The organism is Alcanivorax jadensis T9, assembly GCF_000756655.1.
GTDB classification, from domain to species: domain Bacteria; phylum Pseudomonadota; class Gammaproteobacteria; order Pseudomonadales; family Alcanivoracaceae; genus Alcanivorax; species Alcanivorax jadensis.
On the sequence record NZ_ARXU01000016.1, the window covers coordinates 1 to 57,032 of the forward strand.

Consider the following 57,032-nt stretch of genomic DNA (forward strand, 5'->3'; position numbering starts at 1 on the left):
CGTAGCTCGTAGCTCGTAGCTCGCCGGCAATTTGGCACAAATTGCCATCACTCAATGGCATAATTCTGCTAGCCTGTCAGGCTTCAGCCATAACCAGCCAGAACAACAATGAGTGAACCTCGGGATACCTCCTCAATCAGTTTTACCGCCCTCTACACCGGCCATGTGTGGACCCGCGACGGCATCTCCGCGCCCTTCTTCCGCACCAAAGGCGGCGCCTTCTTGTATGGCGCCCTGGCTCCCTTTGAATACCTGGGCCGGCACATCGTCGGGGGCAACATCCGCACCTTCCTGCTGCAGCGTCACCACCTGATCGATCACCGGCTGCATCAGCTGATCGACGAGGGCGTTGCCCAGGTGGTAGAAATTGCCTGCGGCCTGTCACCCCGGGGCCACCGTTTCTGCCAGCAGTATCCGCAGCTCACCTACATTGAAACCGACCTGCCGGACATGGCCCGGCGCAAGCAGCAACTGTTGAAAGAGCACGGCGTGCTGAGCGAGCGTCACCGCGTGCAGCCCATCAACATCTTCGCCGAAGACGGGGAACTCAGCCTGGATCATGTGCTGGCCCAGCTGGATCAGAGCAAACCGGTGGTAGTGATTACCGAAGGACTGGTGAATTACTTCCCGCTGGAGGTGATTTCCGACTTCTGGCGCAAACTGGCCAACGCCTTGAGCGCCTTCCCCCAAGGCTCTTACCTGACAGACAACTACCCGCTCTACAAGGGCATGCCCTTCTACCGCACCCTCAAGGTACTGGGCGGCATGCTGGGCACCGTATCCCGCAGCCAGGTCGGTTTTCACTTCCACTCCGACATGGAAGCCGTGGATCATTTCCATAGCCTTGGCTTTCACAGCCTGACCATCCACAACCCGACCGACTACTACGACCAGCTACCGATACCGAAGACGCGGGGCAATCCGATGGTAAGGATCATGGAAGGGACGGTGGAATCTAATTGATAGTTGAGAATGGATAATGGATAACTGCGCGATCAAGCGCAGGAATAACTCGAAAACAAAGAGGCCGCGGCCAAGCCATTGGACGCGGCCTCTTTCGTTCAGGGTAACCACGAGACTGGCTCGCGACGTTATCAATTATCCATTCTCAACTATCAATTGCTTCCCTTTCATCCATAAATCCGATGCACATTCCCTTCACTATCCTGGCGCAGGAAATATTCGCTGTTTTTCAGCAGTTCGGTGAAGCGCTCCGCCGCCTGGATGTTGCCATGCTTGAACAGACAGCGCAGGTAACCGGCATCGTCGTAATCGAATACCAGCAGTTCCAGTTTCAGCTCCGGACTCTCCATATAGAGAGTGCAGTCACGGGCATGGTCGGCGATGGAGAAGCCCGGCTCGCTCAGTTTGATCAGGCAGCCGAAGAAGTTGATGTCCACCACCTGCACCGGCTTGTTGAAACGGAAACGGTCGCCCACCCGGGATTCGCTAGTGACGTGGCCGTGATTGTTGCATGGCACCAGACGCTCGGCACGGCGACGCTCGATACGGTTATACTCGCCCTTGCCGAAACGGCGGATACCCTGCACGGTGTCCAGTGACTCGCCGCGCAGGAAGGTAGAGAACAGATCCAGGGACACTTCCCGCTTTTCCAGCTGCGGCAAATGATCCGCTCCCTTGATCAGGGTGAACTGGGCATTAGGGCATTTTTCGGCGAAAGAGGCGTTTTCCCAAGGCAGGGTAAAACTGTCGAACTCACCAGTGGTAACCAGGGTATCGCACTCTGGATAGCCGAGCAGACCTTCCACGGACAACAGCCGGCGGCCATTGATCTTGTAGCGCTCACGCTCGTTGTCAGATAGCCGCTTCATCTGCCGGTAGAACAGCTTGCGGGCGGTGGGCGTAATGCCGGTTTCCTTCATCTTGTCGTAGTTGACCAGATAGAGCACCACCGCCTGACTGAACTCATCCATGCGCCCCTGTTCCAGTACGCGCACGGATTCTTCCACCAGCATGCGCCAGCTTTTGCGCGGCCGGGTGACAATACCAGCCACGATCAGCTTGTCGGTGGCCTCGGCATACTTGTATGCAAAGGTGCTGGCCACCGCAGAACCCAGCGACAGCCCCATGAGATGTACTTTTTTCAGGGCGGTCTGGCAGGTGAATTCGTAAAGCAGGTCGGCCAGATCCTCCATGCTGAGATCCGGCGCGATCTGGGTGTTATTGCCCAGAGACGGCAGATCCACCAGCACCACAGGGAAATCCTGATAGATTCGCTCGACGCAATATTTGTAGGAGGTAAAATTCTGGAAGGCGCCACCTACCACCAGCAACGGCGGCTTGTGGGCATTGTTCGGATGCGAAAACGCCAGGTAGTCAATGCGCCACGGGCCCACCCAGAGCTGAAGTGGGGCAGCCTTGATGGCGGAACGGGTATATTCCTGATAGCGAATGCCCATAAGTGTCTGGCTCCGTTCAATTTTTTCTTGTTGTATCGGCTTCTCCTACCCGGCAGGATGGAGCAGTCCGTTTTGTGCCACACAAACGGTACATTCGTACCACAAAATCAAGGGTTTAGGCCTTATTGTGTAGCAAAGGTTTTCAATTCTTCACCATTTGTGTGCAAGCGTAAAGAGCCGGTTGTCGTTATAATCCACCTCTTGACCACTTTCAGTTTTGAGAATTATGGATATCCAGCAATACATGCAACGTCTTGGCGAACAGGCCCGTACGGCCTCTCGCGCCATGGCCCGGGCCAGTTCCGGTGACAAGGACAAGGCCCTGGCCGCCATCGCCACCGCCCTGCGCAGCCACCGCAGCGCGGTGCTGCAAGCCAACCAGCAGGATCTGGATAAAGGGCGCGAAAGCGGCCTTGATGCCGCCCTGCTTGATCGCCTGGAACTGACACCGGCTCGTTTTGACGCCATGGTGGAAGGCCTGGAACAGATCATTGGTCTGGCCGATCCAGTGGGTGTGATCACCGACCTGGCCTATCGCCCGTCGGGTATTCAGGTAGGCAAAATGCGTGTGCCGCTGGGTGTCATCGGCATTATTTACGAGTCCCGCCCCAATGTGACCATTGATGCGGCAGCCCTGTGCCTGAAATCCGGTAATGCGGCCATCCTGCGTGGCGGCTCTGAAGCCATCAACGCCAACCAGGCCATTGCCGAGTGCATCCGGGTGGGCCTGCGCGAAGCCGGGCTGCCGGATACCGCGGTACAGGTAGTGGAAACCACCGACCGGGCCGCAGTAGGCGAATTGATCACCCACCCCGAGTATGTGGACGTCATCGTCCCCCGAGGCGGCAAGGGCCTGATCGAGCGCATCAGCAATGAGGCGCGGGTACCGGTGATCAAGCATCTGGATGGCAATTGCCACACCTATATTGATGACCAGGCAGATATTACCAAGGCCATTAACGTGGCCTACAACGCCAAGACCCAGCGCTACGGCACCTGCAATACCACCGAAACGCTGCTGGTGGCCAACGCCATCGCCCAGCAGGTATTGCCCGAACTGGCCGCCAAATACCGTGGCGCCGGTGTGGAGCTACGCGGTTGTGAGCAAGTGCGCAGCATTGTCGAGGGTATCCAGGAAGCCACCGAGGCCGACTGGGGCGAGGAATACCTGGCGCCGATACTGGCGGTGAAACTGGTCAAGGATATGGATGAGGCGATTGACCATATCAACCGTTACAGCTCCGGCCACACCGAAGCCATCGTCACCGAAAACTACACCCGGGCGCGGCAGTTCCTCACCGAGGTGGATTCCAGCTCGGTGATGGTGAACGCCTCCACCCGTTTCGCAGACGGTTTCGAATACGGACTGGGTGCGGAAATCGGTATCTCCACAGACAAGATCCACGCCCGTGGACCGGTGGGACTGGAAGGCCTGACCAGCCAGAAGTGGGTGGTGCTGGGCGACGGCCACATCCGCCAGTAGTGCGCACCACTCACGACACCACACCATTGGTGCTGTTCGGCGGCACCTTCGACCCCGTCCACCGGGCCCACATCAGTGCGGCCCGGTCGGTGTCCCGGGTGCTCGGCGATGCCCCTGTGCATCTTCTCCCCAACGCGGTGCCGCCGCATCGCCCGCAACCCCTGGCCGGTGGCGAACAGCGTCTGGCCATGCTGGAACTGGCCTGCGCGGATCACCCCTGCCTGATTCCGGACGACTGGGAACTGAAACAATCCGGCCCCAGTTACAGCCTGCTGACCCTGCAACACTACCGAGAGCAGATCGGTAATCGCCCGCTGGTGTTCATGATCGGCGCCGACAGCTTTGCCAGCCTGCATCACTGGCACCGCTGGCAGGATTATGCGGACCTGTGCCACCTGGCAGTGGTGCCTCGCCCGGATAGCCCGCTGGCAACAGACAAGGTGCTGGCCACCTTCCCGGAAACGGCACCCGATAGCCTTATGCGCCATGCCAACGGTCTGCGCTTGATGCTGCAGGGGCCGTTTCTGGATGTGTCCGCCACCGCCATTCGTCAGGCGCTGGCAGAAAAAGGCGATTGCCCGGCCCTGGAGCCGGCAGTTGTTGCCCATATTCACCGCCACCATCTGTATAATGTGGCGAAATCACCTTCCCCCGAATCAGACACGAGGCCTCATGAGCGCTGACACCCCGCTACTGCAACTGGTTATTGATGCACTGGAAGAAGTCAAAGCCCAGAACATTACTCAACTGGACGTGCGTGAAATCACCAGTGTGGCCGACAACATGGTCATTGCCAGCGGCACCTCCAATCGCCACGTGAAAGCGCTGGCAGACAATGTATTGGAAACCGCAAAAGAAGCGGGTCACGAGCCTCTGGGCAGTGAAGGCCAGGACACCGGCGAGTGGATTCTGGTGGACCTGGGCGATGTCATCGTGCACCTGATGCTGCCCGCCACCCGCGAGTTCTATGACCTGGAACGCCTGTGGCGCAATCCACAGCATCACCCGGACCGTGAAAGCAAAGAGTAATGCGTCTTTTCCTGCTGGCGGTGGGCACCCGCATGCCCGCCTGGGTCACCGAGGGCTTTGCCGAATACCAGAAACGCATGCCCCCGGACATGCGTCTCGAGCTGGAAGAAATCCCCCTGCCCAAACGGAGCAAGGGTGACACCGCCAGCCAGATTCGCAGCGAGGCCGACGCCATCCGCAAACGCCTGGAAAAGTACCCCGGCGCCAAAATCGTGGCACTGGAAGTGAACGGACGAGCGCTGGACACCCCCGCACTCAGCCGTAAACTGGGCGAACTGAAAGATCTGGGCCAGGATCTGGTCCTTTTGGTAGGGGGCCCGGACGGCCTGTGCCCGCAATTATCCGCCAGCGCCCACGAGCGCTGGAGCCTGTCGACCCTGACCCTGCCCCACCCGCTGGTGCGGGTGCTGCTGGCCGAACAGCTTTACCGGGGCTGGACGCTGCTCACCGGCCACCCCTATCATCGCTGACCTTCGCCCCCTGACACAGACGCCACCATGCGCCGACCGTTAACACTGAAAGATCACCACCACGAACAGCGTATCTTCAGCGTGCGTCTGGTCGTGGCTGTCTTTCTGGTGTTGCTGCTGACCCTGATCCTGGTCAGCCGGATGATCTGGTTGCAGGTGATCCAGCACAGCCGCTATACCACCCTCAGTGACAACAATCGGGTACAGACCCTGGCGGTATCACCACCGCGCGGGCTGATCACCGACCGGGACGGCGTGATTCTGGCCGAGAACCGGCCCGACTTTTCCCTGGAATTGATCATTGAGCAGGCCGGAGAGCTGGACCAGCTTATCGGCGAGCTGGGCAAGTTGATCGAGCTAGACGAGGGCGATTTGGAACGCTTCCAGAAACGCCGCCTGACAGCCCGTCGCCCCTGGGAACCGGTGCCATTGCGCGGTCGTCTCAGCGAAGAGGAAATCGCCCGGCTGGTCGTCAACCAGCATCGCCTGCCCGGCATCCGCATTTCCGCCGATCCGATCCGTCATTATCCCCATGGCATTCTGTTCTCCCACGTATTGGGCTATGTCAACCGGATCAACGCCCAGGACCTGGAGGCCATGACCCTGGACGAACAGCGCGACTACGCCGGCACCCACTTCTATGGCCGCTCTGGTATCGAGCGTTTCTACGAAGACCAGCTCCACGGCCAGGTCGGCTATCGCCAGGTGGAAACCAATGCCCGAGGACGCATTTTGCGGGTCCTCGAAGAACAACCCCCGGTGCCCGGCGAAGACCTGCGCCTGCGCCTGTCCATGCGCGTACAAAAGGCGGCCTACGATGCGCTGGGCGAACGGCGTGGCGCCGTGGTGGCCATCGACCCACGCGATGGCAGCGTACTGGCCTTTGTCAGCCGACCCGGCTTTGACCCCAATCTGTTCGTCACCGGCATTTCCTACAAGGATTACTCCGCCTACCAAAGCGACCCTGACAATCCGCTGTTCAATCGCGCTCTGCAGGGCCGCTACCCACCCGGCTCCACTATCAAGCCGATGCTGGGCATTGCTGGCCTGGATGCCGGCGTCACCAACTGGCAACGCACCATCTCGGACCCCGGCTATTACCAGCTGGAAAACGATCCACACCGCTACCGGGACTGGAAACGCTGGGGCCATGGCCGCGTAGATCTGCACAAAGCGGTGGTTCAATCCTGCGACACTTATTTCTACGATATGGGGTTCAAGCTGGGCATCGCCCGCATGCATGAATATATGAGCCAGTTTTCCCTGGGGGAACCGACCGGCATCGACCTGTATAACGAATCCAGCGGCATCATGCCCTCCAAGCAATGGAAGCGCGCTTACCGCAACCGGCCCTGGTTCCATGGCGACACCATTAACGCCAGTATCGGCCAGGGTTTCGTGCTCACCACACCGTTGCAGCTGGCCACCGCCACCGCCATTACCGCCAGCCATGGCAAAAAGGTGGTGCCGTCCATTGCCGGAGAAAAACAATCGGTGGAACGCACCAGTATCACACTGAATGATGAAAGCAACTGGGAAAAAATGACCGATGCCATGGTCGCCGTAACGGGCCCCAGGGGTACCGCCAGGGTAATGGCCGTGGATGCCCAATATGCCATTGCCGCCAAATCCGGCACCGCCCAGGTATTCTCCGTGGGGCAGGATGAAACCTACAACGAGGACGAACTGGCCGAGCGAATGCTCGACCATGCCCTGATGGTCTCCTTCGGCCCTGCTGAGCAACCTGCCATCGCCGTGGGCGTATTGGTGGAAAACGGCCGCCACGGCGGCTCCACCGCCGGTCCCGTGGCCCGCCAGGTCATGGATGCCTGGCTGCTGAATGAGAACGGAGAACTGGAGGTCCCGCCGGTCTTTGAAGAACACCCCGCGCCTCCCGCAGAGGTCAGCCCATGAGTCAGCGCGAATATCTCCGTCAGATGCCAGGCCAGACCGGCGCCACCCTCTCACCGGGGCTGGCCATGCGCCTGCACCTGGACGCGCCACTGTTGGCTGGCCTGTTCGTGCTGATGCTGGGCGGGCTGGCGGTGCTGTACAGCGCCGGCGGCGAAAGCCTGGAAATGGTCATTCGCCAGTGCGTTCGTTTCAGCGCGGGGCTGACCGCCCTGTTCCTGCTGGCCCAGATTCCGCCGCGCAGTTACCGCTTCTGGGCTCCTTTCCTTTATTGCGGGGGGCTGGGCCTGCTGGTGCTGGTGTTGATTGCCGGCACGGAAGCCAAAGGCGCCCAGCGCTGGCTCAGTATTCCCGGCATTGGCCGCTTCCAGCCAGCAGAAGCCATGAAACTGGCGGTACCGGCGATGGTGGCCTGGTATTTCAGTGAGCGAACCCTGCCCCCAAAACTGCTGGATGTACTGGTTGCCCTGGCACTACTCGGCGTACCGGCTGCCCTGATCGGCATGCAACCGGATCTTGGCACCGCCATTCTGATTGCCGCCAGCGGGCTGGTGGTGCTGTTCATGGCCGGGCTCTCCTGGCGCCTCATTGCCGTGGCAGTGCTTCTGGTGGTGACCGCCGCACCGCTGATGTATTTCTTTGTCATGCACGATTACCAGCGCAACCGGGTCGATACCTTCCTCAACCCGGAGGCGGACCCGCGCGGAACCGGCTGGAACATCATCCAGTCAAAAACCGCCATTGGCTCGGGTGGCGTGGATGGCAAAGGCTGGCTGGACGGTACCCAATCGCGTCTGGACTTCCTGCCGGAATCCTCCACCGACTTTATCCTGGCAGTACTGAGCGAAGAATTCGGACTGGTCGGGGTCAGCTTTCTGCTGATGATCTACCTAGTCATTGTCGGGCGAGGCTTCTTTATCAGTTGGCAGGCACAGGAGACCTTTTCACGCCTGCTTGCCTCCAGCCTGACGATGACATTTTTTATTTATATTTTTGTGAATATCGGCATGGTGTCCGGACTCTTACCCGTGGTGGGGGTACCGTTACCCCTGATCAGCTATGGCGGCACCTCCATCGTTACCCTGCTGGCCAGCTTCGGCATGCTGATGTCGATTCATACCCATCGACGACTGATGAGTTACTAGAAGCGAGTTCCGCGCGGGAAGGAGCGAAGCGCAAAGCCGTCTTTTTAGGGTTTTCGTTCCTCCTAACTCACAACTCACAACTCGCTTATCGCCCTTTGCATGCAGCCGGGCACAAAACCGCGACAACGTGGTCAATGGATATAATGAAAACAGGAGATCACCCTTTGCGTCGTTCCTACCAAGCCATTCTGGCCGCAGCACTGACCTTCACGTCCCTGCCGGCCCTGGCCGAGCATACCTGCCCAGAAAACAATGATTATCTGCAACGGGATCTGGCCAAGGCCATGATCCGCGAACTGGTTGCCGAAGGAGGCGATGAAGCGCGCATCCGCCAGGTGCTGGGCAGCGCCCAGTGCCAGCCCAAGATACTGGAATCCATCGCTCGCCCGGCAGAAAAGACCCATACCTGGGCTACCTACCAGAAAATATTTCTGCAGGAGAGCCGCGTGCAAAAGGCGGTGGAATTTTCCCGTGAGCACGCAGACACCCTGGCCCGGGCAGAACAGACCTACGGTGTCCCACGGGAAATCATCCTCGCTATCATCGGGGTGGAAACCCGCTACGGTCAGCACATGGGTACTTACCGGGTCGTCGACGCCCTGGCCACCCTGGGCTTTGACTATCCGCCCCGGGCCAGCTTCTTCCGCAAGCAGCTGAAAGCCCTGTTCGAGCTAGAACAGAAGGCCCATATCGATGCCGACGCCATTACCGGTTCCTATGCTGGCGCCATGGGTTACGGCCAGTTTATCCCCACCAGCTACCAGGCCTATGCGGTAGATTTCGACAACGACGGGATCACCGATCTGGTTAACAACCCGGTGGATGCCATTGGTTCGGTGGCCAACTATTTCCATGAACATCGCTGGCAGCCGGGTCAGCACGTGGCCGCCCGCGCCCGGGTGGAAGGGAACGGCTATCAGCCACTGGCGAAAAAAGGCTACAAGCCCTCCTTCACTCTGGACCGGGCTGGCCAGGCAGGTGTCACGGCAATCAGCTGTCAGGGTAGCGGCGTGACCAGCGAATACTGTTTTGATCTGCCGGGAGACACTCGCGTCGCCCTGCTGGATCTGGAGGGACTGCAGGGCACCGAGTTCTGGCTGGCCACTGATAATTTCTATGTGATTACCCGCTATAACCACAGTCGCCTGTATGCCATGGCCGTGCTACAACTGTCCCGAGACATCGCGGCAGCCCTGGAGAGCCCACAATGATGCGACTGGCTTGTGCCGTAGCCACCTGCGCCCTGCTCGGCGCCTGCGCCACCAGCCCCGGACCATCCTCGTCCGGGGAGCCGGTTAATAACGGTGCGCCAGGCTCGGACCGTTACAGCATGGCTCAGGACACGCCGCCCGAAGAACGCCGCGACATCTCGCAACTGCCAGAACCGGTACCCAAGAACGAGCCACGCAGCCGTTACGGCAACCCGGACACCTACAGTGTCTGGGGCAAGACCTATCGGGTACTGCCCAGCGCAGAGGGTTACCAGGCTGAAGGCCAGGCCTCCTGGTACGGTCAGAAATTCCATGGCCACCGCACGTCCAGCGGTGAATCCTTCGACATGTACCGGTTCACCGCCGCCCATCGCAGCCTGCCTCTACCCACCTATGCCCGGGTTACCAACCTGGATAACGGCAAAAGCCTGGTGGTACGGGTCAACGATCGGGGCCCCTTCCATGAAGATCGCATCATCGATCTGTCCTGGGCCGCCGCCGTGCGGCTGGGTATAGAAGACGCCGGCACCGGCCGGGTCAGGGTGGAAACCATCAGTGCCACCCCGGCACCCAACACACCGGCCAGCAAGGTGCCCACCGCGGTCCGCGCCGCCGTGGACAGCCCGCCACCGAACGCCGCCAGTAATACCCGGCTGTTTCTGCAAGCGGGAGCCTTTCAGGATAGAGCTGCCGCCGAACGGATGCAGCAGACCCTGCTTGAACAGTTGGGACTGGGCAGTGAAATTCGCTCGACCAACGCGCTACACCGGGTCTGGATCGGCCCCTATGCGGACGACCAGCAGCGCCAGCAGGTCCGCCAGAGCATGGCCGACGCGGGTTTCGAGCGGCCTGTGCCGGTCACGCCCTGAGCGGTTTGCGCAAACTAAGCCGTTCCTCCGGTTAACAGCTCGGTTGCGCTCCTCTAGAATGCAGCCATCCCGTGATGTCAGGGGGACTTTTTGCCCTTATCTCTGTCTAAGACGCTCAGGGCTTCCCCCTCGACTCACAAATCCCTGAATTTTCAGGCCGACAAGGACACAACAGGCAGGAAATCCATGCGCCCCCAGTCGTTTCGCTCCACCTTCTTTATCGTATTTGCCATCATCGGCACTCTGATTTCCGTGCAGGCCCAGGCAAACACCGTGCCTCGCGCCCCGCAGATTGATGCCCGTGGCTATCTGCTGATGGATGCCGCCAGTGGCAACATCATCGTCGAGCACAATGCCGACCAGCGCCTGCCCCCGGCCAGTCTGACCAAGATGATGACCGCCTATATCGCCGAGGCTGAACTGCAGAAAGGCAACATTTCCGAACAGGATATGGCGCCGATCAGCGTGCAGGCCTGGAAAATGGGCGGCTCGCGGATGTTTGTCCGCGAAGGCACCCGGGTGTCCGTGGGAGAACTGCTGCGCGGCATCATTATCCAGTCCGGCAACGATGCCAGCGTGGCCATGGCGGAGTTTATCGCAGGCTCAGAGGATGCCTTCGCCGACCTGATGAACCAGCACGCCCGTCGCCTGGGTATGAATGACAGCCACTTCGTCAATTCCACCGGCTGGCCCGCCGAGAACCATTACACCACCGCCCGCGACATGGCCCTGCTGGCCCGTGCCATTACTCGCGACTTTCCCGAACACTACGACATCTACGCGGAAAAGGAATATACCTACAACGGGATCACCCAGCAGAACCGTAACCTGCTGCTATGGCGTGACCCCAGTGTGGACGGCCTGAAAACCGGCCATACCGAGGAAGCCGGTTATTGCCTGGTGTCTTCCGCCAAGAAAGACGGCATGCGTCTGATTACCGTGGTCATGGGCACCGACTCCGAATCCGCCCGCGCACGGGAATCCCAGAAACTGCTCACCTACGGTTTCCGCTTCTTTGAGACCTACAAGGCCTACAGTGCCGGAGACATCCTCGACACCGTGGATGTCTGGATGGGCGAGAGCAAACAGCTGCGCCTGGGCCTGGCCGAAGACCTGGTTCTGACCATTCCCCGTGACAGCCATGAAAGTCTGAAAGCGGAAATCACCGTGAACCCGCAACTGAAAGCCCCCATCGCGCAAGGTCAGCAATACGGCACCGTGACGGTACGCCAGAACAATGATGTACTGATGGAGAAACCGCTGGTGGCCCTGGAGAACATCGAAGAAGCCGGTATCTTTACCAAGCTCTGGCATCATGTTCTGCTGTTCTTCAAGGGATTGTTTTAAGCACGCCTGACGCTCGACGCCTGACACCCCGCTGGCGGCGTCGGGCGTCAGACTCGTCCAAGGAAACGACATGTCCCAGGTCTATCTCAATGGCGCTTTCATGGCCCTGGAAGAGGCACGGATCTCCCCAATGGATCGGGGGTTTCTGTTTGCGGACGGCATTTACGAAGTGGTCCCGGCCTACAACAGCGTGCTGTTCCGTTTTGACGAACACCTGGAACGCCTGGAACGCTCCTTGCGGGAAGTGGAAATCCGCAATCCCCATGACCGTCAGCAATGGCAGGTTCTGTGCGAGGAACTGATTGAACGCAATGGCGGCGGCAACCTGTCGGTGTATCTACAGATCACTCGGGGCGCCGCGACGAAACGGGATCATGCCTTTCCCGAACCACCGGTTGCCGCCACCGTTTTCATGATGACCAGCCCCATTGCCGTGCCCGCCGCCGACAGCCCGGACACCGCCAGCGGGGGCAAGGCCATCACCCGGGATGACACCCGCTGGGCCCGCTGCGACATCAAATCCATCTCGCTGTTGCCCAACAGCCTGCTGCGGCAACAGGCCGTGTCGGCCGGCGCCATGGAAGCCATACTGCTGCACGACGGTTTCGTCACCGAAGGCTCCGCCAGCAATGTCTTCATCGTGCACGACGGCGTGATCGTCACCCCGCCAAAAAATCATGCCATTCTGGGCGGCATCACCCGCGACCTGATAGTAGAATTATGTGGCCAACATGGCCTGCCATTCGCGGAAAGGGAAATCACCGAGGCAGAACTGCGTCAGGCCGATGAGATCTGGATTACCAGCTCCACCCGGGAAGTGGTCCCGATCACGCAACTGAACGAGGCGGCGGTTGGCGATGGCAAACCTGGCGCCATGTGGAAAACAGTGGCCCGCCACTATGTGGATTTCAAACGCCGCCTGTGCGGCCTGGAGCAGGAGTAACCCATGGCGATTCAGGAACATCTCTGGGAATTTCCCCACGACATGCAGCTCAAGGTCATGGGCCTGGCGGACTCACCGCTGGAAACCGTAGTAATCGAGATTCTCGAGATTCATCTGGAGGATTTCGACGCCGACAAACATCTGGCGAGCAAGCCCAGCAGTAAAGGCAATTTTGTCTCCATCACCGCCCAGGTGACCATGCGCAACCGTGAACAGGTGGAGGCAATCTATAAAGCACTCAATGAGTGCCCCCATGTAAAGATGAGCCTCTGATTCCGGCAAACGTTGCCAAGACCGAAAAGAGCGAGAGCCAGCCATGTGGACCTTATCTGTCACCCGCTGTTCACTTCTCGCTCCTTTTCACCTGTGCCTCGCGATCGTCCTCATTACACAAATTAACCCTCGGTCACAGCCCGACACGCAAGCCTCACCAAGCCACCATTGGTTTGGCACCTGCGTGCCCGTATCGTGATTCTTATAAGAAGAACGTAACGGGATCACAAAAATGAAAATGCTGACCTTGCTGTGCTTGTGCAGTTGCTTGCTTATTTTGGTCGCAGCTGATCTACCGAGCCACACCTCCCAGGTTGTCCATACCTCCACCACGCCTAATTCTGCGGACATTATTCCGGCCATGCCGCGCAGCCCGCATATCCAGCAAAGCGTGCATGGCACCCCCGTTCATTTCGACGCCTTTGAAACCATCAAACTCCGCGAGCAGGACCAGGACGGTATCGAGTTCGGCATCAGCGTTCAGGAACTGAATCTGCATCTGGTAAACCAGAGGACAGGGAATCGCCTGATATAGGCTAGTTATTCTGGTTCGATCGTTGTTACCCCGTAAGGGGTCTGCCTTAAGCCCGGCTTTGCCGGGCTTTTTTTATGTTAGTTGCAAGCGACAAGCTGCAACGCGAAGAAGTTCCTGTGCCTCATATTCCCACAGACCCCGGGCTGCCTGGCTGAGGGCCTATCTGTAGGAGTTCCTCTTGAGGGACGAACCGAGCGTAGCGAGGCGACAAAGACACGGGTTACTACATTCTTTTCTGAAACCCGTAAAGCTCTGAGATTCCTGATCGCTCTACGAGCGATATCCGCGCAAGCGCGGTTCGCGGCTCATACCCGCAGGGCACAGAGAGCTCCGCTCCTACAGTGGCTTCGTAGAAATGACGAAGCACGAGGAACTTTCCGGACCCTCCCAATCCAATGAGCGTAGCTTGTAGCTTGTAGCTTGTAGCTGCCTTTATACTCCTCCCATGAACGACGCCTTGATTCGCTATTTCCCCCGGGTGGATTACACCCCCTGCTGGCAGGCCATGCGCACGCTGACCGATGGCCGTACCGTCGACACTGCTGACGAACTCTGGGTGCTGGAACACCCTCCGGTGTTCACCCTGGGCCAGGCCGGCAAGCCGGAGCATGTGCTCAATGCCGGGGAGATCCCGGTGGTCAACAGCGACCGTGGCGGACAGGTGACCTACCATGGCCCCGGGCAGACGGTGATCTACCTGATGCTGGACATCAAACGCCTGGGGCTCGGTAGTCGCGGGCTGGTCAGCGCCATCGAACAGGGCATCATCGATTTTCTGGACAGCCACGGCATCGACGCCGCGAACCGGGACGATGCACCCGGTGTCTACGTAAACGGTGCCAAGATCGCCTCTCTGGGACTGCGCATCCGTCGGGGAGCCAGCTACCATGGCCTGGCCATCAACCGGGACATGGACCTGTCACCCTGGCAGCGTATCAACCCCTGCGGCCATGTGGGCCAACCCATGACCACCCTCAGCGAGCAAGGCGTGGTGCTGGATCGCCAGACCATGGAGCAGCAACTGGTGACGTTATTAGCCAAACGTCTGGGCCTGATGCCACGGACAGCGCCCGCGCCCGACTGGTACAATGACATCTCCGAATTTCCGCCGGCCCAACACAGCCCGGCACCCTGACAGTAACGGACACCCCATGAGCGAGCAGGCACAGGCCAAGCGCAAGGTTCAGATCGGCGACAAGCTGCGTGGCGCGGACAAGGTACGCACCATTCCCATGGTCAACGAAGAGACCGGCTACCAGCGTAAACCGGACTGGATTCGCGTACGCGTTCCCGCCAACGGCGAAATCCAGCGCATCAAGTCGATGCTGCGCGAGCAGAAGCTGCATACGGTCTGCGAGGAAGCCGCCTGCCCCAATCTGCCAGAGTGTTTCGGTGGCGGCACCGCCACCTTCATGATCATGGGTGACATCTGCACCCGTCGCTGCGCGTTCTGTGATGTGGGCTTCGGCCGCCCCAACACGCTGGACCCGGAAGAGCCGCTGCACCTGGCAGAATCCGTGGACAACCTGGGCCTCAAGTATGTGGTGATCACCTCCGTAGACCGGGATGATCTGGCCGACGGTGGCGCCGAGCACTTTGCCGAATGCATTCGCCAGGTTCGCTCCCGCACCCCGCAGACCAAGATCGAAATCCTCACCCCGGATTTCCGTCCCTGCCTGGATACCGCGGTGGATATTCTGGTGGAAACAGCCCCGGATGTGTTCAACCACAACATCGAGACCGTCCCGGAGCTGTACAAACACATTCGCCCCGGCGCCCGCTATCAACACTCGCTGGACCTGCTGCAACGCTACAAGGCCCGCCGTCCGGACGTGAGCACCAAGAGCGGCATCATGGTGGGCCTGGGCGAGACCTACGAGCAGGTCATCAACACCATCAAGGACCTGCGTGCCCACGATGTGGACATGCTGACCATCGGCCAGTACCTGCAGCCCAGCAAACACCATGCCCCGGTGGACCGTTTTGTCCACCCGGACGAATTCCGCGACTACGCCCGTGTCGCCAACGAGCTGGGTTTTCGCTCCGTGGCATCCGGCCCCATGGTGCGCAGCTCCTACCATGCGGACCTGCAACACAAGGGTATTGATGTCGGCATGCATAAACCCGACTGATCTCTCACCATCATGAGTACGCAACCGGCGATGAAATTTACATTTCATCGCCACTCCCCCCGCTGACCCGGCACCGGCTTTGGTTTAGTCTAGGCCCAGTCGAGTTGTTCTACTTTCTGCCATTCCGTGGCCAGGTCCGCTAATGTCTCACCCAGTTCCCTTCAGGGCGCGCTTTTTCCAGTTATTCCCCGCCCTGTCATGCCTCGTCCTGCTTGGCGCCGTGGCCGCCACACCGGTCCATGCCGGTGCCCCTACGCCCTTGCTGGCACCGGTACTGGAGGCCGCCAGAAACCTGAAACTGGCAGACGAGCATCTGGCAGTCACCGCCATCCCCTTGAACGGCCCCGGGGACGCCCGCTTCCTGAATGCGGATATGCCCTTCAATCCCGGCTCGATCATGAAGGTAGTGACCACCTATGCGGCGCTAGAACTGCTTGGCCCTACCTACCAGTGGCATACCCGCCTGTACACAGATGGCACGATCAGTGACAGCACCTTGCACGGCAACCTCTACTTTGTTGGCAGTGGCGACCCGAAACTGACTGAAGAGCGTCTCTGGCTGCTGATGCGCGAGTTGCGCGCCATGGGCATCGCCCATATCCAGGGTGACCTGGTACTGGATGCCAGCGCCTTCAATCTACCCAACGGCATCCCCGATTTCGATGACGATGGCGACAACCCCAACGCCCCCTTTCTGGTTAAGCCCCATGCCCTGCTCACCAACCTGAACGTATTGCGCATTCGTACTCGCGCTGATGCAAGGGGCATCCATACCTGGACCGAGCCCACCCTCAACGGCGTGGAGATCGATAACCGTATGGTCTTCAAAGACTATGGTCACTGCCCACGACGCTACCAGTTCGACTACGAGCCGACGCTGACCGATAGTGGCCATACCCGCATCACGCTCACTGGCGTCTTGCCCAAGGGCTGCTCCACCAGCAGCTACCTGTCGGTGATGGAGCAGGGTGACTACACCGGCGCCCTGCTCACCGGCCTCTGGCAGCAACTGGGCGGCACCCTCACCGGCCAGATCCGCCAGGGCCTGCGGCCCCGTGATGTCGATACCGAGCTGCTGGCCACCACCTCCTCGCGGGATCTGGTGACGATGGTTCGCGACATCAACAAGTGGAGCAATAACGTGATGGTGCGCCAGTTGTTCCTCAGCCTGGGCGCCAAATACCGTCAACCCGGCGATCGGGACGACCTGGCCGCAGCGGAAAGAACCATCCGGGAATGGCTGGAAACCAAGGGCATACTGAGCCAGGGTATCGTTTTCGAAAACGGTTCCGGGCTGTCCCGGATAGAGCGCATTTCCGCACGACAGATGGCCAGTCTGTTGCAGCAAGCCTGGGAAAGCCGCTTCGCCGCCGAGCTGATTGCGTCCCTGCCGCTGGTGGCCATGGATGGCACCATGCGCCGCCGGCTGGGCAAAGCGGGGATGGCCGGCATGGGCCATATCAAAACCGGATCGCTCAGGGATGTTCGCTCCATTGCCGGCTTCACCCGTGACGAAAACAACACCACCTGGGCGGTGGTGGCCATGGTCAACCACAGCCAGGCCTGGCGCACGGAAACCATCCTCGACTCGGTGATCGAACAGGTGCATCTGGCAGCACGCCCACCCAGTATCGATACGGCCGGACACTGACGCCTGACGCAAATCAGTGTCAAGGCGTCTTTTGCCGTCAAGCTTACTTCCTGCTGTCTTTGCCCTGTGTCGACCCCCTGGCGTCAGGCATTCCTGTCACACCAAGTCTGCTATGCTGCCCGGCAACATCGTATTTGCGAGGCAGCCCATGATTACCCTTCACCACCTGGAAAATTCCCGCTCCCTGCGTATCGTCTGGCTACTCGAAGAACTGGGGCTGGACTACGAGATTCGCCACTACGCCCGCGACAGCAAAACCATGCTGGCTCCGCCGGAACTCAAACAAGTGCACCCACTGGGTAAATCCCCGGTAATCACCGACGGTGACATCACCGTGCCTGAGTCCGGCGCCATCATCGAATATCTGATACAGCGATACGGCAACGACAGCTGGAAAATCAGCGCCGACGACCCACGCTGGGTGCAGGAACGCTACTGGCTACACTACGCAGAAGGCTCGCTGATGCCCCTGCTGGTGATGAAGCTGGTATTCAGCCGGATTCCCAAATCACCCATGCCCTTTATCGCCCGCCCGGTTGCCAAGGGCATCAGCGGCAAGGTCATCGGCACCTTCATCGACCCGCAACTGGAAAACCAGCTTGCCGTTATCGAAGCACACCTGGGCACCCACAGCTGGTTTACCGGTGACACCCCCAGCGCAGCGGATATCATCATGAGCTTCCCACTGCAGGCGGCCTCCGCCCGCGCAGACCTGAGTCAACTACCAGCCATCCAGCGTTTTCTGCAACAGATGGAGGCGCGCCCGGCCTACCAGCGGGCCGTGGAACGGGCGGGCCCGCTGACGCCCATGCGTTAACAGGCACCATGACACCGGAACAACGCATCCTTGCCAGCTGGCATGACAATGCCATGCCCTGGATACGCCTGATACAGGAACAGGGCATTGCCAGCCGCCGCACCAGCGACCCGGCCATTGAACGGGCCATCATCGCCCGGCAGGCAGGCCGGGTTCTGGATGTGGGTTGTGGCGAAGGCTGGCTTTGCCGCCGCCTGGCTGCCCGGGGCATTCACACCACCGGCATCGATGCCATCCCCTCCCTGGTGGACAGCGCCCGCCAGCAGCATCCGGAGGGGGATTACCGCTGCCTGTCATTCAGCGAACTGGACACCGACCTCGCCGAGTCCTTCGATCTGGCCGTCTGCAATTTTTCCCTGTTTGGCGAGCAATCCGTGGAGCAGTTGCTCGCCACCCTGCAGACACGACTGACCCCCAGCGGGATGCTGCTGGTGCAAACCCTGCATCCGTTGATGGCCTGTGACGGGGATTACCGGAGTGGCTGGCGGGAAACCCGCTGGCCGAGTTCCGGGAGCGATTTCGGTGCAGCCCCACCCTGGTATTTTCGTAACCTGGAAAACTGGCTCGCCCTGTTTCAACGTCTGGGCTACCAGGTCAGCCTGGAAGAGCCTCTGGACCCGCAACAAAAGCTGCCGGTATCGGTGATCTTTCACGCTGTCGCCGGCCACCGATAACAGTAAACCAACAACTGATAACAAAGTGTTGCTGGTTGAAACCCGTATCCAGCCCTAGCCTGTTCGCACAACAAAAACAGGGTGGATGAGACATGATTCTTCTTTATTTCCTGATCGTGTTTGTTTTCTTTCTTTCCATCATGCAGTGGGTTTTTCGTCGCATCGACGCCCGCCACAGTCTCTCCACAGTGGCTACTGCGGAAAGCTTCCTGTCTACAGAACAACGCGCAAACACACGATAGAATCATCAAAAACTGTTAAAACGGCGAACCAAACACAAAATATTTATTCTAAGCAGTATCTTTACAGGAGCTGTCAGGGAGTAAACGACATGAAAACCTATCTCGCCGCCGCCGTATTGGGCAGTGCCATCCTCGTTACCGGCTGCCAGAGCCAGCAACCGGAAGAACCCATTAATCCTACTGCCCAGAAAATCACCTACAGCGGCATGCTGCCCTGCGCAGACTGCTCAGGTATCCGCACCACTCTGACGCTGTACCGGGATCAGTACGACAATCCCTCCCGCTTTGAGCTGCGCGAAGAATACCTGAGCGGATCCAAGGTGGAGCTGAGCGCTTCCGAACGAGGCAGCTGGGAGTCCGAAAAGCGTCTGCAAGGCAACATGGAATACGACGTCTACACGATCAATCCTGACGACCCGGATGCCGATCGCCAGTACATCAAGGATGCCGTCAACGCTATTGAGCAACTGGATCAGAGCGGTAATCGCATCGAATCCAACATGAACTATCGCTTGCTGCTCAAGTAAGCCTGTGAGGGCGCTTCGGCGCCCTCTGCATTTCATGATTCTCCCAAAACGGCTACTACAACTCTGCCGCCCCAAAACCTCCCTCTATGCCCTTGCCAGCAGCTAATTACCCTTATCCCCAGTAACGAAAAATCACTATTCCCTGGTACGTCAGGCCATTACCGTGAATAGACTGCAAATAGGAATGACTTGCATTAAGGCGCCTATGAACCTATCATTGCGAACCGAATTCGGGCCTTCGCGCTGAGGGCCACAAGTCTGTGTTTCCCGGTTCCTTTCTCAGTCACCGAGATGCCACAACCGCGTGCCAGACTCTACGCACGCTTTTTGTATTAATGACCGGGCCTTCAATTGATTCGCCCGCAGCAGGAGTGTTTGCATGCCCCCGATTTCCCTGCACCTGCCCGACTGGTTTGTCAGCGGTGGCGCCACCATGTGGGTCCTCGCCTTCATGTCCGTGATTGCCCTGGCCACCCTGATCTCCAAGATCCTGCAGTTCGCCCGCGTTCGCCCGGGCATCGCTCGCCAGGCAGACCGCCTGCTGGACGCCCTGGCCAAGGGTCAGCAGCCCGGCAAACCCGGCAAACTGACCAGCCCCATCGACCAGGTGGTATGGCAATGCTGGCAGAACAGCAAGCTGGAAGAAGCCGCCTGGCAAGAAGAAAGCCTGCGCCTGGCTCGCAGCTCTCTGGACAACCTGCGCGGCGGCCTGCGCATCCTCGAAGTGATCAGCGCCGTAGCGCCCCTGCTCGGCCTGCTGGGTACCGTATTCGGCATGATCGGCGCCTTCCAGGCCCTGGAAACCGCCGGCTCCCAGGTCGACCCCTCCATCCTCTCTGGCGGTATCTGGGAAGCCCTGCTGACCACCGCTGCCGGCCTGACCGTGGCCATTCCCACCCTGGCCGCCTTCCACTGGGCGGATCGCAGTCTGGAGCTGTGCCGGGAAAAGATGCAGGACCGTCTGTCCCGACTGAAAGTCCTGCGCAACAACCACGCGGAATCCGAACCCCTGGAAGAGGACCGCGACCCATCGGTGGCGCATGCATATTGAACCGGAGCGTCACCGCACACCCTTCATAAGCCTGACGCCACTGATTGATGTAGTATTTATTCTGTTGGTGTTCTTTATGCTGGCCACCCGCTTCGGGCAGTTCTACGACCTGCCCGTCAACGTGCAGCCCGCAGACAGCATCAACAAACCCGATGACAAGTGGCTGGTGATCGAAGTGGAAGCCGACGGTGACCTGAACCTGAACGGTGTCAGCTTTACCCCTGATGCGGTAGCCGATCGACTCGACACCCAGAAGAGCAAGGTGTGGGTCACGGTCAGCGCCGATGCCACCCTGCAGCAGGCCCTTGCCGCCGTGGACGCCATCAAGGCCGCCGGCGTCAAGGATGTACAACTGGAGCTGTTGCCGTGATGATCATGGAAACCTCTTCCCGTCGCCCGCCGCTGGAACCGGTGTTACCGCTGATCAATGTGGTGTTTCTGCTGTTGATCTTCTTCATGCTGGCCGGCCAGCTGGCCAAAAGCCCCTCCGTGTCCGTGGATACCCCACTGAGCCAGAGCGCCAATGGCCCCGAAGCCCGTGACAAGCTACTGCTGGTGTTGCAGCAGGATGGTCAGTGGTTTGCCGAGGACAACGATACCGCGCTCACTGAAGCGACACTGCAAGACTATCTGAGCGAACGCCCGGAAGGTGCGGAAGTGCGCCTGTTGGCGGACGCCGGTGTCACCATGACCACCCTGCGCGAGCGTCTGGAAATCCTGCAAGGCCTGGGCGTGGAACAGGTACGCCTGGTGACCCGCAACGACGGGGGTGACCAATGACATCCCGTACCCTGTTTGCCTGGGTCGCCTCTGCCCTGATTCATGCCAGCGTACTGGTCACCGTAGGTGCACTGACCCTGGCCGGCGGACGCCCGAGCAAACCCGGCGTCACCGAAATGGTAGTGAACCTGTCTGCGCCGCCAGCGGAAAAGCCTGCTGCGCCGCCCGCACCGGCGAAACCGGAACCGGCCCCGAAACCCGAGCCGAAACCCAAGCCCAAGGTGAAGCCAAAACCGAAACCGGTGGCGAAACCCAAACCGGAGCCGAAACCGGAACCCGAGCCTGAGCCTGTAGTGGCCAAGAGTGACGTCGTAGAGGAACAGGACACCCAGGAAGACGCCGAGAGTGAGCAGGCCGCTGCCAGCCAGACGCAGCAAGTGGGCGCCAAGGGCATGGCCGGAGACCCGGGCGAAGGGGTGCATCAATCCGGAGACGATGAAAGCGACCTGCTTAAATATAAGGCAAAGGTGCGAAACACCATCGTCTACAACAAGCAGTACCCGCATCGCGCGAGGATGCGACGCCAGCAAGGGACCGTAAATGTCTCATTTTGGGTCAACGCCTCTGGTCGCGCGGAGAACGTGACCTTGGAGGAAAGCTCCGGTAGTCGTATCCTAGACCGTGCCACGAAGGAATTGATCTCACGCCTTCGTTTCGACAAGCCACCCTCGAGTCTTGCCCCTCCAATCCGGTTTACCCTGCCGGTGGACTATAACTTGGGCAGCACTTGATCCTTCTCCTGTCAGACCGTATTTTCAACCCTCGCCCGTAATGGAGCGATAGGTTTAGGTAAAAACGGCTAGAGCGTTGTCGGCTCCGTTTCTGCCAAGGATACCAATATGAGTGCACTAACCCTCGCCCTACTGCTCAGCCTGGCCGCTGGCCTGAGCATGGCCGCCGGCGCCCTTATCGGCGTCAAACAACACATCGCACGGGGCTGGCTGGAGCAGGAAGTCCGCCATACGGTTATCGCCTTCGGCGGCGGCGCCCTGCTGGCTGCGGTAGCGCTGGTGCTGGTGCCGGAAGGCGCCCAGCACCATACCCCCTTGTCCGCCACCCTGCTGTTTGTGGGCGGCGGCATTGCCTTCATGGTGGTGGATCGGGCCCTGGCCGCCCATGGCGGCGCCATGTCCCAGCTGCTGGCCATGCTGCTGGACTTTGTTCCTGAAGCCATCGCCCTGGGGGCAGCACTGGCGGTGGGTGGCGGCCAGGCCTACCTGCTGGCATTCCTGATCGGCATGCAGAACCTGCCAGAAGGCTTTAACGCCTACCGGGAAATCCGCAACAGCAAAGGCAACACCCTGTCCTCCACCAAAATCATCCTGGCGTTCGCCGCCCTGGCCCTGCTCGGCCCGGCCAGCGCCGCCCTCGGCTTTCTGGTACTGGTGAACAATCCCCTGATTCTGGGCGGTATCATGCTGTTTGCCAGCGGCGGCATTCTCTACCTGGTGTTCCAGGACATCGCCCCACAGGTGCCTCTGAAAAAACACTGGGCTCCCGCCCAGGGAGCGGTAGCTGGTTTTGCGTTGGGGTTGGTGGGGCACCTTCTGGTGCATTGAAACGAAGCCCCGTAGGAGCGCCGCTTGAGGCGCGAACCGAGCGACAGCGAGGCAGCAGAAACAAGCCCTATCCGCTATTCGATCAGAAGCCTGTCAGACCCGGATAAACCTGATCGCCCGGCGGGCGATTTCCTTGCTTCGCTAGGTTCGCGCCTCAAGCGGCGCTCCTACGGGGCTTCGTAGAAATGAAAGCGAGTAGCTGCTTGTGTGGCTTTGTAGAGTGAGGAACTCATTCCCCCCAGCGCTTCACCAGCGTCTGTTCTACCCCCAGATGATCCAGTAACCGGGCGACAATGAAGTCCACCAGATCCCCTACCGTCTGCGGCTGGTGATAGAAGCCCGGCGCCGCCGGCATGATGGTGACGCCCAGGCGAGACAGCTTGAGCATGTTTTCCAGATGGAGGGGAGAGAACGGCGCTTCCCGGGGCACCAGAATCAGCTTGCGGCCTTCCTTGATGGCCACGTCCGCCGCCCGTTCGATCAGATTGTCACTGGCGCCACAGGCGATGGAGGACAGGGTGCCGGTGGAGCACGGGCACACCACCATGGCGGCAGGCGCACCACTGCCGGAGGCCACCGGAGAGGTCCACTGCTCCAGCCCACACACTACCAGGGTGCCACGGTCAGTCTGCACCCAGTCACGCAGGGCCTGTTCGGCCTTACCGGTGCCGGCCGGCAGCTTCAGCTCGGTTTCCATGCCGATCACCACCCGCGCCGCCTTGGACAGAATCACGAACACTTCGCAATCCGCTTGCAGCAGGCACTGCAACAGGCGCAATCCATAGGGCGCTCCTGAGGCGCCGGTAAAAGCCAGGGTTATTCGTTTGCTCATACACCCATTCCTACACCACGGGCCATCAACGCCGCGAGAATTGGCATCAGTACCACCAGGTGGAGTTCAGCGACCAACACACCGCGCAGATTGCGTTGCAGCGTGGCATCAATCTCGGGGACATGTCCGGCCTTAACGGTTTTCCGCCAGCCCAACAGGACCTTGGTGGGATACAGACTCAACAGCGCGATCAGAATAAACAGGGTTACCTTGCCATGAAACCAGGGGCTGGAGAGGTAAAAATCCCAGCCTTTTTCCGTCCACCCGGCCCGCGCAATACCACTCACCAGCACAGCCAGCGCCGAGAGACCATAGCCGATATCCAGCCACAGAAGAGTACGAATATTGCGTTCGTTGATGCCGGTTCGCCACAACAGGAGTTCCCCGTATAAAAAACCAAACAGCATCAGAATGCCGAGGTAATGCACCGATGCCCAAAATACGGACCAGAACATGACAACCTCCCGTGTTGATTCACGCCGAACACCAAGCTAACCGTAAAGCCGGCCACCGTTGGAGCTTTGCTTGCAAAGCGAAAGGCCCGGCCCCTGAGAGAATTCGCCTTGCGAGCAAGGCTCCAACGAACCCTCAGGAATAACATGCGGTAAGGGGCTTATGCTTGCAGCGCATCCAGCAATTTCTGATGAATGCCGCCAAAGCCACCGTTACTCATCACCACCACGCTCAGTGGTTTGCCTTTGCGTGCCACCACCCGGGCAATGATGTCGTCAATGTCATTGCTCACCGATGCCGGTACCGGCGATTCGCTAACCACCGGGTCGAGAGACCAGTCCAGCCCCGGCGGCTGATACCAGATTACCTCATCCGCCGCCCCGGTGCTGGCCGCCAGCGCTTCCTTGTGGCTGCCCATGCGCATGGTGTTGGAACGGGGCTCGATCACCGCGAGAATCTTCCCGTCTCCCACCTTGCGGCGCAGGCCATCCAGGGTGGTGGCAATCGCCGTGGGGTGATGGGCAAAGTCGTCGTACACTCGCACACCATCCACTTCCCCACGCAATTCCATACGCCGTTTCACGCCCAGGAATTCGCACAGGGCGGCAGCAGCATCCGCCAGGGTGACTCCCACATGGCGGGCCGCCAGCAATGCAGCCATGCCATTGTTCACACTGTGCTGGCCGGTCTGGTCCCAACGTACCTGGGCCACCGGTTCACCATTTTCCAGAACGGTAAAGACGGACCCGTCCGCGTTATCCAGGCGATAACCCAGGGTCTCGTTTTCGCCGAAGCGTTCAATCTCGCTCCAGCAGCCTTTCTCCAGCGTCTCTTCCAGGGCCGTTTCACCGTGCGGAAGAATCAGCCGCCCGGTGGCGGGCACGGTACGAATCAAGTGATGGAACTGGGTCTGGATAGCGGCCAGGTCGGCAAAGATATCCGCGTGATCGAATTCCAGGTTATTGAGAATGACGGTGCGCGGGCGGTAATGAACAAACTTGCTGCGTTTGTCAAAGAAGGCAGTGTCGTATTCGTCCGCTTCCACCACAAAAAACGGCGTCTCACCGAGGCGTGCAGACACCCCAAAATTGCCGGGCACACCACCAATCAGGTAGCCGGGGTTGAGCCCGGCGTGCTCCAGAATCCACGCCAGCATGGAGCTGGTGGTGGTCTTGCCGTGGGTGCCGGCCACCGCCAGCACCCAACGACCGGGCAAAATCACATCCTCCAGCAGCTGGGCGCCGGAGGTATAGGGCAAGCCCCGATCCAGCACGGCTTCCACGGCTGGATTTCCTCGGCTCAGGGCATTGCCGACCACCACCAGGTCCGGGGCCGGTTCCAGCTGCGCAGGATCATAACCCTGGGTCAGTTCGATGCCCGCCGCTTCCAGCTGGTCGCTCATGGGCGGATAGACGTTTTGGTCACTACCGGTAACACGATGGCCCTGGGCCTTGGCCAGCTGTGCCAATGACCCCATGAAGGTGCCGCAGATGCCGAGGATATGGATATGCATGGGAATAAACCGATGAAAAGAATCCCTGCACCTTAACGGCAAGGGGCCTTCAGGTGAAGGGATCAGTGATCCCCTCCCACCAGAATCCGCACCTGTCGGGAGCGGCGCAGCACCGCCGAGGGGCTCATGCCGAGCATGCTCTTGAATACATGGGTCAGATGAGAGGAGTCGGAAAACCCTGCCGCCAAAGCCGCATCCGTCAGCGTGCTGCCCATGGCCATCATTGATGAGGTGACGAACAGCCGGTGCCAGAGACGATAGCGGCGGATAGGGATACCGGTGGTCTGCTTGAACAGCCGCTGCAAACGATCCCCGGACAGCCCCACCTGTTCTGCCAGCGCCTCATTGGACAGGTTGTCCGCCGGGTCGGCGCGGATCAATTCAACCACCTGGGCAATCCTGGCATCCGGTTCAAAACCGGCCACCGGCTCGTTATCGCCGGGGAAGACCAGCCCCCGCAGTCGGGCATAGGCCTCGGCAGCTTCAGTGGCACCGTCGTGGAGAGTCCGCAACATTGCCAGTTGATCGACTTCCCGGATGGAATCCCGATAAACGCCACATTTCTCTGCGGTCATCGTCGGCGCATGAAACAGCAGGTCCTTGCCCAACGGGTCCAGAAAACAGCAGGCGATACGCTTACCCAGCGACTCCGCCGAGAACAGTGCCCCTGCCGGAATCAGGTAGGAGCGCGCGGATAAGGTCTGCCCCTCTACCGTCAGCGGAATCACATCATCCAGCCCGAACAGCAGCGTATGCGCTCCCTGAGAGTGTGATGACAGGCGTTCAATCCGGCCCAGATAAAGCGTTCGCTGCCGCCACAGATACAGCGTAGACGCAGGCAAACCGGGTTTCGCTGACAAGGTCATTGTTGTTTTTTTCCGAGTCGTCAAGCACGCGACAGAATCGCGAGCGGGATCACAGTTTTTCTGTTTATGACAAAACGAGGCACCAATTCCTACAAGTTACTACCACCCAACCTGCTTATAGTCCAATCGTCGACAAAACACCCAGCCCTGGCGCCGGCTGTCAATGAAGGCCGAGAAAGGCCTACAAATAACAAGACAGGAGAACAACCATGTCGATCCGACTACGCGGGCTGCTGGCAGCCCTGACTCTGCTCGCTACTACCTCCCAGGCCCACGCCTGGTGGCCATTCGGCAAGGACACAAGCTACGCCGACACCCGCTATCCGATCGTGCTGGTCGGCGGCATCATCGCCTTCGATGACATCCTCGGTGTGGACTACTTCTACGGCATAGCCGACAACCTGCGCGACTATGGCGCCCAGGTGTACGAAAGCAACGTCAGCGCCCTGCAAAGCAATGAATACCGCGGCGAGGAGCTGATCGTCCAGATCGAAAACTACCTGGCGGTCACCGGCGCCGACAAAGTGAACCTGATCGCCCACTCCCAGGGCGCCCCTACTTCCCGCTACGTGGCGGCGGTACGGCCGGATCTGGTGGCATCGGTTACCTCCGTGCACGGTGAGAACCGCGGCACCGCCCTGGCCGATGTGGTTCGCGGCCTGACACCGGAAGGCGGTATTGGTGAAGACCTGGCTGACAGCATCGCCGGCGCTTTCGGGGCGCTATGGGAATTTTCCTCCGGCGGGCCCAACCCGGACAACCAGTCCGCCAGTACCGTGCTGGCCGCCTCCACCACCGCAGGCATGGCCGAATTCAACCAGCGTTACCCCCAGGCGCTGCCCACCGATGCCTGTGGCACCAGCGGGCAACATAGCGTCAACGGCGTGCGCTACTGGTCTTGGGGTGGCACCGGTGTCCACACCAACCTGCTCGACCCGTTCGATAGCATTATGGTCACCGTCACCCGGTTTGCCTTCCCCTCAGGTGTCAAACATGACGGCATCCTGCCCCTGTGTGGCATGTACCTGGGCAAACCCATCCGCCACGACTACCGCCACAACCATGCGGATGCCATTCGCCACCTGTTTGGTCTGATGGGCTGGGAAACCGACCCCAAGACGCTCTACCGCAACCACGCCAACCGGCTCAGAAACGCGGGCCTGTAAAACCGACCCGCAGGGCCTGGTGCCCTGCGGGCCAACCGGAACAGGAGAGTCGTTATGAAACACCATCTCACCCTGCTGGCCTCTGTCGGGTTATTGGCCGCTGCAGGTTTCTGGGGGCTGCAACAGATGCCTGCCTCCGCGCATGGGGAAGCCCGCCCGGCGGCTGACACCCCCTCACAAGCTGCCCGCACTGATAGACCCACTACACCCCTGCCTTCACGCCCGGTCACCCTGGCTCTGGCCAACACCTCCCTGGCCGGCACCACAGTGCCTGCCGATCTGGTCATGGACGGCGAGGGGCAACTGGTCGTGAACAGCGGTACCCGGGCCATTCTCGAGTACTTCCTGTCGCTGAGCGGGGAGCTGACGGATGAGCAGATACGCCATCTGATCCGGCAATGGGCTGAAGAGAACGCCAGCCCCCGTGCCGCCAGTGATCTGCTCGCGTTACTGGGTCGCTACAACGATTACCGCCAGCGATTTGCCAGCGGCGACTTTGCCGCCAGCACCGCAAGCGACATCACCGACAAGCTGAACCAGCGCCGACAATTGCGTGAAGAGCTATTCGGCGCCGATGCCGCAGCCCTGTTCGCCGACGAAGATCGCTATGACAATTTCAGCCTGCAGCGACATGCCATCCTCACCGGTGATATGAGCAATGCGGAAAAGGAGCAAGCTATGCAGACTCTGCATGCATCACAGCCGGCCCACTTGGCAGATCAGTACCGGCAACAGCAAGCCCTTCAGCGTCTGCAAGACACAGAGCGATCCATCAAGGAAACAGGGGGAAGCAGCACAGACCGGTTCGCCTACCATCAGCAAACCTTTGGTGATGAGGCCGCGCTGCGCTTACAGTCTCTGGCCAGAGAACGGCAGCAATGGCAACAGCGCTATCAGGATTATGCGACACAGCGGGATCAAATTCTGACATCCGGCCTGGCTGGCAACGACCAGCAGCAACAGCTCGAGCAATTGCGTGCCAGATTGTTCGCTGAAACCGAACAGCGACGGGTCGCAGCCTTGGACCGGCTTGAAGAACCGACCGGCGAATAACCAGGCAGGAGACACGGAAGGTGGCGATGTTGGCAATGTCCAAGGTCACGACAAACAGCCTGACCTCGGTGTGTATTCATGTGATCGAGGCAGGTCAGCGAGTCACCGTCACCACTTCCGGCACCAGCATCACCACCGCCGCATAGCCAGCCACCAGCAGGGTCAGGGCAATACCCAGGCCCAGAAACGGCCCCACATTCATGGCTCGGTGGTAGACAAAACTCTGCGCTGCCAGCTGCCAGCTCACCAGCACCAGATACAGCCCCTCGATCCAGCCCAGGGACTGCTCCGCACCCGCATTGATCGCCAGCAGTGGCAGAGTCACCAGGGTCAGCACCACATCGATGCCCACCAGCGACAGGGCGGTCTGCAGCCAACGGCTCTGCAGCCCCTTGAACCCCAACAGCACAAAGATGCCGACCAGAATCACCGTCATCGAGGTGAGCTGGCTGCTTAGCAGCACCAGTACCGGCAGCGCCGTCTGCAAGCTGCCAACCAGCAGTTGCAGGGCACACCAGCCCAGCAACACCAGCCCCAGCAGGCTGGACGAGTAAGGAGCGTTTTCGGGGCCGGCACGAAATATGGCCAGCCGCCAGAACAAAGTCATCAATGCAGTCATGGATCCTCCGGCGGGCTATTGTTCCAGAGCCGGGGAGAAGTAGCTACTAGCCGCGAGCTATAAGCTACGAGCTGAAACGTGCGCTTGTAGCTAGAAGCTCGAAGCTAGCAGCTGTTTCCTTTCGTCCGACAACACCGGGTGTGTTTCATGGGCGCCTTCGCTAGAATGCACGAAAATTGAATCAAGGGGTCTCTCATGGCGCGTAAAAACGCTTTCTATGCTCAGTCCGGCGGTGTTACCGCTGTCATCAATGCTTCCGCCGCCGGCGTGATCGAAGCCGCCCGCGAAAACAAGGATGTGATCGGCAAGGTCTACGCCGGCCGTAACGGCATCATCGGCGCCCTCACCGAGGAGCTGATCGACACCAGCAAAGAAAGCAAAAGCGCCATCGACGCGCTCAAGCACACCCCCGGCGGCGCCTTCGGCTCCTGCCGCTACAAGCTGAAAGACCTGAAGACCTCCCAGCGCGAGTACGAGCGTCTGATCGAGGTGTTCAAGGCCCACAACATCGGCTACTTCTTCTACAACGGCGGTGGTGACTCCGCCGACACCTGCCTGAAAGTGTCCCAACTCTCAGAGAAGATGGGCTACCCGATCCAGGCCATCCACGTGCCCAAGACCGTGGATAACGACCTGCCCTTCACCGACGTGAGCCCGGGCTTCGGCTCCGTGGCCAAATACACCGCAGTGAGCTGCCGCGAGGCGGCCCTGGACGTGGCCAGCATGTGCGCCACCTCCACCAAGGTGTTCGTCATGGAAGTGATGGGCCGCCACGCCGGCTGGATCGCCGCCGCTGCCGGCCTGGCCAAGGACGACAACGACGACGCCCCGCACCTGATTCTGTTCCCGGAAATTGCCTTCGACAAAGCCGCCTTCATGAAGAAGGTACAGGCCACCGTGGAGAAGGTCGGCTACTGTGTAATCGTGGTGTCCGAAGGCGCCCGCTACGAAGACGGCACCTTCCTGGCTGACGCCGGCAACACCGACGCCTTCGGCCACAAGCAGCTCGGCGGCGTGGCCCCGGTGATTGCGCAGATGGTCAAAGACGAATTCGGCTACAAATACCACTGGGCAGTGAGCGACTACCTGCAACGGGCCGCCCGTCACATTGCCTCCGCCACCGACGTGGAGCAGGCCTACGCCGTGGGCCGCGCTGCCGTGGAATTTGCCGTAGCCGGTAAAAACGCGGTGATGCCCACCATCGAGCGCAAGAAAACCAAGAAATACAGCTGGACCATCGGTGAAGCGCCGCTGAAGAAAGTGGCCAACGTGGAAAAGAAAATGCCGCGCAAATTCATCACCAAGGATGGCTTTGGCATCACCCCCGGCGCCCGCGAGTATCTGGCCCCGCTGATCGGCGGCGAATCCTACCCGCCATACAAGGACGGCCTGCCGCAATTCGCCAAGCTGAAACTGGCCCCGGTAGCCAAGAAGCTGAACGACGCGTTCGAGGTGTAACCCACCCGGATACAAAAACGCCCCGCATCGCGGGGCGTTTTTGTATGTGCTGGTCTATGCTTATAGCGGATACACCGCCTTCCCCGCCCCCCACAAGCATTCTATCTGACGCCCAAACACTGCCACTTCACCGCTGGTGTGAAACGCTTCTTTGCCGATGCTGTCCGCATCCGCCAGCAACCCCTCACACTTCAGTCGCCGCACCACTTCCCGGGCCACCGCCGACTCGGTACTGACAATTTGAACATCCGGTCCCGCCACCCGGGCAATGCGTCCAGCCAGATAGTTGTAATGGGTGCAGCCCAGCACAATGGTATCTGCCCCCTTCTCCAACAGCGGTGCGATATAGCGATGTAGCAGTTCCAGAGTGCTGTCATCATCAAAACGCAACGCCTCAATCTGGCCCACCAGATCCGGACAGGGCTGTACCGCAATACTCACCGTACTGGAAAACCGCGCCGCCAGAGCGCTGAAGGAATGGGTCTGCAAGGTTCTGGGCGTGGCCAGCACGCCCACCACCCCGCTACGCGTCGCCAGCACCGCCGGCTTCACCCCCGGCTCCACGCCGATAATCGGCACCGACCAGGTGCTCCGTAGCTGCGCAATGGCGGAGGTGGTAGCCGTATTACACGCCACCACCACGGCTTTGGCCCCCTGCCCAAGCAGGAAATCCGTCACCGTGTTCATTCGCTCCAGAATAAAGTCATCGGATTTGTCACCATAAGGCGCATGACGGGAATCGGCCACATAGAGGATATCGTCGGCGGGCAGCAGCTCACGGACTTTCGCGGCCACGGAAAGGCCGCCGATGCCGGAGTCGAAGATACCGATGGGATGGGAATGGGGCATGGCAGAATCTGGGGTTCGAGTTTACCTTGGATGGATAGTGTACTCGACCGGGGCGGAAACTGGGAAAGAGTAGGGGTTGCCCTGATGCCAAAGCACAAACAATGATTATTGAGAAGGCGGCACAGATGGCGGATATTGTGCCGTTTACACGGCAAAAGTCACTGCCGTGCACCTGTCACTGTTCTCGGGACCACAGCGGTGGTAGCGTCAAAAAGTAAAAAGGAGAACCCGTGAGCAAAACACTCGACGAGTTGTCAAAACAGGCGTTCGTGTATGAATGTGCCAGCCGCGCCCTAGCAAGGGGCAGCCAAGCCTTCTGTTGCCAGCATGGTGCGGGATACGGAAAAGCTGTGGGACGAGTTACAGGAATGGCAAACCCGACAGGAGTCAGAATGATGAAACGTTTCAGCCTGGGCTTACTGGTACTACTGAGCACCCTCACCGCGCCGCTATGGGCCGCCGACAGTATCAGCATCAACGAGCTCAAACAGGCCATGCAGGCCGACAAGGCTCCCATCATCATTGATGTCCGTGATGAGGACGAATACCTGGCTGGGCATATTCCCGGCGCCATCATGGTGCCGGCCAAACAGATGGACCAGCATTTGGATATGCTCAAGCAATACCGTAAGCAGGAAATCGTGCTGTACTGCGTATCCGGCCGCCGCGCCAGCGCCGCCGCCACCGTGCTGGAGGACGCCGGTTTCAAGAAGGTGCGGCTGCTTGAAGGCAACTACCCCGGCTGGAGCGAGGTCCAATAAGCCTGCCCGAGCCCCCAGGGAGCCCGTCATGGGCTCCCTAACTCCTTGACCATAAAGCCATTATCCTTAGTCCTTAGGCTACGACCTTCCGCCATTAGCCGGAACCGCCCTGCATTGCTATAATCCGCGCCCACCACCAACCCTGTTTGAGAAGGATAGATCATGGATTTTGCTAAGGTTCCCGCCGGGAAAGAGATTCCGGAAGACATCTACGTGGTCATCGAGATCCCGGCCAACGCTGACCCGATCAAGTACGAGATCGACAAGGACAGCAACGCCGTATTCGTCGACCGCTTCATGGCAACCCCCATGTTCTACCCGGCCAACTATGGCTACATCCCCAACACTCTGTCCGAAGACGGCGACCCGCTGGACGTGCTGGTTGTGACCCCTTACCCGGTGGTTCCCGGTTCCGTGATCCGCTGTCGTCCGGTCGGCATCCTGAACATGACCGACGAAGCCGGTAAAGATGCCAAACTGGTGGCGGTACCGCACACCAAGCTGACCAAGATCTACGACAACGTGAAAGACATCAACGATCTGCCTGAACTGCTGCTGGCTCAAATCAAGCACTTCTTCGAGCACTATAAAGAGCTGGAAGCTGGCAAGTGGGTGAAGGTCGATGGCTGGGACGGCGCCGAAGCCGCCAAGGCCGAGATCCTGAAATCCGTGGAAGCCTACGAAAAAGGGTAAGCCTAAAGGGCAGTTGAAAGTTTCAAGTTGAAAGTTGCAACCGCCCTGTCGGTGACTCCATCGGAAAACAAAGAGGCCGCGCCCATGCTCTGGGCGCGGCCTCTTTGTTTTTAGTAACTATTAACGATATCGCGCGTTGTAACTTGAAACTTTCAACTTGCAACTGCTCCTACCTCTGCTCCCGGTAGGCCCGCGGCGTGACCCCACTCCAGCGCTTGAATGCCTTGGAAAAGTTGGCCACATCACTGTACCCCAAGGAATAAGCCACCTCGCTGATGCTGTTATCCGGCTTCGCCAGCAGACGCTGCGCCTGGCGATAACGCTCCTGATCCTGAAGTTGTCGATAGCTAAGCCCGGATTGTTGCAGATGGCGCTTGAGAGTGCGGGGGGAGACTGACAGCTTTTCCGCCATGGCCTCCAGGGACGGCAACGGCGCCGTTCGATCCTGCAAGGCACTGCGGATACGCTCTGCCATGACACCGTCTTCCTCGGTACGCCACTGACGGAACTCCAGCTCACACTGCTCCCTTGCCAACGCCGCCACCTGCGGATCAGCCAAGCGTGGGCGGGCAGCCAGGGCGGCCAGCGGAAAGACCAGGGCATCCTCATCCTGATCGAACAGAACCGGCACCCCCACCTCTTTTTTAAGTATCGACAGATAGGCCGGTGCACTTCCCCGGCGGCGGATCTCCAACCCTTCCGGCGGTGCATCCAGCAACTGTTCGATCATGAACGCCAGCCCCACCAGCATCGCTTCAATAACAAAATCATGGGCCACGCCCAGTGAAGCCGTACTGCGAAGTTGCACATGGGCCAATTCGCCCTGACGACACTGGTCAATCACCAGAAAAGGCGCCCGCAGACCGAGGAAGCGGCAGGCCGCATCCAGGGCATCCTGGGCACTGGCACTGGACAAGGCCAGCAGGCCAACCGGGCCATGCAGAGTGATGCTCATGGCCCGGGCATAGCGGAAGCCCAACCCCTGCTCGCCAACCATGGCCACCCCCCGCTCGGCCACGGTCTGGGCCAGGGACATGGATACCCGCCGGTCCGGGGCCAGTAACTCGTCGCGGCTCACCCCCAGCCCCGCCAGCAAGGACGAGGCATCCAGCCCCATGCCCGCCAGCACGTCATAGAGCAGCACCACGTAAATACCCGGTATCCCGGCACTTCCCCAGGGACGGCCCGAACTCACCATTTGTTGGCCCTCCACGACAAGACCTTGATTGCAAGACTGAGCATAGTAGTTGTCATTGAACGATGTCATCAATGGCATTTGTACCAGGAGACACTGATGAATCTGAAGCTGGTGAAAAAAAAGAAACACCCTTCTGTGCCCATTATCCCGCGTCGCATGGGATTTTCCTTCGACGGCATACAGCATGATGACTACTGGTTCGACAACGACCCGGTGCTGACCCATCTGTTGAATATCCTGTCGCTGACCTTCCCGGATGGCGAGCGTTTCTTTGTGGATTCTGTTCGTGCCCTGCGGGACAAGGTAGAGGACAAGGATCGCCAGAAGGATATTTCCGGCTTCATTGGCCAGGAGGCCATGCACTCCCTGGAGCATCAGGCATTCAACGACCTGATTGCTGACGGCAAGTACGACGACATCGTTGCCCATGCGCTTGCCGTCACCAACAAGCTGCTGGCCGGTGCCCGCAAGTACATGAGCAAACGTCAGCAGCTGGCGGCTACCGCAGGCCTGGAGCACTTTACCGCCATTCTTGCCGACGCCATCCTGCGCCGCCCGGAGTTGCTGCAAAAGATGGACCCGGCAGTCCGTGACCTGTGGGTGTGGCACGCTATCGAGGAAACCGAACACAAGGCCGTAGCCTACGATTTGTACACGGATGTCAGCGGCAACTATCTGGAGCGCCAGCGACTCTTCCTCTCCAGCACCGCCTACCTGATCGGCTTCTCCAGCTACTTCACCTGGCAGATGCTCAAGCGGGACAATGTTCACCGTAAACCACTCACCCTGGCCAAAGGGCTGTGGAAAGGGTTCGGTTACAAAGGTGTGATCAGCAGCATCATCCCAGCCTGGTTCAGCTACCTGAAACCCGGCTTTCACCCCTGGGATGATGACAACAGCGCGCTGATTGAAAAATGGCGGGCAAGCCTGCCTCAGCCCAAGGAAAAGAATGCGGCGTAAAATAATTGATAGTTGATAATGGGTAATTGATAACTGCGCGATCAGGCGCAGTCATAATCAGAAAGCAAAGAGGCCGCGCCCAATGACTTGGGCGCGGCCTCTTTCGTTCAGGATATCCGAGAGACTGGCTCGCGACGTTATCAATTATCCATTATCAATTGCCTTTCTCACCCTTCCTGCAACAGTTTCCGCAGATCCACCAGTGCCGCATTGGCGCGGGACACATAATTGGCCATCACCAGGGAATGGTTAGCCAGCATGCCAAATCCATCGCCGTTAAGAATCAGCGGACTCCACAGGGTTTCCTGGGTCGCTTCCAGCTCGCGTACCATCTGGCGAAAGCTGACAGTGGCGTTCTTTTTCCGTAGCACTTCGGCGAAGTCCACCTCGGCAGCACGCATCAACTGGGTCAACGCCCAGGTTGCGCCCCGTGCTTCATAAAACGCATCGTCGATTTTCAACCAGGGCGTTTTCACAAAGTCTTCTTCATTACCGGGCTTGGCAACGGACTCGGCACTGCCCACATCCATATTCAGCTCACTGCGCCCCACACTCTGGCTCAATTTCAGGCTCAGGGAGCCCAGCCGGCTCTGCACTTCGTTGAGCCAGTAGTTGAGGTTATCCGCTCGGGCATAAAATTTGCCGTCGCCTTCGTTGGCATCGGTAAGGCGATCCAGATAGCTTTGCAGCGCCTTGATACCCCGGCGGTATTCACTTTCCGTGGCGGGCATAGCCCAGCTCTGTGCATCAAAGTTGAATTGGGGCTCGGCAATGGCCAGATCCCGGTCTTCCTGACTCTGGGACTGGGAGCGACTCATATCCCGACGTAGCACCCGGGTAAAATCACGCACCTGCACCAGTACGCCGTACTCCCAGGCGGGCATGTTATCCATCCACAGACGGTGGGGCAGGATATCGTTACTGAGATAGCCTCCCGGCTTGGACAGCAAGGTGTCAGAAACGAAGATAAGTTCACGGGCAATGGTTTCGCCGGCGACCACGTTTTCGCGACTGGGCAATTCACGCAGATCAGGCTCCTGGCTCCAGTACCAGCTCAGCAGAACATCCACCAGCAGTAGCAGCCCCAGCAACCACAGCACCCCTTTCCAAATCCGGTTATGGCGGGGGTCGAGCATGGCGTCACCCATTTTTTCGCTGAATTTTTCGTTACTCATGATCACTCCCAAGATCGACGAACCACCACTATAACCCAGGCATTTCAGTAGCGGCAGGGAGTAACACGATAGCAGCTGCAGGAGAGTCCGCACACCGTTTACGATAAGACAGGCTTCCCCCATAGAGCGACAGGATGCCGGTGACGATAGACAGCCCCAAACCCGCGCCATCCTTATCGGAGTGACCGCGGCTGAAACGTTCCCCATAGCGATGCCCCTGATCCTGGCTCAGACCTTCACCGCTGTCAGAAATCGCTATGCGCACGTGATTGCCCTGTTTCTCGGCGTTCACGCCAACGATACCAGGATCGGCATAGCGACAGGCGTTATCGACCAGATTGCGCAACACCAATCGCAGCGCCTCCTCGGGAATAGCTACCCAGAGGGAAGTATCCAGACACAACTCCAATTGCTGATGGAGACGATCCGCCACCGGCACCAGGGACGCCAGTGTTTCCCTCGCCACTCTCAATACGTCGACACAGCCACCCTTCTCAGGAGGCCCGAGAGCAGGATCCAGACGGGCCAGCACCAAAAGCTGCTCAAGCATGCGCTCAGCCCGCCCCACCGCCTCCTTCAGTGCCTGCAGAGAGGCTTCCCGCTGCTGAGGGTCAGGCAAGGAGATCGCATTCTCCACGTGCAATTGCAATACCATCAGCAGGGTTCGCAATTCGTGGGCCGCGTCCGCAGTAAAACGCTTTTCTCGCTCAATACCGGCTTCCAGGCGCTCTAATAATTGATTGATGGCCTCCTTCACTGGCTCCAACTCTCGCACTTTTTTGCCATCGGACAGCCGGGTCAAGTTATCCGGTGAACGTCTGCTTACTGAACGAGCAAGATCCGATAGAGGCGACAGGCCTACACGTATGGCCAGCCACACCAGCAACATGATGAAAGGCACGCTGATCAGATAAGGCGCCAACAACGAACCTGCCACGTTCCTGACCATTGAGTGACGAGCATAATCACTCTCCGCCAGGATCAGCCAGCGCTCATTGGCCAGAGGCAGCGAATAAGCATGCCAGCCTTTTTTTTCCTGATACAGCGGCTGACTATTCAGCGCGATCAACGGCATCTCGGGAGAGCCCTCGCTGGCGGCGACCAGGTTGCCGTCTTGCCAGAGCTGATAGATGAAATAACGCAGGTAGCGAGACTCCTGATTATCCAAAACCGACAGAGACGCATCTGGCGGATATCCCTCCCGCCAGAAACCCGCCAAGAGATGGGCGCTTTGCACCAGCTCCGCGTCGTACTGCTCATCCAGTTCGTGATAAAGGGTTCGGTAGGCAAATAAAGCCTGTAACAGGCCACCTCCAACGATGACCATCAGCAGGGACAAGATCAAAAAACGGCGAATGGAAAAAGTCATCCCGTCTCACCCGCCAAGCTGTAACCCACCCCCCTGACCGTACGAATCAGACCACTCCCCAGCTTTTTACGTAAATGGTGGATATGTACTTCCAAAGCATTGCTTTCCACATCCTCGTTCCAGCCATACAGCCCCTGCTCAAGCTGGTCACGAGTAAGAACACGACCACGATGGCGCACCAGCTGTAATAGCACACTCATTTCCCGTCGTGACAGGTTTACCGGCTCGCCGCCAAGTGTCACAAGGAACCGCTCGGCATCGATTTCCAGTTCACCGATCTTTAGCGTTTCCGTTCCCGGGGCTTCCCGACGGCGTAGTCGTGCACGAATCCGGGCGATCAGCTCCATAGAGGAAAACGGTTTCACCAGGTAGTCATCTGCCCCGCTATCCAGCCCGCTGATGCGGTCTTCCAGAGCATCTTTGGCACTGATGATAATCACCGGAATCTGTTTATCCTGTTGCCGCAAGGCTTTTAATGCAGCCAGGCCCTCCAGCCCAGGCAGGCCGAGATCTAGCAGCACCAGTGCAAAACCGCCGTCTTCCAGTGCCGGCATCACCAGATCACCCCGATCAATGTGATCCACCGTGTAACCTTCTGCACGGAGTGCACGCTGCAAGCCATCAGCTAACAGGGCGTCGTCCTCAACCAGTAGCAGGCGCATCGTCCCCCCATTGAATCCAGTATTGCGCACCGGCTTCATCAAGCAGGCGCTCGGCATCTTTTCCCTGCAAAATAGCCAGAGTTGAAAGCAGTCCTGCCTGGGTACACTGTTGTCCAAATACGGTGACGGCACGGGGAGCACTGGAGACAGGCCAGCCGCTGCGCGGATCCAGCACATGACTGTAACGAATCCCGTCACGCAGTAAAAAACGGCGACTATCGCCGCTTGTGGCCAGCGCTCCGGTAGTGAATTGCAACCGCCCGGCCAGAGGCCTGGCGGTGCCCTCCATGCCGACCAACCAGGGTTCCTGCGAAGCCCGCCCCACCAGATCGCCGCCAAAGTTCACCAGCAGATCCGCCTCAGAGAGCTGTCCCGCCAGATTGAAAGCGCGATCAACCGCGTACTCCTTACCGATACCACCAAGATCCAGCTCCATCCCTGCCTGCAAACGAATGCTATGAGCCCGCCGATCGACTTTCTGCCAACCCACCAATGGCAGCAAGGTATCGATCTGGGCCTGCTCGGGCAGACAGTCTGAGCCATCAAACTGCCAAGCACGGCGAAGCACCCCCGAGGTAATATCAAAGGCGCCCTCACTGAGTCGCCAACACTGATCGGCAAAATCCAGCAAACGAGCCGTCTCGTCATCCAGGGCCACCCACTGCCCGCTGGCGTTATTGATGGTCGCCATCAAATTGTCATCCCGATAGCGGGAAAACTTGTGCTCGATGCGCCAGACCTCTTCGGCCACACATTGGATCGACCGCCAGGCAAGGCTCTCGCTGACACCTCTAATCAGACATTCGCAGGGGCTGGCCATGGCAGCAAAACGGCCCCGCCAGAGAGGGCCATCCTGTTCCATGATGATATCTCTGCCCTGGCTCATACGGGCTCCATCGCAACGATTACCAATAGAAGGTATACCCGACCTGCGTAATCAGCGCATCCAATTCCGAGGCATCACTGTCACCGCTCTGCTGGAAGCTTTCCACGCGCAAGCTCAGCTGCTGGTTGTTCTTCCACTGCTTGCCAACCTTCACCCCATAGGTGGTATCGGTAAGATTGCCCAAGCGATAATCCGCCGACACTTCGTCGAGAGAGCCCACCTGCGCAGCAGTAACAGATTCCTGGTAGAAATCGGCTTCCCCCTGGTCATACCAGCGCACATGCGGTTGCAGGAACCAGCCATTGTCGAACTGAAAGCGATATTTCACATCCAGAGTATGTGACGTAATGCCCCAATCGTCCGACATGAAACGATAGCCCACCGCCAGCACATCACGATTGAAGTGATAGCGATTCTCCCAATAAAGCGCATTTTTGGTGCGTGAATCCGGCCGCAATTCGAAAATTTGGGCGTCGCCGGCACCAATGTCCATCGCACCAAAACTCTCCGCTTCCAGCGGGTCGCCATTGGCACCAACCACAGTGACGATTTTGTAGGGATCAGTGTGATAACCATCCGAGACCGACACGTTGTAATTTAGCTGCATCAACCAGTTACGGTTGATCACCTGGGTAACACCAAACAGCAAATCATTGATTGAACGGTCTTCCGAACCATCGGTTTTCTGCTGATCACTCTGGAAAGTCAGCCCCACCGGGCTACCCCCTACCGGATCAATGGTGTCCGCCTCATGGGCCAGACCAAAAGTCAGGGTCGTATTTTTGTTGTTCAGGTCCCACAACAGGCCGGCATTAAGGCCCATGGAGGTAAAGTCATACTCGTTTGAAAAGTTCATTCCTGCAGTCCAGCGTAACGTCCGGCTGAACGGACGCGTATACTGCATGTTGGCAGCAACCCGGGTATCTTTGAAAGAGTCATCCAGCGGCACTTCGTTAGTGACCTGGTATTGCTGACCGCCTGACGGGGACGTAAAGGTCTGCGGCTTGTCTGATTTGATTGCCCCGTTATGGGAAGCACCGGTCAACGAATCCAGTGTCAGCTTGAGCTCCAGCTCGCTGTCATCGGAAAACTGTTTCTTGCCGCGCACCACCGGCTCAACCGCCGTGACTCGATCTTTCTCGCTATAATAAAGCACGGCAGAGTCGAACTGCCAGGCATCCGCATCCCCCTGGGCCAGGGCAGGCTGCCCCAGCAAGGCGCAAGTTGCAGCGGCAATTCCGACACCGATTTGTTTTCCATCCAGTTTCTTTTGCATTGTCATTCCCTCAGTTACAGCCGCAGCCACCACCACCAAAACCGCGCCCACCACTGGACGCTTCCTTGCTGAAATAGATGTGATCATCCAAAGCATCATCCAGACCGTCAGCAGCGCCAGGTGTCATCACCGGCTTGGCCATAAGGTCCCTCTGCCAGGGCTGAACGCCGAGATTTTGACAACCGCTCAAGCCAGCCAGTGCAGCCAGCAGTACGGTAAAGGTAAATAGGGTTTTCATTGTTGAGACTCCATCAGACGGACGATTTCCTTCTCGTATTTGTCGCTATGCTTGGCGACAAAACCGATATGCCTGGATAGCTCGCTTCCGTTTGCCGCCAGTAACACTGCGCTCGGCATTCCCTCTAGTTGATATCGGGAAGCCAATTCGCCATGAGGATCAAACACCAACGGAAATAGGGCTGGATAACTGGCCAGGAATCGCTCGGCATCAGCCCTCTCCTGATCTACATTGATACCAATCACCGTAAACCCCTGATCGCCATATTTTTCCTGCATTTGATTGAGCCAGGGAAAGGAACGACGGCAAGGCACACACCAGCTGGCCCAGAAGTCCACGTAAATCACTTTTGCGTCACCGACCTGCTCCGGCGAGAATGGAAGGGGATCGGCATGGGCTAGCCAGGGAATGGCCAGCAGAACAAGCACCCGTAAATAGCGCATGAGGCTCTCCTTATTGTGAGCCCACAGCTTCCACCGGACGCCTTAAAGGAACCTTAAGGCACCGTTAATAAACACCCCTGAAACTAATTCGCCTATTCGGCATCGAAACTGTGCCGGTAATATCTTTGGGGTTTGAGGAGACAGTAATGCAGAACAGCTGGCAGCGACTGGGGCTTTTTCTTTCACTGTTTTGTTTATGGCCTATTGCCATCGCGCAAGACCTGTTTGGCGAGCAGCCTCTTCCTGGCGTCGATGAAGCCATTCAATTGATCACCGATGCAGACTGGGACAACCAGCAACTGCTGCTGGATTTCGAGCTTATGGAGGACGTTTACCTCTATCAGCACCGTTTCGGCTTCAGCCTGCGTGACCAGAACGGCAACGTGCTGGAGGATTTCGCTGACTACGCCCTGCCTCCCGGCAAGGACAAGACCGACGAGATTTTCGGGGATGTGGAGGTGTACTACGACCGGCTTACCCTGAACTTGCCAGTGACCAGCGTACCGCTGGTGGCGACCGAGCTGGAGGTGCGCTACCAGGGCTGCATCGAGGACACCCTGTGCTACCCGCCCACCAGGAAAGTCATCCCGCTGGCCAACCCGTCACCGGCAAAAAAGCCCCCGGCCGCTCAGGCGGCCCGCCCCGCTGATACCACCAGCAGCAATAACGATGACGGCGGCTTCCTCAGCACCCTGCAATCCGACGATGCCAACGCCTTCAACCGCTGGATGAACGACCGCTCCCTGGGCCTGGTAATCGGCCTCTTTTTTGTCGGCGGGCTGCTGCTGGCGTTCACCCCTTGCGTGTTCCCCATGGTGCCGATTCTGTCCGGCATTATTGCCGGCGAGAAGGAGCCCAGTGCCAGCCGTGGCTTTGTACTAAGTACCAGCTATGTGCTGGGCATGGCGGTGCCCTATACCTTTGCCGGCCTGCTGGTTGCGGTATTTGGCGCCGGGCTCAACCTGCAATTTATGTTGCAACAGCCAGCGGCCATCATTACTTCCACCGTGATCTTCGTGCTGCTGGCGCTGTCCATGTTCGGCCTTTATGAGCTGCAACTGCCCGCCTTTCTGCGTAACAAGTTGCACCAGCCCGGCGAGAGCAAGCGCGGCAGCCTTTTCGGTGCCGCTATCATGGGGGCCATCTCTGCCCTGGTCGTGTCTCCCTGTGTTACCCCGATTTTGGCCGGTGCACTGATCTATGTGGCCGCGAGCGGTGATGCCCTCACCGGCGCCGCCTCCCTGTTTGCCCTGTCCATGGGCATGGGCTTGCCGCTGATCATCTTTGGCACCGGCGGCGGCAGCTTGCTGCCCCGGGCCGGCATGTGGATGGAAGAGATCAAACGCTTCTTCGGGGTGGTCATGCTCGGTGTTGCCATCTGGCTTCTGGATCGCATCATCAACGGCACCATTACCCTGGGCCTTTACGGCTTGCTTCTGGCGGTCTACGGCGTGCAGCTCGGCGCTCTGGAAGCCGCCGGCGAAGGCATCGCCCGGCTCAAGCGCGGCATCGCCCTGGTGCTGGCCCTGTATGGCTCGGTGATGATCGTTGGTGCGCTCAGTGGCGGCGACGATCCACTCCAGCCCCTGGCGCCGATGACGCAATCGGCACCGGCCGCGGCCACCGCCAGTGCCCCGGGGGACCACGGGCCCTGGCAAACCATCTTGGGACGCGACAATCTGGGCACCGCCCTGGCTAATTCCCGCCAGGCAGGCAAACCGGTGCTGGTGGATTTCTTTGCCGAGTGGTGTGTGGCCTGCAAAATACTGGAGGAAACCACCCTCAGCGACCCGCAGGTACTCGCCGCCATGAAAGACTTCGATCTCTACCGGGTGGACATCACCGAGATCAACGCGGACAGCCAGGCGATCATGGAGCAATACAACATCCTCGGCCTGCCGGCGCTGGTGTTCTTCACCCCGGAAGGCATGGAACTACCGGAATCCCGGGTGCTGGGGGAAATGAAGCCGGACCGGTTTCTGGAACACCTGGATAAGCGGGTTATGCCGGGGCTGTAGCAGGTAATATCGACGTAGCTGCCGTAGGAGCGGCGCTTGAGCCGCGAACCGCGCTTTGCGCGGAAATCGACCGCAGGGCGATCAGGAATCCCAAAAATCGACAGGTCTATCCACGATAGCGTCGCGGATACCCACGTCTTCGTCGCCTCGCTGACGCTCGGTTCGCGGCTCAAGCGCCGCTCCTACAACAGCCCTGTTGAAATGTTGTTGTTCCTGCATCTAAACAAAAACCGTGAAACAGTACCGATTGCCCGGCATCTTCCGGTAACTTGTAACGAATGTTGTAAACCCCTTTTTTCTGTCATGATTTCCCCCTAATATTGCACAAGTGCCAGAAACGCCGGGATAACCGGTGCATTTCCTGCACGTTCACGGCAGATAACGACAAATTCCCCAGGGGGACCTGTTTTGGCTTCCATTCTGGTCTTACACGGCCCAAACCTGAACCTGCTCGGCACCCGCGAGCCGGACAAGTACGGCCATACCACCCTGGCCGATATCAACCAGCAATTGCAGGCCCAGGCCAGCGATGCAGGCCATCACCTGCAGCATCTGCAAAGCAACGCGGAATACGAGCTGGTTGAACGGATCCACGATGCCCGCACCGAAGGCATCGACTTCATCATCATGAATCCGGCGGCATTCACCCATACCAGCGTGGCCCTGCGTGACGCCCTGCTGGCGGTGGATATCCCCTTTATCGAGGTGCACCTGTCCAACGTGCATGCCCGGGAAAGCTTCCGCCATCATTCCTATTTTTCCGATATTGCCCGGGGCGTGATCTGCGGGCTCGGCGCAACCGGCTACCAGCTGGCGCTGACCGCCGCCCTAGAACAACTGGATGGTTAATACATGGATATTCGCAAGGTCAAGAAACTGATTGAGCTGCTGGAGGAATCTGGCATTGAAGAGCTGGAGATCTGCGAGGGAGAAGAGTCCGTGCGCATCAGCCGCGGCTCCCGCCACCCTGCAGCGCCGGCACATTACTATGCCGCACCGCAGGCCGCCGCGCCCGCTCCGGCCCCGGCCCCGGCTCCCGCCGCTGAAACACCGGCACCGGCTGACAACACCCCCAGCGGCCACTTGGTGCGCTCGCCCATGGTCGGCACTTTCTACCGCTCCCCGTCGCCGGGGGCCTCCTCCTTTGTTGAGGTAGGCAAGAAAGTCCAGGCCGGCGACGTGCTGTGCATCGTCGAAGCCATGAAAATGATGAACCAGATCGAAGCGGACAAGTCCGGCACCATTGATGCCATCCTTGTGGAAGACGGCGAACCGGTTGAGTTCGATCAGCCTCTGTTCTCCATCGTTTAACGGAGGCATCTCATGCTGGAAAAGGTTGTCATTGCCAACCGCGGCGAAATTGCCCTGCGTATCCTGCGCGCCTGCAAGGAGCTGGGCATTCGCACCGTGGCGGTTTATTCCAAGGCGGACCGGGATCTGATGCACGTGCGACTGGCCGACGAAGCGGTCTGCATCGGCCCGGCCTCGTCCACCGAGTCCTATCTGAACATCCCGGCGATTATCAGTGCGGCGGAAGTCACCGACGCCGACGCCATTCACCCCGGTTACGGCTTTCTCGCAGAAAATGCGGATTTTGCCGAAAGCGTGGAACGCTCAGGCTTTACCTTTATCGGCCCCAAGGCGGACACCATTCGCCTGATGGGCAACAAGGTGGCCGCCATTGAAGCCATGAAAAAGGCCGGCGTCCCTACCGTACCCGGCTCCGACGGCCCCCTGGGCGACGACGGCGATGCCTCCCTGGCCATGGCGGAGAAGATCGGCTACCCGGTGATCATCAAGGCCGCCGCCGGCGGCGGTGGCCGTGGCATGCGCGTGGTGGAAGAAGCCAAGCACCTGCTGAACGCCATCACGCTGACTCGTTCCGAAGCCAAGAACGCCTTCGGCGACGCCACCGTCTACATGGAAAAATTCCTGCAGAAACCCCGCCACGTGGAAGTGCAGGTGCTAGCCGACGGCGCCGGCCATGCCATTCATCTGGGCGACCGGGACTGCTCCCTGCAACGTCGTCACCAGAAAGTGGTGGAAGAAGCACCAGCGCCTGACATTCCCCAGCACCTGAAAGACGAAGTGGCCGAGCGTTGCGTCAACGCCTGCAAGGAAATCAATTACCGGGGTGCCGGCACTTTCGAGTTCCTCTACGAAAATGAAGGTTTCTACTTCATTGAGATGAACACCCGCGTGCAGGTGGAACACCCGGTCACAGAAATGATCACCGGTGTCGACATCGTCAAGGAACAGCTGCGTATCGCCAGCGACGAAGGCCTGCAATTGCAGCAGACCGACGTGAAGTTCCAGGGCCATGCCATCGAGGTGCGCATCAACGCTGAAGATCCAGTGCGTTTCACTCCCTGCCCCGGCAAGATCACCTATTTCCATGCCCCCGGCGGTAATGGTGTACGGGTGGATTCCCATATCTACAGTGGCTACACCGTGCCCCCCTACTACGACTCCCTGATCGGCAAGCTGATCACCTGGGGCGAAAACCGCGAGATCGCCTTCGCCCGCATGAAAAATGCGCTGGACGAAATCGTGGTGGAAGGCATCAAGACCAATGTGGAACTGCACCGCAACAAGATCTTCAAGGACAAGGCCTTTATTGCCGGCGGGGTGGATATTCACCATCTGGAGAAGAAGCTGGGACAGGATACAAATTGATAATTGAGAATGGATAATTGATAGTTACGCGCAAGAGCTGATCTGCGATCCCAGCCATGAGGCCGCGCCCAATGCTTGAGCGCGGCCTCATGCGTTGAAACACCGGTCCAAATCCAGGTCGCGAGTTATCAATTATCAACTGTCCATTCTCAATTCGGAGAATCCATGGCCTGGCTCCAGCTACACCTCGCCACCACCGAAGCCCACGCCGATGCCTTCCAGTCCGCACTGGAAGATATGGGGGCTTGTGCGGTCACGCTGACTGATGGCGCCGATCAGCCGGTGTTTGAACCGCCCCCCGGTGCCCGCCCGCTGTGGCAGAACACCGTGGTCAGCGCCCTGTTCGATGCTGACCGTGACCCGGCATTGATCCTCGCCGCCCTGCAACAACAGGGACTGGACGCTCAGGCCCATCACCACGAGACATTGGATGACCAGGCCTGGGAACGGGCCTGGATGGATGACTTCGCTCCCATGCGCTTCGGCGAACGGCTGTGGATCGTCCCCAGCTGGAGTGAGTCACCGGATCCGCAGGCCGTGAACCTGAAGCTGGACCCGGGCCTGGCCTTCGGCACCGGCACCCACGAGACCACCGTCCTGTGCCTGGAATGGCTGGACCGGACCGACCTCCAAGGCAAGGCGGTGCTGGATTTCGGCTGTGGCTCGGGGGTGCTGGCCATCGCCGCCCTGCTGTTAGGCGCAGGCAATGCCACCGGTACCGACATCGATTCCCAGGCACTCACCGCCAGCGAGGATAATGCCCGCAATAACGGTGTCGCCGACGGTCTCAGCCTTTACCTGCCGGAAAATCTGCCGGCGGATTACCGCTGTGATGTACTGGTCGCCAATATCCTGGCCGGCCCGCTGGTGGAACTGGCCGACCAGCTTGCCGGTTATTGTCGCGCCGGGGCCAGCCTGGCCCTGTCCGGCATTCTTGCTGAGCAGGCAGAGTCGGTGCGCAGCGCCTATGCCCCCTGGTTCGACCTGAATCCCACCAGCCAACAGGGCGACTGGGTTCGAATCGACGGGGTACGACGCAAAACTGAGTGACAGGTCCTTGCGGCCTGTCCTGCTTTTTCTGTAAAACGTAGTTGCCTGCACACCATCTTGATTCCCTGGCTGCGTGGTAGCCTGTTGCGTGCAGCTTGTTGCGTCTCATCACCAATAACAATCAGGCGAAAGCCATGGCCGCCCAATACAAGACCCGCTGCCCGCACTGTGCAGCCCAGTTCAAGATTACCGAAGAACACCTCAAGCAGGCGCGCGGCGCGGTTCGCTGCGGCTCCTGCCTGCAGATTTTTCAGGCCAGCGACTACCTGATTGATCCGCCTCTCGCCCAGGAAGAACCCGCCGGTGACCGCTGGGCCAGAGCCCTGGAAAGCGAAAGCACCAGCGTACCGGATAGCGCCGAACAAACCTTCACCGATGACGATGATGGCGCCTCCTCCAGCCCCAGCATTGAGGGCATGGAGCTAAGCGACTCTTTCATCAATCTGGATGAAGATGCTGCCGAATCCGGTCTCGGCGAAGACTTCTCCGATATGCACGGCGCCGGTCGCGCCAGCCACCACGAAAATGCCGACGAGGCCTGGGCCGAAGCCCTGCTCAAGGAACTGGAAGAGGACGAGGACCAGCCCGCCAAGCAGGAAACCCGTCAGCCTGCCAGTTTCGGCCCCCGGGAAAGCCAGGCAGACAAACGCAAAGCGCCTTCACCGCCACCACAGGCGAAAAAGAAACCGGCCCCCAAACCACCCAAGGATGACGACGAAGACGATTTCTTTGGCGGCCTGGACCTGTTTGGTGACGACCTGACCGAGGAGCCGGTGCCGCTGTCCCGGCCAGTACGCGAACGCGACACCCCCTTCCGTCAACAGCGCGACTGGGGCGGCCTGCTCAAGTGGAGCGGCCTGTCCGTGCTGGCCCTGGTGGTACTGGTGGGACAATACGCCTACTTCAATTTCGACGACCTGGCCCGCAGCCCGCAATGGCGACCGCTCTACCAACAGGCCTGTGGTGTACTTGGCTGTCGGCTCCCCAACCGCACCGACATCAGCAAACTGCGCGGCGCCAACCTGGTGGTACGCAGCCACCCGGATTACGCCAACGCCCTGATCGTGGACGCCATCCTGTTCAATGAAGCCCGCTACCCGCAACCCTTTCCGGAGCTGGAACTGAGCTTCAGCGCCCTCAACGGCAACCCGGTAGCCAGCCGCCGCTTCAGCCCGGCGGAGTACCTGCGTGGCGACCTGACCAACCTGGAGGCCATGCCGGTGAACACCCCCCTGCACATCTCCCTGGAAATCGTCGATCCTGGCGAACAGGCGGTAAACTATAACCTGCGTCTGCTGCCGGCCGTGGAGGCTCAGGAGCGGGTGAGCCAGCGCTAACACGCCCCCGCGGATCAACGAGTCACGAGGGACGAGTCTCGAAAAGCCAAGCCTTTCGAGACTCGTTCCTCACCACTCGTCATCCGGATAGCTCCATCACATTCATCCGTAATCGCGCATTTTTTACCCTGTGCCCTTTCATCCCCGCGCGCCGCTCACTATCATTAGCGCCCCTTTCACACATGCCATTGCGACCCTATGCAGATCGGCCCATATACCTTGCCCAATTCGCTGATTCTGGCCCCCATGGCCGGCGTCACGGATCGCCCTTTCCGGCGTTTGTGCCGGGATCTGGGCGCTGGTCTGCTGGTGTCGGAAATGGTGACCTCGGACACCCGTCTGTGGAACTCTCGAAAGTCACGCCAACGGCTTGATCACAGTGGTGAACCCGGCCCGGTGTCGGTGCAGATTGCCGGCGGTGAGCCGGCCATGCTGGCCGATGCGGCCCGCGCCAATGTGGATCATGGCGCCCAGATCATTGATATCAATATGGGCTGCCCGGCAAAGAAAGTGTGCAAACGCGCTGCAGGCTCTGCCCTGCTGGCGGACCCGGACCTGGTGGCCCGCATCCTGGATGCGGTTGTCGCTGCCGTGGACGTGCCGGTGACGCTGAAAATCCGTACCGGCCCGGATCGCGACCATCGCAACGCGCTGGAGATCGCCCGTATCGCGGAAGCAGCGGGCATTCAGGCCCTGGCCATCCATGGCCGCACCCGTGCTGACAAGTTCAACGGTGACGCCGAGTACGCCTCCATCGCCCAGGTGGTGGCCGCGGTGAATATTCCGGTTATGGCTAACGGTGACGTGGATAGCCCGGAAAAAGCTAAACGGGTACTGGAATCCACCGGCGCGGGTGGTATCATGATCGGCCGCGCTGCACAGGGGAACCCGTGGATCTTCCGGGATACCCTGCATTACCTCGAGCACGGCTCGCTACCCGCAGCGCCGTTCGTAACGGAAGTCCACGATTGCGTGCAACAGCACCTCGCCGAACTCCACCAGTTCTACGGAGAGTTCATGGGAGTGCGTATCGCACGCAAACATCTGGGCTGGTATACGCAAAACCTGCCCGGTGGCGAAGACTTCCGGCGCGGATTTAACACACTGGAAAATGCCACCGATCAACGGTTGGCAATCGAGCAGTTTTTCCAACAGATAAACGCCACGACCGACCGGGTACGATTCGGTTGTTATGGCGAGGTGTCTGCCCGGAAGAAAAACGGAGCCTTGGCCGCATGACCCTTTCTTCAGTTAACACAGCCGCTGCACGGACACTTACTGAAATGAACACCGCAGAAGCACGAAAGCCGCACCTGACCATCGCGCGCAGCGAAACCCACGACACTCTGCGCAATTGTGTGCGACGTTCGTTAAACGATTATTTCAACCAGCTGGACGGTGAGGCCGTAAGCGAACTCTACCCGATGGTACTGGCGGAAATGGAAATCCCGCTGCTTGAGAAAGTGCTCGAGTACACCCGCGGCAACCAGACCAAGGCCGCCGAGCTGCTGGGCCTGAACCGCGGCACCCTGCGCAAGAAGCTCAAGCAGTACGGTCTGCTTTAAGCACGACCCCAGCGATAAAGGGCAGTCCTTACTGCCCTTTTTTTGTTTTTAAATGAACCACTTATCCCAGAACGCAACTTGGTGAAATCCCATGAGCAACGCGGTTGAACGTGCACTGATCAGTGTTTCCGACAAGACAGGTATCGTCGAATTTGCAAAGGCACTGGCCGAGCAAGGCGTGGAAATTCTTTCCACCGGCGGCACCTACAAGAAACTGCAGGACGAAGGCATCGCCGTGCGCGAAGTCTCCGACTACACTGGTTTCCCGGAAATGATGGCCGGCCGGGTGAAAACCCTGCACCCGAAAGTGCACGGCGGCATCCTTGGCCGTCGCGGCCAGGACGAACAGGTCATGGCCGACAACGACATCAGCCGCATTGATCTGGTGGTAGTCAACCTCTACCCGTTCGAAGCCACCGTGGCCAACCCGGACTGCTCCCTGGAAGATGCCATCGAGAACATCGATATCGGCGGCCCGACCATGGTGCGTTCTGCAGCCAAGAATAATGCCAGCGTGGGCATCGTCACCAATACCAGCGACTACCAGCGTGTGCTCAACGACATGGCTACCCACAACGGCGCCCTGTCCGACACCCTGCGTTTCGACCTGGCCATCAAGGCGTTCGAACATACCGCCGCCTATGACAGCGCCATTGCCAACTACTTTGGCAAGAAGGTGGGCGAGAACAATGCTGACTTCCCGCGCACCATCAACCTGAATTTCGAGAAAACCCAGAACATGCGCTACGGCGAGAACCCGCACCAGAAAGCGGCCTTCTACACCGAGCGCAACCCGGCACCGGCCTCCATTGCCACCGCCAAGCAGCTGCAGGGCAAAGAGCTGAGCTACAACAACATCGCCGATACCGACGCGGCGCTGGAATGCGTAAAAGGCTTCACCAAGCCCGCCTGTGTGATCGTCAAACATGCCAACCCCTGCGGCGTGGCGGTGAGCCTGGACGGCATCGGCAAGGCCTATGATCTGGCCTTCGCCACCGATACCGAATCTGCCTTCGGCGGCATCATCGCCTTCAACCGCGAGCTCGATGCGGCCACCGCCCAGGCCATTGTCGACCGTCAGTTCGTGGAAGTGATCATCGCGCCTTCTGCCACCGACGAAGCCCTGGCCATCACCGCCGCCAAGAAGAATGTGCGGGTGCTGGTCTGTGGCGAGATCGAGGGTGCGGCCGCTGAAGGCCTGGACTACAAGCGCGTGAATGGCGGCCTGCTGGTCCAGGACCGCGATATCGGCATGATCACCGAAGGTGAGCTGAAAGTGGTGACCAAGCGCGCGCCCAGCGAAGCCGAGATGCATGACCTGATCTTCGCCTGGAAGGTGGCCAAGTTCGTCAAATCCAACGCCATTGTCTACGCCAAGAATCGCCAGACCGTAGGCGTAGGTGCCGGCCAGATGAGCCGCGTCAACTCCGCCCGCATCGCCGCCATCAAGGCCGAGCATGCCGGCCTGCAGGTAGAAGGCTCGGTCATGGCTTCCGACGCCTTCTTCCCGTTCCGCGACGGCATCGACAATGCCGCCAAGGTAGGCATCAGCTGCGTGATCCAGCCGGGCGGCTCGATCCGCGACGAAGAAGTGATTGCTGCCGCCGACGAAGCCGGCATGGCCATGGTCTTCACCGGCATGCGCCACTTCCGTCACTAAAACCAAAAGCGGCTGTTACCACAGAGGGCACAGAGGTCACTGAGATAAACCCATCCGGCTTTGATAGCCCCGGTTTGCTCCCTTGAGCTCTGTGCCCCGTGGAAAATTCGAATCAGTCCTGGCAGGCCACGACAAGCACAGGAAACGGAAGACAATGCCCTGATCGGTATTCTGTTTTTCCTCAGTGACCTCAGTGCCCTCTGTGGTAAAAAAGCATTTGATCTTACAAGGTTGAAGCAAGATGAAAGTTCTGGTGATTGGCGGCGGTGGCCGCGAGCATGCGCTGGCCTGGAAAGTGGCCCAGGCTGAGCAGGTAGAAAACGTGTTTGTGGCGCCGGGCAATGCCGGCACTGCCCGCGAAGCCAAGTTGGAAAACGTGGCCATTGATGTGCTGGATCAGCCTGCCCTGCTGGCATTTGCCCAGGACAATAACATTGACCTGACCATCGTCGGCCCGGAAGCGCCACTGGTGGAAGGGCTGGTAGACAACTTCCAGGCCAATGGCCTGAAGTGTTTCGGCCCCAGCAAGGCGGCGGCGCAACTGGAAGGCTCCAAAGCCTTCACCAAAGATTTCCTGGCCCGCCAGAACATTCCTACCGGCGCCTACGGCAACTTCACCGATATGGACGAGGCCCTGGCCTATGTCCGTGAAAAGGGCGCCCCCATCGTCATCAAGGCCGACGGCCTGGCGGCGGGTAAAGGCGTGATTGTCGCCATGAACCTGCAGGACGCCGAAGACGCCGTGCGCGACATGCTCGACGGCAACAAGTTTGGCGACGCCGGCCACCGCGTGGTGGTGGAAGAATTCCTGGAAGGCGAGGAAGCCAGCTTTATCGTCATGGTGGACGGCAAGAACGTGCTGCCCATGGCCACCAGCCAGGATCACAAACGCGTCGGCGACGGCGACACCGGCCCCAACACCGGCGGCATGGGTGCCTACTCCCCGGCCCCGGTGGTCACCGATGCGGTCTACCAGCGCATCATGGACGAGGTGATCACTCCCACCGTGGAAGGCATGGCCGCCGAGGGTATGCCCTACACCGGCTTCCTTTACGCCGGGCTAATGATCAACCCGGATGGCGCCCCCAAGGTCATCGAGTACAACTGCCGCTTCGGTGACCCGGAAACCCAGCCGATCATGATGCGTCTGCAATCCGACCTGGCCGCCCTGTGCCTGGCAGCACTGGACGGCAAGCTGGACCAGACCGAAATCCAGTGGGACCCGCGCCCCACTCTCGGCGTGGTCATGGCCGCTGGCGGCTACCCGGACAGCTACGACAAGGGCGACGTGATCGACGGCCTGGATCAAGCCGATTCCGACACCGTGAAGGTATTCCATGCCGGTACCGCCGAGAAAGACGGCCAGGTCGTCACCAGCGGCGGTCGCGTTCTCTGCGTGACCGGTGTCGGCGATACCGTCAGTGAAGCCCAGGCCAATGCCTACTCCGGTGTGAAGCAGATCACATGGCGCGACGCCTACCACCGCACAGACATCGGTTACCGTGCAGTGGCCCGCGAAAAGTCATAAAGTAGTAGCCTCTACGAAATAAAGGTGAGCCTACTTTGGCTCACCCACTAACGAAGCACCGGGGGCTACCAATGAGCGATGTCGTCGCCGAAATGTCTCGTCTCGAGAATTTCATTCCCTTTGACTGCCTGGGCGAATCGCATCTGAAGGAAATCCAGGGCCAGTTCGAAGTCATCAAGATCGACCCCGGGCGACTGCTGTTCAAACGCGGGCAGACCAGCCACAAGGCCTATTTTCTGGTGGAAGGTTCTCTGGATCTCACCGACGCCAGTTTCCAGGTACGCCACTTCGCCGCCGATGACGACGAGAATTACCTGGCGCTGGACAACTATCCGGAACACACCATCAACGCCATTAGCGCGGAAACCACCACCCTCTACGCCATCGACCGTAACAAGCTGGATCTGCTGATGACCTGGACCCAGGCCGCCGAATCCATGCTTGATGAAGACGATGACGAAAGCGAACGGGACTGGATGGATGCGCTATTGTCCTCGGAACTGTTTTCCGCCATACCACCGGCCATGATTCACAGCCTGTTCGTGAAATTCGAGGAACGTGACGTTCAGCTTGGCGAAACCGTGGTCACCGAAGGCGAGGATGGCGACACCTTCTTCGTCATCAAGCAGGGTAAGGCCATGGTCACCCGCTCCAAGGGGGCCAAACAGGAAACCCTGGCAGCCCTGTCCGCCGGGCGCTTCTTCGGTGAAGACGCCCTGATCAGCGACAGCCCCCGCAACGCCACCATCACCATGAGCAGCGACGGCGTACTGATGTGCCTGGGCAAGCAGGACTTCCAGTCCATCCTGCAGGACTCGGTAATCCGCCATCTTAGCGAAGACGAGCTGGATACCATGGTGCTCGAGGCTGAAACCGCCTGCATCCTGGTGGATGTGCGTCTGCCCATGGAGTTCCGCCACGACCGTACGCCGGGAGCCCGCAACCTTCCACTCAACGAACTACGCCGCGAAGTTCACAATCTGGAAAAGGATTTTTTCTATGTGGTGTGCGGAGATGGTCGACGCAGTGAGCTGGGAGCCTATATCCTCTCGGAAGCAGGCCTGAATGCCTATGTGCTGGACCGGGGAAAAGCGACGGATGCAAAAAAACCAACGGAAGTGGCCTGACTCTTTTCTGTTCAGAGGCGCTCTGATACTCCTGCTGGGCCTGGCTGGCAGCCTCTGCCGGGCCAACCCGGAACCACCTCCACCCTTTGTGATCCACAGCCTGCCAGATCAGGCGCGGATTACCATCTACTCCGAATACCTGCGCGACCCCTCCGGCGAGCTGGACATCCATACCGTCAGCCAGCTACCGGCCATGGATCATTTCCAGCCGGCTACGCGTTATATCGAACGCCTGGGCATCCGCAACGGCCACTGGTGGGTGCGCGTTGCCATCAGGAACGAACTGGGTAATCAGCACGATTTCGCCCTGCACCTGCGCGGTAATCCGGCGGCACAACTCTATCTACCGAACGCAGACGGCGTCTACCGGCAACTGGAGCCGGAACAGCGTATTACCGGTCGCGGCAGCAGTTTCCAGGTGCACCTACCCACCGGCGAAACCCGACTTGCCTATTTGCAACTGCCACCCCGGGCCTATCTCACTTACGGATTGACCCTGACCACCGTCAACCACTTGCTTGAGACCCAACAGCAGCAAAATGCCATCTACATGTTACTGGCCGGCGCCCTGTTGATCCTGGCGATTTATAACCTGATTGTCGGCGCTCTTCGCGGCGGAGCCACCTATTACTACCACTGCGGTTTTATCCTCAGCATTCTGTTGATCGGACTGACCCTGGCGGACTTGCTCCCCTGGGATCTCAGTCAAAATAACCTGCTTCATCCACGACTATTGTTTGCCGGCATGATGCTGGCCATGTGGTCGGCCACCGGCTTGTCACGCAGCTTTTTCAACCTGTCGGACCAGACCGGCTGGCTGCATTACTGCACCCGTCTGCTGCAGATGCTGGCCCTGGCCAATCTGCCTTTTACCGTGATTCTACCGCTGGCCGCCGCCGGCTACATCAGTTTCGCCCTGGTCACCATGGCCACCCTGTTTCTGCTCACCATGGGCTACACCGCCTGGCACCGGGAAATCACCGGCGGCGGCCTGTTTTTCCTGACATCTCTGCTGATCAGCTTTCCTGCATTGCTGATATGCCTGGCCTGCCTGGGAATCGTGCAAACCGGCGCGGAACTCCCCCAATGGCTACTGGGCGCTACCGTGCTGGAGGCAATGACTCTGGGCATCGGCCTGCGGCTACAACACAGCCAGCAGGCTCGTATGCAGATCGAGAAGAAGCGCTCCGAGGCGGTTGCCGAAACCGTGGACAGCACCCGCCGGGAAACCCTGTCACGGATCGGCCATGATATTCGCACCCCGCTCAGTGGCATCCTGGGCATGGCGGAAATTCTTGGCGACACCCCGCTTACCCCCAACCAGCGCGAATGCGTCGGCGCCATCCAGAATGCCGGCGACAGCCTGCTGCGCATCATCAATGACGTACTGGAGCATTCGCAGCTATCCACCCAGGGGGCCGATATCAATCACAGCGCCCTGGACATCCATGACCTGATCATGGAAGCCATCGACCTGTTCAAGGAAAAGGCCGAGGAAAAACAGATCGAACTGATCACCCACGTGCATACCAATGTGCCCACAAGGGTAATCGGTGACGCGGGGCGACTGCGCCAGATCCTCACCAACCTGATGGGCGCTTTGGTACGCCATGGCAGCCACGGGGAACTGGTGGTGGATGTCTCCATGGAGCCCACCGGCCAGGCGGACCGGGTGCGCTTCGGGTTCTCCGGTAGCGCCATCAGCGACGACATTCTCAAACGCCTGCGCAGCACCACCAAACAACCAGAAAGCAGCCACCTCAGCCTAGCCATCGCCGAGCAGCTGGTGGAAGCCCTGCACGGCCGCATGGGCACCCTTCAGGATCAGCGCGGCGCCCATTACTGGTTTGTGGTTCCCCTGCCGCCAGAAATCACCGATGCGCCACCTCCTGTAATGGTGGATACCTCCGCGCTGGAAGGTCGCAGCCTGCTGGTAGTTGATGATTCCAGCACCGTAACCCGGGTGCTTCGCCATCACGCCCTGTCCTGGGGCATGCGTGTCACCGCCTGCCACGACCCCCGTGAAGCACTGGCCTCCCTGCGGACCCAGGCCAACATCAACGAGCCCTATGACGTGGTGGTGCTGGACCACAACATGCCCGGCATGGACGGCATGCAACTGGCCGCTCGGATCCACGAGGACCCGGTGATCATGCATCCCACCGTGCTGGTGATGCTCACCGGCATCAGCCTGGCCCCCACCGCCACCCAGGCCCGCAACGTGGGCATCCACCGGGTGCTGTCAAAACCGGTTTCCGCCCCCCGTCTCCGCCAGGTACTGGCCGAGGAACTGGGGCTGGGCCACCGCCCCATTCCCAGCAAGACCGAGCACAAGCCCGACCCACAACTGAACATCCTGGTAGCAGAAGACCATTACCTGAGCCAGAAAGTGATTCGTGGCATGCTTGCCAAACTGGGCCTCAAGGCTGACATCGCCTCCAACGGCCAGGAAGCACTGGCCCTGGCCGAGAAGCACCGCTATGACCTGATCCTGATGGATTGCGAAATGCCGGAAATGGACGGCTTCGAGGC

The 57,032-nt window shown here is 59.4% G+C and carries 58 protein-coding genes (1 of these 58 running past the window's edge); 43 read left to right on the forward strand and 15 right to left on the reverse strand.

Features of this window, described 5'->3' with window-relative positions; all coding sequences use genetic code 11:
- Nucleotides 1-108: 108 nt before the first annotated feature.
- Nucleotides 109-963: a class I SAM-dependent methyltransferase gene (locus tag T9A_RS15180; RefSeq protein ID WP_035250102.1), complete on the forward strand. Its 855-nt coding sequence runs from the start codon at nt 109-111 to the stop codon at nt 961-963.
- 167 nt (nt 964-1,130) lie between these two features.
- On the opposite strand, the gene T9A_RS15185 is transcribed toward T9A_RS15180, so the two are convergent.
- Nucleotides 1,131-2,420, reverse strand: coding sequence for an alpha/beta fold hydrolase (locus T9A_RS15185; RefSeq protein WP_035250103.1), 1,290 nt, complete (start codon nt 2,418-2,420; stop codon nt 1,131-1,133).
- Between the two features lie 226 nt (nt 2,421-2,646).
- Between T9A_RS15185 and T9A_RS15190 the strand changes: the two genes are divergently transcribed.
- From T9A_RS15190 to T9A_RS15300, 23 genes are all read left to right on the forward strand, one after another.
- Entirely contained in the window at nt 2,647-3,903 is a 1,257-nt protein-coding gene (locus T9A_RS15190) for a glutamate-5-semialdehyde dehydrogenase (protein WP_035250105.1), read from the forward strand.
- Nucleotides 3,903-4,586, forward strand: coding sequence for a nicotinate-nucleotide adenylyltransferase (gene nadD, locus T9A_RS15195; protein WP_035250107.1), 684 nt, complete (start codon nt 3,903-3,905; stop codon nt 4,584-4,586). Before T9A_RS15190 ends, nadD begins: the two co-directional genes overlap by 1 nt.
- Nucleotides 4,576-4,932, forward strand: a complete 357-nt coding sequence (rsfS, locus tag T9A_RS15200; RefSeq protein ID WP_035250109.1) for a ribosome silencing factor — start codon at nt 4,576-4,578, stop codon at nt 4,930-4,932. The genes nadD and rsfS overlap by 11 nt, the downstream gene beginning before the upstream one ends.
- Nucleotides 4,932-5,402, forward strand: a complete 471-nt coding sequence (gene rlmH / locus T9A_RS15205) for a 23S rRNA (pseudouridine(1915)-N(3))-methyltransferase RlmH (RefSeq protein ID WP_035250111.1) — start codon at nt 4,932-4,934, stop codon at nt 5,400-5,402. The genes rsfS and rlmH overlap by 1 nt, the downstream gene beginning before the upstream one ends.
- Nucleotides 5,403-5,429: 27 nt before the next feature.
- Nucleotides 5,430-7,316: a penicillin-binding protein 2 gene (gene mrdA / locus T9A_RS15210; RefSeq protein WP_035250113.1), complete on the forward strand. Its 1,887-nt coding sequence runs from the start codon at nt 5,430-5,432 to the stop codon at nt 7,314-7,316.
- Nucleotides 7,313-8,458: a rod shape-determining protein RodA gene (gene rodA, locus T9A_RS15215; protein ID WP_035250115.1), complete on the forward strand. Its 1,146-nt coding sequence runs from the start codon at nt 7,313-7,315 to the stop codon at nt 8,456-8,458. The genes mrdA and rodA overlap by 4 nt, the downstream gene beginning before the upstream one ends.
- 164 nt (nt 8,459-8,622) lie before the next feature.
- Nucleotides 8,623-9,669: a lytic murein transglycosylase B gene (mltB, locus tag T9A_RS15220; RefSeq protein WP_232222146.1), complete on the forward strand. Its 1,047-nt coding sequence runs from the start codon at nt 8,623-8,625 to the stop codon at nt 9,667-9,669.
- Nucleotides 9,666-10,538: a septal ring lytic transglycosylase RlpA family protein gene (locus T9A_RS15225; protein ID WP_035250119.1), complete on the forward strand. Its 873-nt coding sequence runs from the start codon at nt 9,666-9,668 to the stop codon at nt 10,536-10,538. Before mltB ends, T9A_RS15225 begins: the two co-directional genes overlap by 4 nt.
- Before the next feature lie 186 nt (nt 10,539-10,724).
- Nucleotides 10,725-11,885, forward strand: a complete 1,161-nt coding sequence (locus T9A_RS15230) for a D-alanyl-D-alanine carboxypeptidase family protein (protein WP_035250121.1) — start codon at nt 10,725-10,727, stop codon at nt 11,883-11,885.
- A 70-nt stretch (nt 11,886-11,955) separates the two neighbouring features.
- The gene (locus T9A_RS15235; RefSeq protein ID WP_035250124.1) at nt 11,956-12,828 is read left to right on the forward strand and encodes a D-amino acid aminotransferase; all 873 of its coding nucleotides are present in this window, start codon (nt 11,956-11,958) and stop codon (nt 12,826-12,828) included.
- Between the two features lie 3 nt (nt 12,829-12,831).
- Nucleotides 12,832-13,101 carry a YbeD family protein gene (locus T9A_RS15240; protein ID WP_035250127.1) on the forward strand — a complete coding sequence of 90 codons (270 nt, stop codon included), beginning with the start codon at nt 12,832-12,834 and terminating at the stop codon, nt 13,099-13,101.
- A 232-nt stretch (nt 13,102-13,333) separates the two neighbouring features.
- Nucleotides 13,334-13,636, forward strand: a complete 303-nt coding sequence (locus T9A_RS15245; RefSeq protein WP_035250129.1) for a hypothetical protein — start codon at nt 13,334-13,336, stop codon at nt 13,634-13,636.
- Nucleotides 13,637-14,081: 445 nt separating this feature from the next.
- Nucleotides 14,082-14,771, forward strand: coding sequence for a lipoyl(octanoyl) transferase LipB (gene lipB, locus T9A_RS15250; protein WP_052043089.1), 690 nt, complete (start codon nt 14,082-14,084; stop codon nt 14,769-14,771).
- 16 nt (nt 14,772-14,787) lie between these two features.
- Nucleotides 14,788-15,768, forward strand: coding sequence for a lipoyl synthase (gene lipA, locus T9A_RS15255; RefSeq protein WP_035250131.1), 981 nt, complete (start codon nt 14,788-14,790; stop codon nt 15,766-15,768).
- 142 nt (nt 15,769-15,910) lie between these two features.
- Nucleotides 15,911-17,419, forward strand: a complete 1,509-nt coding sequence (gene dacB, locus T9A_RS15260) for a D-alanyl-D-alanine carboxypeptidase/D-alanyl-D-alanine endopeptidase (RefSeq protein ID WP_052043091.1) — start codon at nt 15,911-15,913, stop codon at nt 17,417-17,419.
- 148 nt (nt 17,420-17,567) lie between these two features.
- Complete coding sequence (locus T9A_RS15265; RefSeq protein WP_035250253.1) at nt 17,568-18,236, forward strand: glutathione S-transferase family protein; 669 nt, start codon at nt 17,568-17,570, stop codon at nt 18,234-18,236.
- An 8-nt stretch (nt 18,237-18,244) separates the two neighbouring features.
- Nucleotides 18,245-18,910: a class I SAM-dependent methyltransferase gene (locus tag T9A_RS15270; RefSeq protein WP_035250133.1), complete on the forward strand. Its 666-nt coding sequence runs from the start codon at nt 18,245-18,247 to the stop codon at nt 18,908-18,910.
- Nucleotides 18,911-19,241: 331 nt separating this feature from the next.
- A complete protein-coding gene (locus tag T9A_RS15275) occupies nt 19,242-19,679 on the forward strand; it encodes a copper resistance protein NlpE (RefSeq protein ID WP_035250135.1) in 438 nt (145 codons plus the stop codon).
- Nucleotides 19,680-20,058: 379 nt separating this feature from the next.
- Complete coding sequence (locus tag T9A_RS15280; RefSeq protein ID WP_035250136.1) at nt 20,059-20,730, forward strand: MotA/TolQ/ExbB proton channel family protein; 672 nt, start codon at nt 20,059-20,061, stop codon at nt 20,728-20,730.
- Nucleotides 20,720-21,100, forward strand: a complete 381-nt coding sequence (locus tag T9A_RS15285; RefSeq protein ID WP_035250138.1) for an ExbD/TolR family protein — start codon at nt 20,720-20,722, stop codon at nt 21,098-21,100. Before T9A_RS15280 ends, T9A_RS15285 begins: the two co-directional genes overlap by 11 nt.
- The gene (locus T9A_RS15290) at nt 21,100-21,510 is read left to right on the forward strand and encodes an ExbD/TolR family protein (protein ID WP_232222148.1); all 411 of its coding nucleotides are present in this window, start codon (nt 21,100-21,102) and stop codon (nt 21,508-21,510) included. Before T9A_RS15285 ends, T9A_RS15290 begins: the two co-directional genes overlap by 1 nt.
- Complete coding sequence (locus tag T9A_RS15295; protein WP_035250141.1) at nt 21,507-22,241, forward strand: energy transducer TonB; 735 nt, start codon at nt 21,507-21,509, stop codon at nt 22,239-22,241. Before T9A_RS15290 ends, T9A_RS15295 begins: the two co-directional genes overlap by 4 nt.
- A 108-nt stretch (nt 22,242-22,349) precedes the next feature.
- Nucleotides 22,350-23,069, forward strand: coding sequence for a ZIP family metal transporter (locus T9A_RS15300; RefSeq protein ID WP_035250143.1), 720 nt, complete (start codon nt 22,350-22,352; stop codon nt 23,067-23,069).
- 229 nt (nt 23,070-23,298) lie between these two features.
- On the opposite strand, the gene T9A_RS15305 is transcribed toward T9A_RS15300, so the two are convergent.
- From T9A_RS15305 to T9A_RS15320, 4 genes are all read right to left on the reverse strand, one after another.
- Nucleotides 23,299-23,901, reverse strand: coding sequence for a flavin prenyltransferase UbiX (locus T9A_RS15305; protein WP_035250146.1), 603 nt, complete (start codon nt 23,899-23,901; stop codon nt 23,299-23,301).
- Entirely contained in the window at nt 23,898-24,356 is a 459-nt protein-coding gene (locus T9A_RS15310; protein ID WP_035250148.1) for a DUF2214 family protein, read from the reverse strand. The genes T9A_RS15305 and T9A_RS15310 overlap by 4 nt, the downstream gene beginning before the upstream one ends.
- 158 nt (nt 24,357-24,514) lie before the next feature.
- Nucleotides 24,515-25,867 (reverse strand): UDP-N-acetylmuramate:L-alanyl-gamma-D-glutamyl-meso-diaminopimelate ligase, encoded by a 1,353-nt coding sequence (mpl, locus tag T9A_RS15315; RefSeq protein WP_035250150.1) that lies wholly within the window; start codon nt 25,865-25,867, stop codon nt 24,515-24,517.
- Between the two features lie 62 nt (nt 25,868-25,929).
- On the reverse strand, nt 25,930-26,733 hold the full coding sequence (locus tag T9A_RS15320; protein ID WP_035250152.1) for a helix-turn-helix domain-containing protein: 804 nt from the start codon (nt 26,731-26,733) through the stop codon (nt 25,930-25,932).
- A 209-nt stretch (nt 26,734-26,942) separates the two neighbouring features.
- Here T9A_RS15320 and T9A_RS15325 point away from each other — a divergent pair, with 209 nt between their 5' ends.
- Both T9A_RS15325 and T9A_RS15330 read left to right on the forward strand, forming a co-directional pair.
- Entirely contained in the window at nt 26,943-27,899 is a 957-nt protein-coding gene (locus tag T9A_RS15325) for an esterase/lipase family protein (RefSeq protein ID WP_035250153.1), read from the forward strand.
- A gap of 54 nt (nt 27,900-27,953) precedes the next feature.
- On the forward strand, nt 27,954-28,952 hold the full coding sequence (locus T9A_RS15330) for a lipase secretion chaperone (protein ID WP_035250155.1): 999 nt from the start codon (nt 27,954-27,956) through the stop codon (nt 28,950-28,952).
- Nucleotides 28,953-29,046: 94 nt separating this feature from the next.
- Here T9A_RS15330 and T9A_RS15335 read toward each other — a convergent pair whose 3' ends face one another.
- A complete protein-coding gene (locus T9A_RS15335) occupies nt 29,047-29,571 on the reverse strand; it encodes a hypothetical protein (protein WP_035250157.1) in 525 nt (174 codons plus the stop codon).
- A gap of 195 nt (nt 29,572-29,766) precedes the next feature.
- Between T9A_RS15335 and T9A_RS15340 the strand changes: the two genes are divergently transcribed.
- On the forward strand, nt 29,767-31,029 hold the full coding sequence (locus tag T9A_RS15340) for a 6-phosphofructokinase (protein ID WP_035250159.1): 1,263 nt from the start codon (nt 29,767-29,769) through the stop codon (nt 31,027-31,029).
- A gap of 60 nt (nt 31,030-31,089) precedes the next feature.
- Here the strand turns inward: T9A_RS15340 and murI are convergent, their stop codons facing one another.
- On the reverse strand, nt 31,090-31,878 hold the full coding sequence (gene murI / locus T9A_RS15345) for a glutamate racemase (RefSeq protein ID WP_035250161.1): 789 nt from the start codon (nt 31,876-31,878) through the stop codon (nt 31,090-31,092).
- Between the two features lie 392 nt (nt 31,879-32,270).
- On the opposite strand from murI, the gene T9A_RS15350 reads away from it, so the two are divergent.
- Nucleotides 32,271-32,639 (forward strand): rhodanese-like domain-containing protein, encoded by a 369-nt coding sequence (locus tag T9A_RS15350; protein ID WP_232222147.1) that lies wholly within the window; start codon nt 32,271-32,273, stop codon nt 32,637-32,639.
- Nucleotides 32,640-32,801: 162 nt separating this feature from the next.
- A complete protein-coding gene (gene ppa / locus T9A_RS15355; RefSeq protein ID WP_035250163.1) occupies nt 32,802-33,332 on the forward strand; it encodes an inorganic diphosphatase in 531 nt (176 codons plus the stop codon).
- Between the two features lie 169 nt (nt 33,333-33,501).
- On the opposite strand, the gene T9A_RS15360 is transcribed toward ppa, so the two are convergent.
- Nucleotides 33,502-34,530 (reverse strand): helix-turn-helix domain-containing protein, encoded by a 1,029-nt coding sequence (locus tag T9A_RS15360; RefSeq protein WP_035250165.1) that lies wholly within the window; start codon nt 34,528-34,530, stop codon nt 33,502-33,504.
- A gap of 96 nt (nt 34,531-34,626) precedes the next feature.
- On the opposite strand from T9A_RS15360, the gene T9A_RS15365 reads away from it, so the two are divergent.
- Complete coding sequence (locus T9A_RS15365) at nt 34,627-35,490, forward strand: metal-dependent hydrolase (protein ID WP_035250167.1); 864 nt, start codon at nt 34,627-34,629, stop codon at nt 35,488-35,490.
- A gap of 167 nt (nt 35,491-35,657) precedes the next feature.
- Here the strand turns inward: T9A_RS15365 and T9A_RS15370 are convergent, their stop codons facing one another.
- Genes T9A_RS15370 through T9A_RS15400 form a run of 7 tightly spaced genes read right to left on the reverse strand, consistent with a single transcriptional unit; the run spans nt 35,658 to nt 41,539 of the window.
- On the reverse strand, nt 35,658-36,665 hold the full coding sequence (locus T9A_RS15370; protein WP_035250169.1) for a DUF2333 family protein: 1,008 nt from the start codon (nt 36,663-36,665) through the stop codon (nt 35,658-35,660).
- Between the two features lie 28 nt (nt 36,666-36,693).
- The gene (locus T9A_RS15375; RefSeq protein ID WP_035250171.1) at nt 36,694-38,034 is read right to left on the reverse strand and encodes an ATP-binding protein; all 1,341 of its coding nucleotides are present in this window, start codon (nt 38,032-38,034) and stop codon (nt 36,694-36,696) included.
- Complete coding sequence (locus tag T9A_RS15380) at nt 38,031-38,696, reverse strand: response regulator (protein ID WP_035250173.1); 666 nt, start codon at nt 38,694-38,696, stop codon at nt 38,031-38,033. Before T9A_RS15380 ends, T9A_RS15375 begins: the two co-directional genes overlap by 4 nt.
- Nucleotides 38,677-39,582, reverse strand: coding sequence for an FAD:protein FMN transferase (locus tag T9A_RS15385; RefSeq protein WP_035250174.1), 906 nt, complete (start codon nt 39,580-39,582; stop codon nt 38,677-38,679). Before T9A_RS15385 ends, T9A_RS15380 begins: the two co-directional genes overlap by 20 nt.
- Before the next feature lie 19 nt (nt 39,583-39,601).
- A complete protein-coding gene (locus T9A_RS15390; protein ID WP_052043092.1) occupies nt 39,602-40,858 on the reverse strand; it encodes a DUF3570 domain-containing protein in 1,257 nt (418 codons plus the stop codon).
- A gap of 10 nt (nt 40,859-40,868) precedes the next feature.
- Nucleotides 40,869-41,096, reverse strand: a complete 228-nt coding sequence (locus T9A_RS15395) for a DUF4266 domain-containing protein (RefSeq protein WP_035250177.1) — start codon at nt 41,094-41,096, stop codon at nt 40,869-40,871.
- A complete protein-coding gene (locus T9A_RS15400; protein ID WP_035250179.1) occupies nt 41,093-41,539 on the reverse strand; it encodes a TlpA family protein disulfide reductase in 447 nt (148 codons plus the stop codon). Before T9A_RS15400 ends, T9A_RS15395 begins: the two co-directional genes overlap by 4 nt.
- Before the next feature lie 146 nt (nt 41,540-41,685).
- On the opposite strand from T9A_RS15400, the gene dsbD reads away from it, so the two are divergent.
- The 13 genes from dsbD to T9A_RS15460 all read left to right on the forward strand — a co-directional run.
- A complete protein-coding gene (gene dsbD, locus T9A_RS15405) occupies nt 41,686-43,557 on the forward strand; it encodes a protein-disulfide reductase DsbD (protein WP_035250181.1) in 1,872 nt (623 codons plus the stop codon).
- 36 nt (nt 43,558-43,593) lie between these two features.
- A complete protein-coding gene (locus tag T9A_RS17120; RefSeq protein ID WP_156964920.1) occupies nt 43,594-43,875 on the forward strand; it encodes a hypothetical protein in 282 nt (93 codons plus the stop codon).
- A gap of 90 nt (nt 43,876-43,965) precedes the next feature.
- Nucleotides 43,966-44,406, forward strand: coding sequence for a type II 3-dehydroquinate dehydratase (gene aroQ, locus T9A_RS15410; protein ID WP_035250183.1), 441 nt, complete (start codon nt 43,966-43,968; stop codon nt 44,404-44,406).
- A 3-nt stretch (nt 44,407-44,409) separates the two neighbouring features.
- A complete protein-coding gene (accB, locus tag T9A_RS15415) occupies nt 44,410-44,868 on the forward strand; it encodes an acetyl-CoA carboxylase biotin carboxyl carrier protein (RefSeq protein ID WP_035250186.1) in 459 nt (152 codons plus the stop codon).
- A 12-nt stretch (nt 44,869-44,880) separates the two neighbouring features.
- The gene (accC, locus tag T9A_RS15420; RefSeq protein ID WP_035250187.1) at nt 44,881-46,233 is read left to right on the forward strand and encodes an acetyl-CoA carboxylase biotin carboxylase subunit; all 1,353 of its coding nucleotides are present in this window, start codon (nt 44,881-44,883) and stop codon (nt 46,231-46,233) included.
- A gap of 165 nt (nt 46,234-46,398) precedes the next feature.
- Nucleotides 46,399-47,283: a 50S ribosomal protein L11 methyltransferase gene (prmA, locus tag T9A_RS15425; RefSeq protein ID WP_035250190.1), complete on the forward strand. Its 885-nt coding sequence runs from the start codon at nt 46,399-46,401 to the stop codon at nt 47,281-47,283.
- A gap of 134 nt (nt 47,284-47,417) precedes the next feature.
- The gene (locus T9A_RS15430) at nt 47,418-48,620 is read left to right on the forward strand and encodes a zinc-ribbon and DUF3426 domain-containing protein (protein ID WP_035250192.1); all 1,203 of its coding nucleotides are present in this window, start codon (nt 47,418-47,420) and stop codon (nt 48,618-48,620) included.
- 198 nt (nt 48,621-48,818) lie between these two features.
- Entirely contained in the window at nt 48,819-49,859 is a 1,041-nt protein-coding gene (dusB, locus tag T9A_RS15435; protein WP_084573529.1) for a tRNA dihydrouridine synthase DusB, read from the forward strand.
- Between the two features lie 44 nt (nt 49,860-49,903).
- Nucleotides 49,904-50,185 carry a DNA-binding transcriptional regulator Fis gene (gene fis, locus T9A_RS15440; RefSeq protein WP_035250194.1) on the forward strand — a complete coding sequence of 94 codons (282 nt, stop codon included), beginning with the start codon at nt 49,904-49,906 and terminating at the stop codon, nt 50,183-50,185.
- 91 nt (nt 50,186-50,276) lie between these two features.
- A complete protein-coding gene (purH, locus tag T9A_RS15445) occupies nt 50,277-51,845 on the forward strand; it encodes a bifunctional phosphoribosylaminoimidazolecarboxamide formyltransferase/IMP cyclohydrolase (protein ID WP_035250196.1) in 1,569 nt (522 codons plus the stop codon).
- A 241-nt stretch (nt 51,846-52,086) separates the two neighbouring features.
- Nucleotides 52,087-53,373 carry a phosphoribosylamine--glycine ligase gene (gene purD, locus T9A_RS15450; protein WP_035250198.1) on the forward strand — a complete coding sequence of 429 codons (1,287 nt, stop codon included), beginning with the start codon at nt 52,087-52,089 and terminating at the stop codon, nt 53,371-53,373.
- A gap of 71 nt (nt 53,374-53,444) precedes the next feature.
- A complete protein-coding gene (locus tag T9A_RS15455) occupies nt 53,445-54,500 on the forward strand; it encodes a cyclic nucleotide-binding domain-containing protein (RefSeq protein WP_035250200.1) in 1,056 nt (351 codons plus the stop codon).
- On the forward strand, nt 54,472-57,032 hold the 5' portion of the coding sequence (locus tag T9A_RS15460; RefSeq protein WP_035250203.1) for a hybrid sensor histidine kinase/response regulator. It continues 235 nt past the right edge of the window; the window shows 2,561 of its 2,796 coding nt (coding positions 1-2,561); its start codon is at nt 54,472-54,474; its stop codon lies beyond the right edge, outside the window. The genes T9A_RS15455 and T9A_RS15460 overlap by 29 nt, the downstream gene beginning before the upstream one ends.

Bases quoted from the DNA above. Each gene is read 5' to 3' on its own strand.
- T9A_RS15180 (WP_035250102.1), top strand. From the start codon at position 109: ATGAGTGAACCTCGGGATACCTCCTCAATCAGTTTTACCGCCCTCTAC.
- T9A_RS15185 (WP_035250103.1), bottom strand. From the start codon at position 2,420: ATGGGCATTCGCTATCAGGAATATACCCGTTCCGCCATCAAGGCTGCC.
- T9A_RS15190 (WP_035250105.1), top strand. From the start codon at position 2,647: ATGGATATCCAGCAATACATGCAACGTCTTGGCGAACAGGCCCGTACG.
- rsfS (WP_035250109.1), top strand. From the start codon at position 4,576: ATGAGCGCTGACACCCCGCTACTGCAACTGGTTATTGATGCACTGGAA.
- rlmH (WP_035250111.1), top strand. From the start codon at position 4,932: ATGCGTCTTTTCCTGCTGGCGGTGGGCACCCGCATGCCCGCCTGGGTC.
- mrdA (WP_035250113.1), top strand. From the start codon at position 5,430: ATGCGCCGACCGTTAACACTGAAAGATCACCACCACGAACAGCGTATC.
- rodA (WP_035250115.1), top strand. From the start codon at position 7,313: ATGAGTCAGCGCGAATATCTCCGTCAGATGCCAGGCCAGACCGGCGCC.
- T9A_RS15225 (WP_035250119.1), top strand. From the start codon at position 9,666: ATGATGCGACTGGCTTGTGCCGTAGCCACCTGCGCCCTGCTCGGCGCC.
- T9A_RS15230 (WP_035250121.1), top strand. From the start codon at position 10,725: ATGCGCCCCCAGTCGTTTCGCTCCACCTTCTTTATCGTATTTGCCATC.
- T9A_RS15235 (WP_035250124.1), top strand. From the start codon at position 11,956: ATGTCCCAGGTCTATCTCAATGGCGCTTTCATGGCCCTGGAAGAGGCA.
- T9A_RS15240 (WP_035250127.1), top strand. From the start codon at position 12,832: ATGGCGATTCAGGAACATCTCTGGGAATTTCCCCACGACATGCAGCTC.
- T9A_RS15245 (WP_035250129.1), top strand. From the start codon at position 13,334: ATGAAAATGCTGACCTTGCTGTGCTTGTGCAGTTGCTTGCTTATTTTG.
- lipB (WP_052043089.1), top strand. From the start codon at position 14,082: ATGAACGACGCCTTGATTCGCTATTTCCCCCGGGTGGATTACACCCCC.
- lipA (WP_035250131.1), top strand. From the start codon at position 14,788: ATGAGCGAGCAGGCACAGGCCAAGCGCAAGGTTCAGATCGGCGACAAG.
- dacB (WP_052043091.1), top strand. From the start codon at position 15,911: ATGTCTCACCCAGTTCCCTTCAGGGCGCGCTTTTTCCAGTTATTCCCC.
- T9A_RS15265 (WP_035250253.1), top strand. From the start codon at position 17,568: ATGATTACCCTTCACCACCTGGAAAATTCCCGCTCCCTGCGTATCGTC.
- T9A_RS15270 (WP_035250133.1), top strand. From the start codon at position 18,245: ATGACACCGGAACAACGCATCCTTGCCAGCTGGCATGACAATGCCATG.
- T9A_RS15275 (WP_035250135.1), top strand. From the start codon at position 19,242: ATGAAAACCTATCTCGCCGCCGCCGTATTGGGCAGTGCCATCCTCGTT.
- T9A_RS15280 (WP_035250136.1), top strand. From the start codon at position 20,059: ATGCCCCCGATTTCCCTGCACCTGCCCGACTGGTTTGTCAGCGGTGGC.
- T9A_RS15285 (WP_035250138.1), top strand. From the start codon at position 20,720: ATGCATATTGAACCGGAGCGTCACCGCACACCCTTCATAAGCCTGACG.
- T9A_RS15290 (WP_232222148.1), top strand. From the start codon at position 21,100: ATGATCATGGAAACCTCTTCCCGTCGCCCGCCGCTGGAACCGGTGTTA.
- T9A_RS15295 (WP_035250141.1), top strand. From the start codon at position 21,507: ATGACATCCCGTACCCTGTTTGCCTGGGTCGCCTCTGCCCTGATTCAT.
- T9A_RS15300 (WP_035250143.1), top strand. From the start codon at position 22,350: ATGAGTGCACTAACCCTCGCCCTACTGCTCAGCCTGGCCGCTGGCCTG.
- T9A_RS15305 (WP_035250146.1), bottom strand. From the start codon at position 23,901: ATGAGCAAACGAATAACCCTGGCTTTTACCGGCGCCTCAGGAGCGCCC.
- T9A_RS15310 (WP_035250148.1), bottom strand. From the start codon at position 24,356: ATGTTCTGGTCCGTATTTTGGGCATCGGTGCATTACCTCGGCATTCTG.
- mpl (WP_035250150.1), bottom strand. From the start codon at position 25,867: ATGCATATCCATATCCTCGGCATCTGCGGCACCTTCATGGGGTCATTG.
- T9A_RS15320 (WP_035250152.1), bottom strand. From the start codon at position 26,733: ATGACCTTGTCAGCGAAACCCGGTTTGCCTGCGTCTACGCTGTATCTG.
- T9A_RS15325 (WP_035250153.1), top strand. From the start codon at position 26,943: ATGTCGATCCGACTACGCGGGCTGCTGGCAGCCCTGACTCTGCTCGCT.
- T9A_RS15330 (WP_035250155.1), top strand. From the start codon at position 27,954: ATGAAACACCATCTCACCCTGCTGGCCTCTGTCGGGTTATTGGCCGCT.
- T9A_RS15335 (WP_035250157.1), bottom strand. From the start codon at position 29,571: ATGACTGCATTGATGACTTTGTTCTGGCGGCTGGCCATATTTCGTGCC.
- T9A_RS15340 (WP_035250159.1), top strand. From the start codon at position 29,767: ATGGCGCGTAAAAACGCTTTCTATGCTCAGTCCGGCGGTGTTACCGCT.
- murI (WP_035250161.1), bottom strand. From the start codon at position 31,878: ATGCCCCATTCCCATCCCATCGGTATCTTCGACTCCGGCATCGGCGGC.
- T9A_RS15350 (WP_232222147.1), top strand. From the start codon at position 32,271: ATGATGAAACGTTTCAGCCTGGGCTTACTGGTACTACTGAGCACCCTC.
- ppa (WP_035250163.1), top strand. From the start codon at position 32,802: ATGGATTTTGCTAAGGTTCCCGCCGGGAAAGAGATTCCGGAAGACATC.
- T9A_RS15360 (WP_035250165.1), bottom strand. From the start codon at position 34,530: ATGGTGAGTTCGGGCCGTCCCTGGGGAAGTGCCGGGATACCGGGTATT.
- T9A_RS15365 (WP_035250167.1), top strand. From the start codon at position 34,627: ATGAATCTGAAGCTGGTGAAAAAAAAGAAACACCCTTCTGTGCCCATT.
- T9A_RS15370 (WP_035250169.1), bottom strand. From the start codon at position 36,665: ATGAGTAACGAAAAATTCAGCGAAAAAATGGGTGACGCCATGCTCGAC.
- T9A_RS15375 (WP_035250171.1), bottom strand. From the start codon at position 38,034: ATGACTTTTTCCATTCGCCGTTTTTTGATCTTGTCCCTGCTGATGGTC.
- T9A_RS15380 (WP_035250173.1), bottom strand. From the start codon at position 38,696: ATGCGCCTGCTACTGGTTGAGGACGACGCCCTGTTAGCTGATGGCTTG.
- T9A_RS15385 (WP_035250174.1), bottom strand. From the start codon at position 39,582: ATGAGCCAGGGCAGAGATATCATCATGGAACAGGATGGCCCTCTCTGG.
- T9A_RS15390 (WP_052043092.1), bottom strand. From the start codon at position 40,858: ATGCAAAAGAAACTGGATGGAAAACAAATCGGTGTCGGAATTGCCGCT.
- T9A_RS15395 (WP_035250177.1), bottom strand. From the start codon at position 41,096: ATGAAAACCCTATTTACCTTTACCGTACTGCTGGCTGCACTGGCTGGC.
- T9A_RS15400 (WP_035250179.1), bottom strand. From the start codon at position 41,539: ATGCGCTATTTACGGGTGCTTGTTCTGCTGGCCATTCCCTGGCTAGCC.
- dsbD (WP_035250181.1), top strand. From the start codon at position 41,686: ATGCAGAACAGCTGGCAGCGACTGGGGCTTTTTCTTTCACTGTTTTGT.
- accB (WP_035250186.1), top strand. From the start codon at position 44,410: ATGGATATTCGCAAGGTCAAGAAACTGATTGAGCTGCTGGAGGAATCT.
- accC (WP_035250187.1), top strand. From the start codon at position 44,881: ATGCTGGAAAAGGTTGTCATTGCCAACCGCGGCGAAATTGCCCTGCGT.
- prmA (WP_035250190.1), top strand. From the start codon at position 46,399: ATGGCCTGGCTCCAGCTACACCTCGCCACCACCGAAGCCCACGCCGAT.
- T9A_RS15430 (WP_035250192.1), top strand. From the start codon at position 47,418: ATGGCCGCCCAATACAAGACCCGCTGCCCGCACTGTGCAGCCCAGTTC.
- dusB (WP_084573529.1), top strand. From the start codon at position 48,819: ATGCAGATCGGCCCATATACCTTGCCCAATTCGCTGATTCTGGCCCCC.
- fis (WP_035250194.1), top strand. From the start codon at position 49,904: ATGAACACCGCAGAAGCACGAAAGCCGCACCTGACCATCGCGCGCAGC.
- purH (WP_035250196.1), top strand. From the start codon at position 50,277: ATGAGCAACGCGGTTGAACGTGCACTGATCAGTGTTTCCGACAAGACA.
- purD (WP_035250198.1), top strand. From the start codon at position 52,087: ATGAAAGTTCTGGTGATTGGCGGCGGTGGCCGCGAGCATGCGCTGGCC.
- T9A_RS15455 (WP_035250200.1), top strand. From the start codon at position 53,445: ATGAGCGATGTCGTCGCCGAAATGTCTCGTCTCGAGAATTTCATTCCC.